Annotated in this window: 49 protein-coding genes and 1 other RNA gene (2 of these 50 running past the window's edge); 28 read left to right on the plus strand and 22 right to left on the minus strand. The window is 52.1% G+C overall.

Features of this window, described 5'->3' with window-relative positions; genetic code table 11:
• The 7 genes from gcvP to J9880_RS03155 form a co-directional block, all read right to left on the minus strand.
• On the minus strand, positions 1 to 310 hold the 5' end (the start) of the coding sequence (gene gcvP, locus J9880_RS03125) for an aminomethyl-transferring glycine dehydrogenase (RefSeq protein WP_095924842.1). Its footprint begins 2,564 nt before the window's first position; only the first 310 of its 2,874 coding nucleotides appear in the window; the start codon lies at positions 308 to 310; its stop codon lies beyond the left edge, outside the window.
• Positions 311 to 419: 109 nt separating this feature from the next.
• The gene (gene gcvH, locus J9880_RS03130) at positions 420 to 806 is read right to left on the minus strand and encodes a glycine cleavage system protein GcvH (RefSeq protein ID WP_232770062.1); all 387 of its coding nucleotides are present in this window, start codon (positions 804 to 806) and stop codon (positions 420 to 422) included.
• Positions 807 to 868: 62 nt separating this feature from the next.
• Positions 869 to 1,966: a glycine cleavage system aminomethyltransferase GcvT gene (gcvT, locus tag J9880_RS03135; RefSeq protein ID WP_232770063.1), complete on the minus strand. Its 1,098-nt coding sequence runs from the start codon at positions 1,964 to 1,966 to the stop codon at positions 869 to 871.
• Between the two features lie 309 nt (positions 1,967 to 2,275).
• Positions 2,276 to 3,502 carry an FAD-dependent 2-octaprenylphenol hydroxylase gene (gene ubiI, locus J9880_RS03140; RefSeq protein ID WP_232770064.1) on the minus strand — a complete coding sequence of 409 codons (1,227 nt, stop codon included), beginning with the start codon at positions 3,500 to 3,502 and terminating at the stop codon, positions 2,276 to 2,278.
• Between the two features lie 17 nt (positions 3,503 to 3,519).
• Positions 3,520 to 4,698, minus strand: a complete 1,179-nt coding sequence (ubiH, locus tag J9880_RS03145; RefSeq protein WP_131694097.1) for a 2-octaprenyl-6-methoxyphenyl hydroxylase — start codon at positions 4,696 to 4,698, stop codon at positions 3,520 to 3,522.
• A gap of 1 nt (position 4,699) precedes the next feature.
• Positions 4,700 to 6,016 (minus strand): Xaa-Pro aminopeptidase, encoded by a 1,317-nt coding sequence (gene pepP / locus J9880_RS03150; RefSeq protein WP_095924837.1) that lies wholly within the window; start codon positions 6,014 to 6,016, stop codon positions 4,700 to 4,702.
• Positions 6,017 to 6,040: 24 nt separating this feature from the next.
• Positions 6,041 to 6,613, minus strand: coding sequence for a YecA/YgfB family protein (locus J9880_RS03155; RefSeq protein WP_095924836.1), 573 nt, complete (start codon positions 6,611 to 6,613; stop codon positions 6,041 to 6,043).
• Positions 6,614 to 6,866: 253 nt separating this feature from the next.
• Between J9880_RS03155 and zapA the strand changes: the two genes are divergently transcribed.
• From zapA to J9880_RS03170, 3 genes are all read left to right on the plus strand, one after another.
• Complete coding sequence (gene zapA, locus J9880_RS03160; RefSeq protein WP_013576788.1) at positions 6,867 to 7,196, plus strand: cell division protein ZapA; 330 nt, start codon at positions 6,867 to 6,869, stop codon at positions 7,194 to 7,196.
• Between the two features lie 47 nt (positions 7,197 to 7,243).
• Positions 7,244 to 7,427, plus strand: a non-coding RNA gene (gene ssrS, locus J9880_RS03165) — 6S RNA.
• Positions 7,428 to 7,466: 39 nt separating this feature from the next.
• The gene (locus J9880_RS03170) at positions 7,467 to 8,063 is read left to right on the plus strand and encodes a 5-formyltetrahydrofolate cyclo-ligase (RefSeq protein ID WP_195816713.1); all 597 of its coding nucleotides are present in this window, start codon (positions 7,467 to 7,469) and stop codon (positions 8,061 to 8,063) included.
• A gap of 66 nt (positions 8,064 to 8,129) precedes the next feature.
• On the opposite strand, the gene serA is transcribed toward J9880_RS03170, so the two are convergent.
• Together serA and rpiA are read right to left on the minus strand one after the other, a co-directional pair.
• Positions 8,130 to 9,368, minus strand: coding sequence for a phosphoglycerate dehydrogenase (serA, locus tag J9880_RS03175; protein WP_095924834.1), 1,239 nt, complete (start codon positions 9,366 to 9,368; stop codon positions 8,130 to 8,132).
• A 337-nt stretch (positions 9,369 to 9,705) separates the two neighbouring features.
• The gene (gene rpiA / locus J9880_RS03180) at positions 9,706 to 10,368 is read right to left on the minus strand and encodes a ribose-5-phosphate isomerase RpiA (RefSeq protein WP_095924833.1); all 663 of its coding nucleotides are present in this window, start codon (positions 10,366 to 10,368) and stop codon (positions 9,706 to 9,708) included.
• Between the two features lie 227 nt (positions 10,369 to 10,595).
• Here rpiA and J9880_RS03185 point away from each other — a divergent pair, with 227 nt between their 5' ends.
• On the plus strand, positions 10,596 to 11,498 hold the full coding sequence (locus J9880_RS03185; RefSeq protein ID WP_013576793.1) for a LysR family transcriptional regulator ArgP: 903 nt from the start codon (positions 10,596 to 10,598) through the stop codon (positions 11,496 to 11,498).
• 28 nt (positions 11,499 to 11,526) lie between these two features.
• On the opposite strand, the gene J9880_RS03190 is transcribed toward J9880_RS03185, so the two are convergent.
• Positions 11,527 to 12,432, minus strand: coding sequence for a LysR family transcriptional regulator (locus J9880_RS03190; RefSeq protein WP_232770436.1), 906 nt, complete (start codon positions 12,430 to 12,432; stop codon positions 11,527 to 11,529).
• A 107-nt stretch (positions 12,433 to 12,539) separates the two neighbouring features.
• Between J9880_RS03190 and J9880_RS03195 the strand changes: the two genes are divergently transcribed.
• Positions 12,540 to 13,370: an SDR family oxidoreductase gene (locus tag J9880_RS03195; protein ID WP_095924831.1), complete on the plus strand. Its 831-nt coding sequence runs from the start codon at positions 12,540 to 12,542 to the stop codon at positions 13,368 to 13,370.
• 65 nt (positions 13,371 to 13,435) lie between these two features.
• Here the strand turns inward: J9880_RS03195 and J9880_RS03200 are convergent, their stop codons facing one another.
• The 11 genes from J9880_RS03200 to tkt form a co-directional block, all read right to left on the minus strand.
• On the minus strand, positions 13,436 to 16,219 hold the full coding sequence (locus J9880_RS03200; protein WP_232770065.1) for a M66 family metalloprotease: 2,784 nt from the start codon (positions 16,217 to 16,219) through the stop codon (positions 13,436 to 13,438).
• Between the two features lie 249 nt (positions 16,220 to 16,468).
• Positions 16,469 to 17,209: an oxidative stress defense protein gene (locus tag J9880_RS03205; protein ID WP_217151432.1), complete on the minus strand. Its 741-nt coding sequence runs from the start codon at positions 17,207 to 17,209 to the stop codon at positions 16,469 to 16,471.
• A gap of 103 nt (positions 17,210 to 17,312) precedes the next feature.
• Complete coding sequence (gene argO / locus J9880_RS03210; protein ID WP_095924828.1) at positions 17,313 to 17,930, minus strand: arginine exporter ArgO; 618 nt, start codon at positions 17,928 to 17,930, stop codon at positions 17,313 to 17,315.
• Positions 17,931 to 18,108: 178 nt separating this feature from the next.
• Positions 18,109 to 19,014 (minus strand): small-conductance mechanosensitive channel MscS, encoded by a 906-nt coding sequence (gene mscS / locus J9880_RS03215; protein ID WP_119826888.1) that lies wholly within the window; start codon positions 19,012 to 19,014, stop codon positions 18,109 to 18,111.
• A gap of 135 nt (positions 19,015 to 19,149) precedes the next feature.
• Positions 19,150 to 20,418, minus strand: coding sequence for an MFS transporter (locus J9880_RS03220; RefSeq protein WP_095924826.1), 1,269 nt, complete (start codon positions 20,416 to 20,418; stop codon positions 19,150 to 19,152).
• Positions 20,419 to 20,478: 60 nt separating this feature from the next.
• Positions 20,479 to 23,577, minus strand: coding sequence for a beta-galactosidase (locus tag J9880_RS03225; protein WP_232770066.1), 3,099 nt, complete (start codon positions 23,575 to 23,577; stop codon positions 20,479 to 20,481).
• Between the two features lie 134 nt (positions 23,578 to 23,711).
• Complete coding sequence (locus tag J9880_RS03230; protein ID WP_232770067.1) at positions 23,712 to 24,794, minus strand: LacI family DNA-binding transcriptional regulator; 1,083 nt, start codon at positions 24,792 to 24,794, stop codon at positions 23,712 to 23,714.
• A gap of 136 nt (positions 24,795 to 24,930) precedes the next feature.
• The gene (gene fbaA / locus J9880_RS03235) at positions 24,931 to 26,010 is read right to left on the minus strand and encodes a class II fructose-bisphosphate aldolase (protein ID WP_165059161.1); all 1,080 of its coding nucleotides are present in this window, start codon (positions 26,008 to 26,010) and stop codon (positions 24,931 to 24,933) included.
• Positions 26,011 to 26,139: 129 nt separating this feature from the next.
• Positions 26,140 to 27,303 carry a phosphoglycerate kinase gene (gene pgk, locus J9880_RS03240; protein ID WP_095924823.1) on the minus strand — a complete coding sequence of 388 codons (1,164 nt, stop codon included), beginning with the start codon at positions 27,301 to 27,303 and terminating at the stop codon, positions 26,140 to 26,142.
• Between the two features lie 72 nt (positions 27,304 to 27,375).
• Entirely contained in the window at positions 27,376 to 28,392 is a 1,017-nt protein-coding gene (gene epd / locus J9880_RS03245) for an erythrose-4-phosphate dehydrogenase (RefSeq protein ID WP_195816709.1), read from the minus strand.
• Between the two features lie 500 nt (positions 28,393 to 28,892).
• On the minus strand, positions 28,893 to 30,887 hold the full coding sequence (gene tkt / locus J9880_RS03250; protein ID WP_095924820.1) for a transketolase: 1,995 nt from the start codon (positions 30,885 to 30,887) through the stop codon (positions 28,893 to 28,895).
• A gap of 248 nt (positions 30,888 to 31,135) precedes the next feature.
• On the opposite strand from tkt, the gene loiP (J9880_RS03255) reads away from it, so the two are divergent.
• The 9 genes from loiP (J9880_RS03255) (at position 31,136) to J9880_RS03295 (ending at position 40,433) form a co-directional block, all read left to right on the plus strand.
• Positions 31,136 to 31,888 carry a metalloprotease LoiP gene (loiP, locus tag J9880_RS03255; protein WP_095924819.1) on the plus strand — a complete coding sequence of 251 codons (753 nt, stop codon included), beginning with the start codon at positions 31,136 to 31,138 and terminating at the stop codon, positions 31,886 to 31,888.
• 195 nt (positions 31,889 to 32,083) lie between these two features.
• Positions 32,084 to 32,842, plus strand: coding sequence for a metalloprotease LoiP (gene loiP, locus J9880_RS03260; RefSeq protein WP_095924818.1), 759 nt, complete (start codon positions 32,084 to 32,086; stop codon positions 32,840 to 32,842).
• A 533-nt stretch (positions 32,843 to 33,375) separates the two neighbouring features.
• Complete coding sequence (locus tag J9880_RS03265) at positions 33,376 to 33,963, plus strand: fimbrial protein (RefSeq protein ID WP_095924817.1); 588 nt, start codon at positions 33,376 to 33,378, stop codon at positions 33,961 to 33,963.
• 85 nt (positions 33,964 to 34,048) lie between these two features.
• Positions 34,049 to 34,783 carry a fimbrial chaperone gene (locus tag J9880_RS03270; protein ID WP_095924816.1) on the plus strand — a complete coding sequence of 245 codons (735 nt, stop codon included), beginning with the start codon at positions 34,049 to 34,051 and terminating at the stop codon, positions 34,781 to 34,783.
• 46 nt (positions 34,784 to 34,829) lie between these two features.
• The gene (locus J9880_RS03275) at positions 34,830 to 37,457 is read left to right on the plus strand and encodes an outer membrane usher protein (protein WP_232770437.1); all 2,628 of its coding nucleotides are present in this window, start codon (positions 34,830 to 34,832) and stop codon (positions 37,455 to 37,457) included.
• Between the two features lie 32 nt (positions 37,458 to 37,489).
• Positions 37,490 to 38,068, plus strand: coding sequence for a fimbrial protein (locus J9880_RS03280; RefSeq protein ID WP_131694107.1), 579 nt, complete (start codon positions 37,490 to 37,492; stop codon positions 38,066 to 38,068).
• Between the two features lie 31 nt (positions 38,069 to 38,099).
• Complete coding sequence (locus J9880_RS03285; protein WP_131694108.1) at positions 38,100 to 38,684, plus strand: fimbrial protein; 585 nt, start codon at positions 38,100 to 38,102, stop codon at positions 38,682 to 38,684.
• A 29-nt stretch (positions 38,685 to 38,713) separates the two neighbouring features.
• Positions 38,714 to 39,316: a fimbrial-like protein gene (locus J9880_RS03290; RefSeq protein WP_232770068.1), complete on the plus strand. Its 603-nt coding sequence runs from the start codon at positions 38,714 to 38,716 to the stop codon at positions 39,314 to 39,316.
• Positions 39,309 to 40,433 carry a fimbrial protein gene (locus tag J9880_RS03295; RefSeq protein WP_232770069.1) on the plus strand — a complete coding sequence of 375 codons (1,125 nt, stop codon included), beginning with the start codon at positions 39,309 to 39,311 and terminating at the stop codon, positions 40,431 to 40,433. Before J9880_RS03290 ends, J9880_RS03295 begins: the two co-directional genes overlap by 8 nt.
• 71 nt (positions 40,434 to 40,504) lie before the next feature.
• On the opposite strand, the gene speA is transcribed toward J9880_RS03295, so the two are convergent.
• Positions 40,505 to 42,487 carry a biosynthetic arginine decarboxylase gene (gene speA / locus J9880_RS03300; protein WP_232770070.1) on the minus strand — a complete coding sequence of 661 codons (1,983 nt, stop codon included), beginning with the start codon at positions 42,485 to 42,487 and terminating at the stop codon, positions 40,505 to 40,507.
• An 870-nt stretch (positions 42,488 to 43,357) separates the two neighbouring features.
• Here speA and metK point away from each other — a divergent pair.
• The 14 genes from metK to ruvX all read left to right on the plus strand — a co-directional run.
• A complete protein-coding gene (metK, locus tag J9880_RS03305; protein WP_095924811.1) occupies positions 43,358 to 44,509 on the plus strand; it encodes a methionine adenosyltransferase in 1,152 nt (383 codons plus the stop codon).
• Between the two features lie 770 nt (positions 44,510 to 45,279).
• The gene (locus tag J9880_RS03310; RefSeq protein ID WP_326838819.1) at positions 45,280 to 45,768 is read left to right on the plus strand and encodes a hypothetical protein; all 489 of its coding nucleotides are present in this window, start codon (positions 45,280 to 45,282) and stop codon (positions 45,766 to 45,768) included.
• A gap of 80 nt (positions 45,769 to 45,848) precedes the next feature.
• Complete coding sequence (locus J9880_RS03315) at positions 45,849 to 46,352, plus strand: CS1 type fimbrial major subunit (protein WP_095924809.1); 504 nt, start codon at positions 45,849 to 45,851, stop codon at positions 46,350 to 46,352.
• 88 nt (positions 46,353 to 46,440) lie between these two features.
• Positions 46,441 to 49,131 carry a TcfC E-set like domain-containing protein gene (locus J9880_RS03320; RefSeq protein ID WP_095924808.1) on the plus strand — a complete coding sequence of 897 codons (2,691 nt, stop codon included), beginning with the start codon at positions 46,441 to 46,443 and terminating at the stop codon, positions 49,129 to 49,131.
• Entirely contained in the window at positions 49,128 to 50,240 is a 1,113-nt protein-coding gene (locus tag J9880_RS03325) for a CfaE/CblD family pilus tip adhesin (RefSeq protein WP_095924807.1), read from the plus strand. Before J9880_RS03320 ends, J9880_RS03325 begins: the two co-directional genes overlap by 4 nt.
• Positions 50,241 to 50,253: 13 nt before the next feature.
• Positions 50,254 to 51,357: a CfaE/CblD family pilus tip adhesin gene (locus J9880_RS03330; protein ID WP_095924806.1), complete on the plus strand. Its 1,104-nt coding sequence runs from the start codon at positions 50,254 to 50,256 to the stop codon at positions 51,355 to 51,357.
• A gap of 51 nt (positions 51,358 to 51,408) precedes the next feature.
• Positions 51,409 to 52,122 (plus strand): fimbria/pilus periplasmic chaperone, encoded by a 714-nt coding sequence (locus J9880_RS03335; RefSeq protein WP_133823955.1) that lies wholly within the window; start codon positions 51,409 to 51,411, stop codon positions 52,120 to 52,122.
• Positions 52,123 to 52,429: 307 nt separating this feature from the next.
• Positions 52,430 to 53,824 carry a sugar porter family MFS transporter gene (locus J9880_RS03340; protein ID WP_095924804.1) on the plus strand — a complete coding sequence of 465 codons (1,395 nt, stop codon included), beginning with the start codon at positions 52,430 to 52,432 and terminating at the stop codon, positions 53,822 to 53,824.
• Positions 53,825 to 53,918: 94 nt separating this feature from the next.
• Complete coding sequence (locus J9880_RS03345) at positions 53,919 to 54,440, plus strand: SprT family zinc-dependent metalloprotease (RefSeq protein ID WP_095924803.1); 522 nt, start codon at positions 53,919 to 53,921, stop codon at positions 54,438 to 54,440.
• A gap of 93 nt (positions 54,441 to 54,533) precedes the next feature.
• Positions 54,534 to 55,247, plus strand: coding sequence for a deoxyribonuclease I (gene endA, locus J9880_RS03350; RefSeq protein ID WP_131694113.1), 714 nt, complete (start codon positions 54,534 to 54,536; stop codon positions 55,245 to 55,247).
• Between the two features lie 87 nt (positions 55,248 to 55,334).
• Entirely contained in the window at positions 55,335 to 56,066 is a 732-nt protein-coding gene (rsmE, locus tag J9880_RS03355; RefSeq protein WP_232770071.1) for a 16S rRNA (uracil(1498)-N(3))-methyltransferase, read from the plus strand.
• 11 nt (positions 56,067 to 56,077) lie between these two features.
• Positions 56,078 to 57,028 (plus strand): glutathione synthase, encoded by a 951-nt coding sequence (gene gshB, locus J9880_RS03360; RefSeq protein WP_232770072.1) that lies wholly within the window; start codon positions 56,078 to 56,080, stop codon positions 57,026 to 57,028.
• A gap of 69 nt (positions 57,029 to 57,097) precedes the next feature.
• Positions 57,098 to 57,661 carry a YqgE/AlgH family protein gene (locus J9880_RS03365; protein ID WP_095924799.1) on the plus strand — a complete coding sequence of 188 codons (564 nt, stop codon included), beginning with the start codon at positions 57,098 to 57,100 and terminating at the stop codon, positions 57,659 to 57,661.
• Positions 57,661 to 57,671 carry the 5' portion of a Holliday junction resolvase RuvX gene (gene ruvX, locus J9880_RS03370; RefSeq protein WP_095924798.1) on the plus strand. It continues 418 nt past the right edge of the window, so only the first 11 of its 429 coding nucleotides appear in the window; it begins with the start codon at positions 57,661 to 57,663; its stop codon lies beyond the right edge, outside the window. The genes J9880_RS03365 and ruvX overlap by 1 nt, the downstream gene beginning before the upstream one ends.

Raw genomic sequence — 57,671 nt, forward strand, 5'->3', positions numbered from 1 at the left:
CCAGCATGTTGCGCAGGATAACCGGCGGCGTCAGCACCGCGCTGTAACCCATACCGATGTAGGATTTATAGCGTTGGTTCTGGCTGGCAATGGCTTTCAGCTCAGCCAGCGCCTGATGTTCCGTCACGGCATCGCCGACGGCCGGTGGCCCCGGCAACTGGATATCGACCGGAACGATCTGCTGGATCAGCGCGTTTAAGGAATCCGCACCGACCGTTTCCAGCATCTGTTGCTGTTGCTGAGAAGACGGACCGATATGGCGGCCGATAAAGGCTTCGCTGTGTTCGAGTTGGCTGAGAGTCTGAGTCATTTGCTACGCATTCCTGAAATCTGCTGGAGGTGTCTTGGGATACTGACAAAAGCTACGGGTCGGGATCTGCCCCGCAAGCGGGTTGCGGGGCGGGTAAAACAATGTGTAATTATTCGTCGATGGAAGCTGAATAGGCTTCTGCATCAAGCAGCTTAGCCAGTTCGCTTTCGTCTGACGCTTTAATCTGGAACAGGAAACCGCTGCCATATGGCTCGCTGTTGACCAGCTCCGGGGAACCTTCCAGTTCGCCGTTCACTGCAACGATTTCGCCGCTAACTGGAGAGTAAATGTCGGAAGCCGCTTTCACGGATTCAGCCACGGCACAGTCTTCACCGGCAGTCACTTCGCGGCCGACTTCTGGCAGATCAACGAAAACCATGTCGCCCAGTAATTCCTGCGCGTGTTCGGTGATGCCTACGGTGTAAACGCCGTTGCCTTCAGAACGTACCCACTCGTGGGAAGAGGCGTATTTCAAATCTGCTGGAACATTGCTCATGTTACTTTCTCCAAAAAAGTGCTTAATTCAGCGTTAACTGGATAATTTTTATCTCGAATTCGTTACTGCGCCAGAGGTTTGCCGTTACGGACAAAACCTGGCTTGGTGACTTTTACCGGCATTTCTCGGTTACGGATTTGCACAATGGCATGTTCGCCAATGCCCGCCGGAACGCGTGCCAGAGCAATACTGTAGTTCAGCGTCGGGGAGAACGAACCGCTGGTGATCACGCCTTCCAGCGTGTTACCCGCGCTGTCGGTGAATCGCACCGGCAGTTCGTTACGCAATACGCCTTTCTCGGTCATCACCAGGCCGACCAGCTGTTCGGTGCCCTGCTCGCGCTGTCTTTCCAGCGCATCACGGCCAATAAAGTCACGGTCTTCCGGTGCCCAGGCGATGGTCCAGCCCATATTGGCCGCCAGCGGCGAAACACCTTCGTCCATTTCCTGCCCGTACAGATTCATGCCTGCTTCCAGACGCAGTGTGTCGCGCGCGCCCAGACCGGCAGGTTTTACCCCTGCGGCCAGCAATTTCTGCCAGAAATCCGCCACCTGTTCTTGCGGCAGTGCGATTTCATAACCCGCTTCGCCGGTATAACCGGTTGTCGCGATAAACAGGTCGCCCGCCTGAACGCCGAAGAACGGCTTCATGCCCGCGACGGCCTGTTTTTGTTCTGCGGTAAACAAGGTTTCCGCTTTTTCTTTCGCCTGCGGTCCCTGCACGGCAACCAGCGCCAGATCATCACGCACCGTCAGTTCGACAGCGTACGGTTCTGCATGCTGCGAAATCCATGCCAGATCTTTCTCGCGGGTTGCGGAGTTAACCACCAGACGGAAATAATTTTCGTTGAGGAAATAGACGATCAGATCGTCAATCACGCCACCGGAGGCATTGAGCATGCCGGTGTACAGAGCTTTGCCGGGAACGGTGAGTTTGGCGACATCGTTCGCCAGAAGATAACGCAGGAATTCACGGGTACGGGCGCCGTGGAGGTCGACGATGGTCATGTGCGAGACGTCAAACATACCGGCATCCTGACGCACGATGTGGTGTTCATCCAGCTGAGAGCCATAATGCAAAGGCATCATCCAGCCGTGGAAATCGACCATACGCGCGCCGCACGCAACATGTTGTTCATAAAGCTGAGTCTGCTTAACCATCTTATTCCTCATTTAATTAAGTGCATAAACAGCACACCGCGCAAACGATACCCTCGCTCGAACTTACCACTGAATAAGCTTACTAACCATAAGTTAAAATATGCAGAGCAGCGGGAATGTCAGTGATCTCACAAGGGCATTGTGCAGAGTTTTTGACTGGTAAACTGGGGTTTGCGGCGCAAAATCTACAAATAAACCGCAAAAGTATCGATGTTATATAACGACAAGGCCGGATTTCTCACCATTTGCAGAATGAAAAATTCGACCCCGGATTAGAAAATGTAATGGAAAAATTGAGCTGAAATTAGATTATTTCAATCGAAGTGAATCGTCCCGTAACCATTCGGGTAAATCGTTCAGCCCCATGGCCTGACGGACCAGTTTCGGTTTCACACCCGGCAGGGAATCCGCCAGCGTCAGGCCGATGTCGCGCAGCAGTTTTTTGGCTGGATTATCCCCGGCAAACAGTTCGCGGAAGCCCTGCATACCCGCCAGCATCAGCGCCGCGCTGTGTTTACGACGACGCTCGTAACGGCGCAGGTACATGTGCTGGCCGAAATCTTTGCCTTCTTTTTGCAGACGTTTGATTTCAGACGCCAGTTCAGCAGCATCCATAAAGCCTAAGTTCACGCCCTGTCCGGCGAGCGGATGCACGGTGTGTGCCGCATCGCCGACCAGCGCCAGACGTTGTCCGGCAAAGCTGCGGGCATAACGGCCGGTCAGCGGGAAGGTCAGGCGCTCACTTTCTACGCGACACACGCCAAGTCGCAGGTCAAAAGTGCTGGCGAGGATTTTGTTGAACTCTTCAGGCTCCAGCGCGCTCAGGCGCTGTGCTTCATCCGGTGACACTGACCAGACGATGGAAGACAAATGAGTATCCGCCAGCGGCAGAAATGCCAGAATGCCTTCGCCGTGGAAGACCTGACGTGCCACAGACTGGTGCGGCTCTTCCGTGCGGATGGTCGCTACCAGTGCATGATGACGGTAATCCCAGAAAGTCAGCGGGATGTCGGCATGCTGGCGCAGCCATGACTGTGCGCCGTCCGCGCCGACCACTAAACGCGCGCTGAGCTGGCGATCATCATTAAGGGTGATAAACGCTTCGTTTTCGCCCCAGGCTACGTTCTTCAATGTGGCGGGTGCGAGCAACGTGATGTCGGAAGATTTTTCCGCACGCAGCCACAGCGCACGGTGGATCACCTGATTCTCAATGATGTGACCCAGATGGCTGAAGCCATATTCTTCGCCACGGAAGGCGATTTTGCCAAAGCTGTCACGATCCCAGACTTCCATCCCCTGATAGGCATTGGCACGCTGAGCAATGATGTTGTCCCAGACGCCGATATATTTCAGCAGACGTTCGCTGGCGGCATTGATTGCCGAAACCCGTAAACCCGGCTGTTCCGGTAACGGCGAATCGAGATCCGGTTGCTGGTTTTCCAGCACCGCAATGCGCAAACCGCTGCCCTGTAATCCGCACGCCAGCGCCAGACCGACCATTCCGCCACCGGCGATAACCACATCAAAAGATTGCATAATTTTTCCTGTAAGGCTTAACGGTCAACCCAGCCTAAAGTTCTTCGGGTAAACGCATCGCGTAATGGCGTAATGCCTTCCATCGCCAGTAAGCCGAGATTACGTCCGACCATTAACGGCAGCCAGCGGTTGGCAAAGAGGTGGATCAGGCCGTCGGTCACGCCGACGGTTGCCTGCTGATCGGGCTGACGGCGCTGCTGATAGTCACTCAGCACGCGGTAACTGCCAACATCCGCGCCTTGTGCCGCGGCATTGGCCAGCGTTTCGGCCAGTGTCATGACATCACGCAGACCGAGGTTAAAACCCTGTCCGGCAATCGGATGCAGTGTTTGCGCCGCATTCCCCACCAGCGCCAGACGGTGGCTGATATGGCTGTTGGCTCGCTGCAATTGCAGCGGATAACTGAACCGTTTACCGGCCTGTTTCATGGTACCCAGCCGCCAGCCGAAGGCTTTTTGCAGCTCACTGAGGAACTGTGCTTCACTCCAGTTATCGATCTCTTCTTTGGCTTCGCGCGGATGACACCAGACCAGCGAACTGCGGCCATCGGACATCGGCAGTAACGCCAGCGGTCCGTGCTTCGTGAAGCGTTCAAACGCCCGGTTGTGGTGTGGCTCACTGGTGGCGATATTCGCGATCACGGCAATCTGACCGTAATCTTCACGCTGCCAGCCAATGTTGCAGGCTTTGGCCAGTGAGGAGTGTGAGCCGTCCGCCGCCACCAGAAGTTGTGCGGTCAGCGTTTCACCGTTGTCGAGTGTCACGCTGGCAGACTCTTGCGAACGTGCGACATCCGTGACCTTGGCCGGACAATGCAGCGTGACGCCGGGGGCATTTTTCAGCATCGCAAACAGGCGCTTACCGACTTCATGCAACTCAACCACCTGCCCCAGCGCCTCAACGCCATAATGCGCGGCATTGAGGTTAACAAAGGCCGCGTGACCGCGATCGCTGACGTGGATATCCCGGATGGGCGTGGCGATATTCGCCAGCGCAGGCCAGATACCCACCCGCGATAATTGCTGGCAGGTGCCTTGTGCCAGCGCAATCGAACGGGCATCAAAACCCGGATGTCCGTGATGTTCAGGCGCAGTGGCTTCCACCAGATGCACCGGCAAGCGCCCCTCGGTCAGCGAGGAAATCGCCAGCGCCAGCGTTGCGCCGGTCATCCCGCCGCCAACAATGACAATGCTCATATTATTTCTGTGCCGCCGCCATCAGGGCTTCAATATCATCGGCTTCTTTCACCACATCGCCGGTCAGAATTTCAATGCCGGTGGCGGTGATCAGAATGTCGTCTTCGATACGGATACCGATGCCACGGTACGCTTCGGGGACGTCGGCGTCCGGCGCGATATACAGGCCCGGTTCAACGGTCAGCACCATGCCCGGTTCCAGCGTACGGCTGCGATCTGCCGAGCCGTAATGGCCGACGTCATGCACGTCCAGCCCCAGCCAGTGCGATAAACCGTGCATGAAGAACTGTTTGTGCGCCTGTTCAGCGTAAAGGGTTTCGACGTCGCCCTTCATCACGCCGAGTTTGATCAGGCCTTCAATCATCACGCGCACTGCGGCTTCGGTCGCGGCCTGAATGCTGCTGCCCGGTCCGAAGACTTCCAGCGCTTTGTATTCTGACGCCAGCACGATGTCGTAGATTTCACGTTGCGCTTTGCTAAATTTGCCGTTCACCGGGAACGTACGGGTAATATCACCGGCATAACCCTGATATTCACAACCGGCGTCGATCAGCACTAAATCGCCGTCACGCAGTTCGCATTCGTTTTCGGTGTAATGCAGAATGCAGCCGTTTACGCCGCCGCCCACAATGGTGTTGTAGGAAGGATAACGGGCGCCGTGACGGTTAAATTCGTGATGAATTTCGCCTTCAAGGTGGTATTCAAACATGCCCGGACGGCATTTTTCCATCGCGCGGGTATGGGCCAGCGCGGTGATCTGTCCGGCGCGGCGCATGATGGCGATTTCTTCCGCTGATTTGAACAGGCGCATATCATGCACCCACGGACGCCAGTCGGTGACCGTGGCCGGAGCAGAGAAATTCTGACGGAAACCTTTACGCAGTTTTTCCATCGCACGGTTCACGATGTCATCGGCATAGGCGTAATCGCCTTGCGCGTGGTACACCACGTCGAGGCCGTTAAGCAGAAGGTGAAGCTGGTCGTTGATATCGTCAAACGGCAACGCTTTGGTCACGCCAAGTTTAGCGGGTGCCGCGTCCTGACCCAGACGACGACCAAACCAGATTTCAGCAGTGAGATCACGAACACGGTTGAACAGGACGCTGTGGTTATGATTTTCATCACTTTTCACCAGGATCAGCACCGCTTCCGGTTCATTGAATCCGGTGAAATACCAGAAATCACTGCTCTGACGATACGGGTATTCACTGTCGGCACTGCGCGGTGCTTCCGGCGCAGAAAAAATGATTGCCGCGCTTCCCGGTGCCATCTTCGCTAACAGCGCCTGACGACGATTCTCGTACTCTTGCTGAGTCATCACCTTCTCCTGAAATCGTTTTAATTAATGCAATGTACGGTGATTTTCTGCAGCCGTCGGGCGGCTGTGACCGAATTCACCAAAGCACAGGATGGCCGCCACACGGACGTACTCCACCACTTCCTCTAAAGACTGCGCTAATTGTTCCTGATCTTCATCTTCGTCGTAACCGAGTTGCGCGATGCTACGCAAATCGTCGATCGCCTCACCGACTTCGCCTTTCACTTTAGCGAGTTTTGGCTGCATCATGCCCAGCCCCAGCAGGAAATGGTTAACCCAGCCCGCCAGTGCATCAGCACGCTCAAAGACGTTTTTATCGTCATCCGGCATCATCATTTTAAATTCGAAGCTGTCATCTTCCAGCGTATCTGCGGTGACTTTGCGCAGTTGTTGCAGCAAATCCGCCAGCGTGTGCGGGAAGGCGATGCCTTCGTTGGTCAGATCATGAACCAGAGTCAGCCAGCTGCCGTCGCGATTACCGCCGCACAGCAAGCCACTGATCAAACCGTGCATTTCTGCTGCGGTCAGAGCAACCGATTGTTGTTTCAGGTTTTGATCCAACGAATCGTAAGTAGGGTAAGTATTCTCAATAGACATGCGCATTCGCCATCGTTGGCAGGTTAAGTTCGTGTTATGCTACCACCAAGGTCTGTCGTAGTACCAGATTAGCAGCCCGCGATTGGGTGGTCTAAGGCATGAATGGCACGCCCTGAACAATCGGGCAGCAGTCAGTCGGTCATGGGGTTGTAACCTGGTATTGAGATAGTTATAGTGGCGCCCGCTTCCAACATCCTGCGCCAGGTCGTAGTGGTCACGTTGGGGCGGACGAATAAATCAGCAGGAAGGTGGCATGTCTGCACAACCGGTAGATATTCAAATTTTTGGTCGCTCTTTACGGGTGAATTGTCCGCCAGAACAACAGGAAGCACTGAATCTGGCAGCTGAAGATCTTAATCAGCGGTTGCAAGATCTGAAAGTTCGCACTAGAGTCACCAATACAGAGCAACTGGTCTTCATCGCGGCATTGAACGTGTGTCACGAACTTGCTCAGGAAAGGTTGAAAACGCGCGATTATGCATCCAATATGGAACAACGTATCCGGATGTTGCAACAAACCATCGAGCAGGCATTGCTCGAACAAGGCCGGATCTCTGAACGTGAAGGGGCGCCTTTCGAATAACACACGTTGCTGACTGACTGGTCACAGGTCGTCAGAAACGGTAAAAAATTTCTCTGAGATGTTCGCCAGCGGGCCCGTCCCCTGAGCCGATAATTAGTACCAACAGAATGTGATGATCCGTAATCGGTGCGCATGCTCGGTCCGTCCGAGAAGCCTAAAGATTGCGACAGCACGTTCACCTTGAACCATGGGTTCAAGGGTTACAGCCTGCGACGGCATCTCGGAGATTCCCCTTTCTTTTCGGTACATCCCTTTCTGGTGTTTGTATCTATGCCTTACACACCTTTGTTCGCTTCAGCCCGACACCTCATCCGCAATGAAATACGCCAACGCAGAAACGCGCTGACCACTGAACAGCAAACCGCTTTTGCCCTGCAGGCCGCAGAACGTGTCGCCACGCATCCTGAGATTCAATCTGCCATCACCGTTTCCCTGTTTCTGTCCTTTGATGGTGAACTCGATACCGCACCCGTCATCGCCCGTCTGTGGCGTGAAGGCAAACAACTGTGTCTGCCGGTGCTGCACCCTTTCGTCCCCGGTAACCTGCTTTTCCTGCGTTATACCCCTGACACGCCGCTGGTGCGTAATCGTCTCAATATTCTCGAACCGCAACTGGATGTCACGCAGGTCATTCCGCTGTCCCGGCTGGATATCATTCTGACGCCGCTGGTGGCGTTCGACAGCGTCGGGCAACGTTTAGGCATGGGCGGTGGTTTTTATGACCGCACGCTGGAACGCTGGAAGAATGGCGGACCTTATCCGATTGGTCTGGCGCACGATTGTCAGCATGTCGATGCCCTGCCGGTGGAACACTGGGATGTGCCTTTGCCGCAGGTGATTACCCCCGGCAAAGTATGGACGTGGTAGAAAGAGGCGCTAAACCGCAGACAGCAAAAAGGCGCCCTCAGGCGCCTTTGTCATTTCAGGCTGAGATCAGTAAAGCAGACGGGCGCGGATGGTGCCCGGAATGGCCTTCATCAGCTGCAACGCGGTATTCAGTGTTGCGGTATCTGTTTCTGCATCGATAACCACATAACCGATTTCAGGGCTGGTTTGCAGATACTGTGCAGCAATGTTGATACCTTGCTCCGCGAAAATCTGGTTGATGCTGGTCAGCACGCCCGGACGGTTTTCGTGAATATGCAGCAGACGGCTGGCTTTCTCGGTGTGAGCGGGCAGCGATGCTTCCGGGAAGTTAACCGCTGACAGCGTAGAACCGTTGTCAGAGTATTTCGCCAGTTTGCCTGCCACTTCGAGGCCGATACCTTCCTGCGCTTCCATGGTGGAACCGCCGATGTGTGGCGTCAGCAGCACGTTATCGAATTCACACAGCGGTGAATTAAACGGATCGCTGTTGGTTGCCGGTTCTTCCGGGAAGACGTCGATGGCCGCGCCGGACAAATGTTTGCTGCGCAGTGCATTGCACAGCGCAGGAATGTCGATCACGGTGCCACGTGAGGCGTTGATCAGCAGTGCGCCCGGCTTCATCTGTGCCAGCTGCACTTCAGAAATCATGTCTTTGGTGCTCAGGGTTTCCGGCACATGTAACGTCACGACGTCGCTGGTGTTGAGCAATTCTTCCAGCGAGGCAATCGGCTGCGCATTACCCAATGGCAATTTGCTTTCGATGTCGTAATAGAAGACGCGCATCCCCAGGCTTTCCGCGAGGATCCCCAACTGCGTACCGATGTGGCCGTAACCAATGATGCCCAGACGTTTGCCGCGCGCTTCGAAGGATCCGACTGCCAGCTTGTTCCAGACACCACGGTGTGCTTTGGCGTTGGCTTCCGGAATGCCGCGCATCATCAGCAGCATTTCGCCCAGTACCATTTCCGCCACAGAACGGGTATTGGAGAACGGCGCGTTAAAGACCGGAACACCGCGACGGGTGGCGGCTTTCAGATCCACCTGATTGGTACCGATACAGAAACAGCCAACAGCCACCAGTTTTTCTGCTGCCTGGAACACTTCTTCAGTCAGCTGAGTACGCGATCGGAGTCCAACAAAGTGCGCATCACGGATCGATTCTTTCAGCGATTGCGTGTCTAAAGCACCTTTGTGAAATTCAATATTGGTGTAACCCGCGGCACGGAGTGTATCAACCGCACTTTGGTGGACGCCTTCCACTAACAAAAATTTAATCTTGTCTTTCTCAAGTGATACTTTTGCCATTTCCCGACCCTATATTTTCTGACTGAAATCTGACTGCAAGGTGACTGCTCCCCGTCAACATAACAAAAAATCCGCCATCATCAATACAAACGATTGCCTGCCCGGTAGCAGAAGGCTCACCGCGCGTGATGGTTTTTAGCATTTCATGCTGGTTAGATTTTGCGGAGCCAGACGTTCTGGAGGAGAAACACAGGAATGTGACATAAGTCACCAAATTACGGCTTCTGAAGAAAAGATGATTCAGTCAGAAAATTATCATCTTCATAACATTGCGTTATGACAGGAGTGTGTCTGGCTGCTTTTGTCTGAGCAGCCAGATCTTCTGCTTATCGCTGTCTTATTTCAGCTTAACAGTTTTAACGCCTTCAGATGTCCCGACCAGCGCCACGTCCGCGCCACGGTTAGCAAACAGCCCCACCGTCACCACACCGGCAATACTGTTGATCTTATTTTCCATCGCGACGGCATCGACGATATTCAGATTATGCACATCGAGGATCACGTTACCGTTATCGGTCAGCACATTCTGGCGGTACTCCGGCAGGCCGCCGAGTTTCACCAGTTCACGCGCCACATAAGAACGTGCCATCGGGATCACTTCCACCGGCAGCGGGAATTTGCCCAGTACATCGACCTGTTTGGAAGCATCCACAATGCAGATGAATTTTTTGGCGATCGCGGCAATGATTTTTTCGCGGGTCAGCGCCGCGCCGCCGCCTTTGATCATCTGCATTGAGCCGTTAATTTCATCGGCACCGTCAACGTACACATCCAGAGAATCCACTTCGTTGCTGTCGAAAACATGAATGCCTAAGCTTTTCAGTTTTGCGGTGGAGGCATCGGAGCTGGACACTGCGCCTTCGATCTGGCCTTTGACAGAACCCAGTGCATCAATGAAATGCGCGGCGGTAGATCCGGTGCCGACACCTACAATGGTGCCCGGAGTCACGTAATCCAGCGCGGCCCAGCCGACTGCTTTTTTCAATTCTTCCTGCGTCATAATGGCTTCTCTGTCTGATAACACGAAAGTGCTGTGAATAGTGGGATGAAACGAATTCTGCCGGTGATTATAAAGCATGTCCCGGCAAATTGGGCGACCAGGTGCGTGACCAGATCACACTTATTAAGTGCAATTGTGCTGCCATTCCTCCGATTTTCCTCACCACAAAACCTGACAATCTGTGGCATAGTGTCCGGATAAAATTAAATCCAAGGGACAGAATTCCGATGAAACGCCCGGACTATAGAACGCTACAGGCACTGGACGCGGTGATCCGTGAGCGCGGTTTTGAGCGCGCTGCGCAGAAACTTTGCATCACACAATCGGCGGTCTCTCAGCGTATTAAACAACTGGAAAATTTATTCGGCCAGCCGCTGCTGGTGCGTACCGTTCCGCCTCGCCCGACCGAGCAGGGTCAGAAACTGCTGGCGTTGTTACATCAGGTGGAATTGCTGGAAGAAGAGTGGCTGGGCAGTGACAGCAACAATGAAAGCAATGATACGCCGCTGTTGCTTTCGCTGGCGGTCAACGCCGACAGCCTGGCAACCTGGCTGTTACCGGCACTGAAATCGGTGCTGGTTGATTCCCCTATCCGCCTGAATTTACAGGTGGAAGATGAAACGCGCACTCAGGAACGTCTGCGTCGCGGCGAAGTGGTCGGGGCGGTGAGTATTCAGCCACAACCGTTGCCAAGCTGTCTGGTGGATCAATTGGGTGCGCTGGACTATCTGTTTGTCGGCTCCAAGCCTTTTGCTGACCGCTATTTCCCGAATGGCGTCACCCGTTCGGCCTTACTGAAAGCGCCTGCGGTGGCGTTCGACCATCTGGACGATATGCATCAGGCTTTCCTGCAACAGAATTTCGACTTGTCGCCGGGCAGCGTGCCGTGCCACATCGTTAACTCGTCAGAAGCGTTCGTCCAGCTCGCCCGTCAGGGCACCACCTGCTGCATGATCCCGCATCTGCAAATCGAGAAAGAACTGGAAAGCGGCGAACTGATCGACCTGACACCGGGTCTGTTCCAGCGCCGGATGTTGTACTGGCACCGTTTCGCGCCGGAAAGCCGCATGATGCGTAAAGTGACCGACGCGCTGATCGCCCACGGCCATCAGGTATTGCGTCAGGACTGACGGAATGATCCGGCGTGAAAAGTGGCGTTTAACCGCTTTTCTCCCGGACCAGATCTATCAATGCCCGCAGGCTCGCGGGCACATGCCGGTTGCCCGAGAAGTAAAGAAATAAACCTGGGATCGGCGGGCACCAGTCATCCAGCACCGTCTTTAAACGCCCTTCTTTCAGCGCAACCTGCGCATAATCCTCAGGAACATATGCGATCCCCAGCCCGTTCTGCGCAGCCTCCACCATCAGTTGCGTATTATCCAGTGTCAGACTTCCCGGCACGTCCATCGGCACGTCCATCGCCACTTCCTCTGCGCGTTTTTGAAATTCCCAGCGATAGCGTTTGCCACTGGGCAGGCGCTGGCGCAGACACTGATGACGGGCGAGATCATCCGGCGTTTCAGGGGCGGGATGCGCCGCAAGATAATCCGGCGAGGCCACGGCCAGAAAACGCATATCGGGACTGAGTCGTACCGCGATCATGTCCCGGGGAACCGCTTCCCCCAGCCGGATCCCTGCATCAAACCCTTCCCCGACAATATCCACCAGCTTTCCTTCCGCCACCAGATCCAGCGTAATGCCGGGATAACGCGCCATGAATTGCGGCACAATCTCTCGTAACAACAGGCGGATAGCGCCTTCGCTGCCGTTTATCCGCAATTCGCCGGTCAGCCGTCCCTGCTCGCCCGCCACATCTTCCAGCGCAGCATCAAGGCCGCTCATCAGCGGGTCAATCCGTTTAAGCAGGCGTTCCCCCGTGTCGGTCAGCGACACACTGCGCGTCGTGCGGTGTAAAAGTCGTGCACCCAGACGGTCTTCAAGCCCGCGCATAATGTGGCTGAGCGAGGATCGCGTGATGCCGAGAAGATCGGCGGCGCGGCGGAAACTGCGGTGTTCGGCTACGGCCATAAAGGCCCTGAGTTCTGCCAGTGTCGGTTTGCTCATTGGTGTGATTTTATTCACCTGTTCATGCAGTTTATGGGGTATTAACGCAACAATAGTATTGCCCTACCCTGAATGTCTGGCAACTCCTGCAACAGAGGCATTTGAGAATGGCAAAGACATGGTTTATTACAGGCACATCGACCGGCCTGGGACGGCTGCTCACTGAACAGCTACTTGAGCGCGGTGACCGCGTGATCGCCACCTTACGCAAGCCGGGTGCGCTCGACACCTTACAGGCACTCTATGGTGATCAGTTGCATATCATCACGCTTGACGTGACAGAGACGCAGTCAATCAGAACGGCCGTCGCCGGGGCATTCACTAAGATGGGGCGAATTGATGTCGTGGTCAGCAATGCGGGATATGGTTTGTTCGGTGCGGGGGAAGAAATCAGTGACGCACAAATCGACAGACAAATCGCAACCAATCTGGTCGGCTCCATTCAACTGATCCGCGCCGTTTTGCCGCACCTGCGCGCGCAAGGCGGCGGCCGGATTGTGCAGGTTTCATCAGAAGGCGGACAGATCGCCTATCCGAATTTCAGCCTTTATCATGCAACCAAATGGGGAATTGAAGGTTTTATTGAATCCGTTGCGCAGGAGGTGGCACCGTTTGGCATTGATTTCCTGATCATCGAACCCGGCCCGACCCGCACTGAATTCGGCACCGGGCTGGATCATGCAACACCCTTGCCTTGCTATGAAAAAACACCTGCCGGAGAGGTCCGCCGGGCGATAGCTTCCGGTGATTTTGCCATTAAAGGTGACGCGCTGAACACCGTCAGGGCGATGATCGCCGCTGCCGGTGAAGTGAATCCACCGCTGCGTCTGGCGCTGGGCAGTACCGCTTATGCCTCAATCAGCCACGCACTGACGGAAAGATTGCGGGCGCTGGAAGCACAGAAAGGCGTGACGTTTTCGGCGGATAAAGAGTCCTGACCGCGATGTAAATGTTCACAAATAAAAAACCCGCCGGAGCGGGTTTTTCCATTATGTGGGAAAGGTTAATAACTGCCTAAATATTCCCAGTCGTTGTTTGATGTGAGGTTAGTCGGGAAGTACCAATAGGTTGGCGTTTTCAGCATGAAGTAATCCTGGGTTCCCTTATTGTCATTTTTATATAAGTCACCGATCGTATTGTTGGTCGCATTGCTCTGCCACGGCTTGAATTCGGTTTTGCCATACCATGACAATAACTGCTGTTCCATATCAGCCTGAGAGAGTTGCTTCATCGCTTCCAGCGTTTTTTCGTCGCCAATATAATACCAGTCTGCATTCGATTTTTTATTGGTTGGGAAATAATGCCCGGACGTCCTGTTGCGCTGAAGGAAATACTCCTTATCTTTATTGTGAGGGTTCTGATAGACGAATATCTCTCTGTCTTGCGTGGTGGCCTTTCGCTGAGACCAGCTAAAAATATCCTCCCTGGAGAAATATTTTTTCAGCAAGCTTTCTGTTGAAAGAGATTTGTTGATATGTGCAAACAGCGGCGAAACGTCATTATGAACATATTGTGTCGCTGAACCTATATATCCCCAAACCTGAGTAGACTGCTGGCTGGTCGGGAAATACCAGTAGTTCTTTTGCTTAAGAATAAAGTAGTCGCGGGTTTTGGTGTACGGGTTTTCATAGACGTACAGGTCTCCCGGCATACCGCTGTCTTTACCTTTTGAGCTCCAGGTTTTAATGTCGCTTTTCCCATAAGAGGTGCGAACATCCTTTTCGAAAGCCTCAACAGTGGCATAGCTGTGAGGTTTTAGCTGAGCATTTTGTTCAAACCGGATCGTCTGTTCCAGCACCTGAGTGAAACCCTCAGATTTCCCGATGACGACAGCGGGCGCAGGTTCAACGGTGGCGGGTTCAATAGTACGCTGGTCGAGTAATTCAACGCCCATACTGTCATAGCTTTGCCCGGCGAGTTCTGCCGCGAAAAGATCGTTCAACGCCTTCTCATTGGTCAGATATTCCCAATCGTTATTACTTTGTGTACCCGCAGGGTAATACCAATAACCCGGATGTTTAAGCTTGAAATAGCGGCCATCGGTGTCGAGGTAAACATCTCCCGCAACACCGTTTTTGTCGGCACTCCAGTTCTTAATTCTTTCCACGCCGAAGTAGTCATTTCTCCAGGTATCGTAAGCCGCACTCATGTCTTCTTGCGGACAATTCACGGAGACGGATTGCGGGTTCCTCGCGGTTTCAACATTGAAATGGAATTTATTCATACGCGCGGTGTTATGACGGGCACCTGCCAGCGGATAACGTTGTTTGTGATTGTCGGCAAAGGTCACTTCCGCCCAGCATTGCCCCCCTTTCACCGGCTGTGGCGCATAGACGTAGCCATAACTGCTGGTCATCGGCGGGTAAATGTAGCCTTTCACGTCCTTAGCAGGGTCGTAAAAACCGACCAGAGTCGTCACAGGAACGCCAAATTTCACCGGCTTAAGTCGGGTTGGATCATTACGTTCAACCATTTCATGCTTATCTTCATCCCAGATCAGATAACCCGAAGAAGCGGCCTCAGAAATGACACCGGTACTTTCCATTCCGGCCTGAATACGTTTTTGGGAATAGCCGGTATACAAGGTATAGGCAGAATAAGGCGAACTGGCTACCCCGCCCCCCATCGCATCGTTGTTGAAGCGATAGATACCCGCGAATGGCGGTGTGGTGTAACCTTCAGAAACTGTATTCCCGCTTTGATTCCAGAAAAAGTTCGCAATAAAACGGTTATTAAAGCTGTCCCAGCCCCAGCCGGAATTCGGATTATGTGTCGACCACATGCCGCCGCCAGGATAATGACCCAATCCGTATGCATGCCCAAGTTCATGGCTGAATTCATTGCCGGTGGTCTGAGTCAGCGTTGCCATCCCGTTTCCACCGCTCAGGCCATGCTCAACGACACCGTTTTGATAAAAGCCACATGCCTCATGCACAGCATAAATATTAAACCACGCCGGTTGCCATTGCGTTGAACCTGCGGAATCATTAATGCCGAAGTTGGCATTATCAATGCCCATCGAAATCAGGTTCTTGGCGATATCCTCGCGCATATCACCGCTGTACACATCCCCGGTGGTATCGCTTTGATAGTCATAAACCTTGCCATCTGACAGCACAACTTTAGTCAGGTGCAGCGGGGAGTAATTTCCGACAATCAGCCGTGAGACCGGTATTTTCTGGAAATAATCCGCCGCTAAGGTGGAATTACCCTCAAGTTCATTGGTTTTCGCCGGTTCAGTCAGCATTCCGAGCCGGATATTCTGGATCATGACCTCATTTTCAGCGCCCACATCAATATCCGCCAGCAGGCCCGTGTGGCCATTTTCATCGGAAATTGAAATCACCATTCCGGGTTCGATCAGATCCCAGGAAATTTTCGCGCTGTAGGCATTATCGGAATACACCACGTCGGGATGTGCGCTGTCAGCCGGATCTGCCTTGTCACTGGCTGGCAATGCGGAAGGCGGAGCAAGCGTAAACGGACCATGGCTGACGCCCTTTTTATCCGTCAGCTGTATTGTGTACTTTGTTCCCGTGCTGTCCGAATGCGGGATAAACATAAATAACGTGTCACGCAGGCTGACCAGACGCGGCATTTCCTGCGCGCTGTTATTAGCAGGATCAATGGTATGGGTTTGAGCAAACTTCACTTGCCCTTTAAGGGAACCCGTCAGGCTGTTAATGGCGTCATCTTGTTGATGGAAAACTAACGGAGCGATGCTGGCACAGGCAGAAAAACTGCCTGCGCTTATTGCGATTGCCAGAAGTGTTTTATGAATATTCATATTCAGTCCATAGAATCAGAAAAATAATTGAGATGTTATGTCTTCATGTATCCCCATTATTCTCGCTGTTAATATCGCCTTCCCATACTGAATGTTATTTTTAAAACAGTTAATATATTAACGACAATTATCTTTCCTCAAACCATACGAAAAACTAATTAATTGAAAAATAATAGAACTGACAACTTATTTAAAAGGAATAATAAAAAACCCGCCGGAGCGGGTTTTTTCATTTTTACAGCATCATGCTTACTGAGCCGGAGCAGGTGCCTGTGGCTGCAATTCAAATACCACATCGACCTGATCGTCGAAGTGAATACTCTGCTGTTCGTAGGTCTGCGCAACATCGCTCTGCCCTGCGGCTTCGGCGGTTTTATACATGCGCGCCACCGGCATTGGCTGGTAATTAGCCACGTGATAACGAATGCTGTAAACCGGTCCCAGTTTGGTATGGAAACCTTCAGCCAGTGATTTCGCCTGCTGCGTGGCGTTTTCGATGGCTTTCTGACGTGCTTCATCACGGAATTTATCCGGATTAGCCACGCCCAGTTCAACCGCACGCACTTCATTCAGACCTGATTTCAGTGCGCCATCCAGCAATTCGTTCAGTTTATCCAGCTGACGCAAGGTCACCTGCACCTGACGTACCGCACGATAGCCTTTCAGCTGTGAGGTGCCGTCTTTCAGGTAATTGTATTCCGGCTGTGTACGCAGGTTGGCCGCATTGATGTCTTTTTTCTCAATGCCGTTTTTTTGCAGGAACGCATAATATGCCGCCACGCGCTCATCAGCCTGCTTTTTGGCGCTGGCTGAATCGTTCGCTGACACGCTGACTTCGATTGCCAGCGTCGCGATATCCGGCGTGGCATCCACGCTTGCGGTGCCTGACGTCACGACGTGCGGCCCGGCAGGTAATTCTGCCGCCTGTAACGCCAGCGGTAATGTCCCTAATCCCAACATCGCTGCTACAGCCAATGCTTTCAGTTTCACAGTGCCTCCATTAATCATCAAAGATCTGGCAATAGATAGGTCAAACAATCTGCGAAACCGTAGCATAATCCGTTACAACAGAAACTAAGATTAGTGACAAAACTTAAAATACCCCGGTCTGACGTGCCAGTTGTATTGCAATTCCCCACATGATCATACCAACGATAAAGTTAATGACCCGCTGCACTTTACCGGTATTCAGCCAGGGCGCGAGCATGGCGGCGAGGATCGCCAGCCCGAAGAACCACATCACCGATGCACTGACCGCACCGAGTGCAAACCATGAACGCTCATCATGGCTGAGACTGCCGCCCAGACTACCGAGTACCACGAAAGTATCGAGATATACGTGCGGATTCAGCCAGGTGACCGCCAGCATGCTGACCACGATTTTCCAGCGGCTTTGCTTCGCCACTTCGGCCTGCGCCAGTTCGGGATTTTTGCTGAAGGCCGTACGAAACGCGCCCCAGCCATACCAGAGTAAAAACGCCACGCCGCCCCAGCTCACCAGCATCAGTAAGGTCGGGGATTTGCTCAGCAGCGCGCTGCCGCCAAAAATGCCGCCGCAAATCAGCGCAATGTCGCTCAGGGCGCACAACCCGGCAATCATCAGATGATACTGACGGCGGATGCCCTGATTCATCACAAACGCATTTTGCGGTCCAATCGGTAAAATCATTGCGGCGCTCATCGCCAGTCCTTGCAGGAAAATAGCCAGCACGGAGAACTCCTTCAGAAAATAAATAACAGAGATTGCGCGCAGTGTAAGGGCTTTGCTGGCATAAGAGGAAATGGATATTTCTAATTGGTCATTAGGCTGGCTTATCATCGGCGGGCGGGGGTTTCGGGCATGAAAAAGGCGCCCGCAGGCGCCTGTCATCGTAGGGATTCGGGAAGAATTACTCCGCCGTCCCTTTCTGCTCTATCGCGCGTTGTTCTTCCTGCTGACTGGCCGCTGCATTAGCGACCTGATAGAGATGAACATCCATTTGCGGATAAGCAATATTGATGTTGTTTTTATCCAGCGCGCGTTTGAACGATTCCAGCAGATCCCATTTCACGTTCTGCGCATCACCGTTGTTGGTCCAGGCGTAAACGATGAAATTCAGGGTTGAGGCCGCCATTTCGTTCAGGCGAACCACCACGTCTTTATCTTTCAATACGCGCTGATCGGCAGTGATGATGTCGGTCAGGATCTTCTTCACCAGATCGATATCCGAGTCATAACCCACGCCGATGGTCAGGTCGATACGGCTGGTCGGTTCGCGGGAGTTGTTGATGATGTTACCGGCGATGATTTTGCCGTTCGGCACCACAATGATTTTGTTGTCCGGCGTACGCAGGGTGGTGGAGAAAATCTGCACCTGAGTGACAGTCCCCGCCACACCGCCGAGATCGACATACTCACCGGCACGGAACGGACGGAAGATCACCAGCAAAACGCCTGCTGCAAAGTTAGACAGCGAGCCTTGCAATGCCAGACCGACGGCCAGACCGGCGGCACCGATCACCGCGATCACCGAGGTGGTTTGCACGCCTATCCGTCCCAGCACCGCAATCAGCGTGAACGCGATAATCGCATAACGCACCATGGCGGAAAGGAAGTCGGAAACCGTGACATCGATACCGCGAACTTTTAACACCCGGCTGACCGCGCCGGAAACGATGCGGGCGATGATCATCCCCACAATCAGAATGAAAATAGCGGCCACAATATTCACAGCGTAATGAAGCAGTAACGCCTGGTTTCTTACCAACCAGTTGCCAGCATTGTTAATGCTGCCCACAACGTTCAAATCATCCATTTAAAGTACCTCAAAATTACACCCTGACGGGCTGCAAGAAACCAAAGCTGCCCGACGATGCGGGCAGCAAGTGTGCTTTAAGGTTAACTAACAATGCGATGAAGTGCCAATCTGACGGTCAGGACTTCAGATAAATTAAGAATTTACAGCACTCTTATTCAGCGGCTCAGGCGTTTTGAATGCCTGAAGCGGTCCGCGTCCGGTCAGCGTAAAGGCAGAAATCACCGTGAAGGTCAGCGCGACTAAGCCGAGGATCAGATAGGTGCCGTGGAAGCCGATACGGTCATACATGTTGCCCGCAAACACCGACATAAAGATGATCGCCACCTGTTTGAAGAAGCAGAACGTCACCAGATAAATCGTTGCCGAGAAACGCACCTCAAAGACGGAGGTGATGTATTTGAAACAACCGACAATCAGGAACGGCACTTCAAACATATGCAGGGTTTTCAGTACCACCACTTCCAGCGGCGATGACGCGAAAGAGGAGCCGATGATGCGCACTGACATGATCGTCCCGGCCAGCAACAGCGCATTCTTGCCGCCAATGCGGTTAACGATCAGCGGCGCGAAGAACATGATGCAGGCGTTCAGCAGTTCGCCCATGGTGGTCACATAGCCAAAGACGCGCGTGCCTTCTGAAGAAGATGTGAAGAACGAGGTAAAGAAGTTAGCAAACTGCTGGTCGAACACGTCGTAGGTACAGGAAACGCCGATGACGTACAGCGCCAGGAACCACAGTTTTTTATCTTTCAGCAGTTCAACGGCCAGTTTCAGATTGAAGGGTTTGGTGTTCGCCCCCAGTTCATTAGCCACGCGGGCACTGGAGGTGACTTCCGGTTTGGCGATCAGCAACAGGATGGCGAGGATAACCGCACAGCCGGAGCCGAGCCAGAACACGAATTCATTATCGATGGTAAACATGATGCCAACCACCGACGCACACAGCGCCCAGCCGACACACCCGAACATCCGCGCGCGGCCAAATTCAAAGCTGCTGCGACGGCTGACTTTTTCGATATAGGCTTCAATCGCAGGCGCACCGGCGTTGTAAATCAGGCCAAGATAAATCCCGCCGACCACCGATCCCAGATAGATATTGATTTTTAGCAGCGGGCCAAACACGTAGATAAAGAACGGCGCGAACAGGATCAGCATGCCGGTAATGATCCACAACAGATGTTTTTTCAGCCCCAGTTTATCGGCCAGTAAACCAAACACCGGCTGGAACAACAGCGAGAACAGCGAAATGCTGGCAAAGATAATGCCGGTGTCACTTTTGCTGATCTGATTGATGTCATGCAGCCAGATCGGGAAGAACGGGAAGTAGGCTCCCATGATGAAAAAGTAGAAGAAGAAGAACAGCCCGAACATCCAAAAGTTAGTATTTTTCAGGTAATACATAAGCAGTTTCCTTACGTCTGAATACTGCGCTGCGGCGCGTTAACGCCACAGCGCGGGATGTCAGGCACGTTTCCAGGTGAGTGAATAACGATACTGGCCGGCGGTCAGCAGGAAATCAGGGCTGACGCTCGGACTCCACGAATCATCCCCCCCGACGCCCATATGGAAGCCGTCGATGTTCAGCCAGGTGCCCTCTTCTTCGCGCAACAGGTGGCGATGGCTGGTTTCCATCAGCTGTTGCAGGCTGTAGCGGCTCAGGCCAAAGTGGAAATTGCCGCGCAGCTTCCATCCGGCGTAATCCAGCTCGCGGGTTTCTCCACGCAGGCCGTTTTCGGTCGGGAAAACATAGGGCGTGTAGAGTTCGCCAAGTGGCAACGTCCAGCGCCCGTGTTGTGCGGCCAGACGACGATCCGGATAGTTTTCATGCGGTCCCAGCCCCAGCCAGCTGACATTCTCTGCCGTTTCCGCCAGCTGACAGGTGAGGCCGATACGTCCCGGCGACGGCACGTTTGACGCCACGCGGACATCGGCGCTGATATGCAGCTCGCCCTGATTATCGATGCGGAAAATCTTGCGGCTCAGCAGGCGCGTTTCTTCCCCCGCCATGTACGCGTGGGTGGTGATGATCACCACGCCGTCCTGCAACTGATCGGCGGAAATGTTTAATAAACGCGATTCCAGCTGATACATCCCGGCGGCTTTCCAGCGTTCAACCCAGGCATTCGGATCGATACGGGTGACTTCGCTGACGCCGATATCGTTATCCACCGGCGCACGGACAAACTGGTCACGCAGCGCAGAAAGCAGACGCGGTTTTTTGCCATCAAACCACTGCTCCAGCAATCCGCTCTGATGGCTGAACTGCCAGCGTTGCGCGCCATGCAATACCGTGATCTGATCGCCCTGCTGATCCAGCACCGGCGCGGCGGCGGAGATTTTTTCGGGAACCGGCAACGTCAGCGGCTGCGGCAGCTGCCATTGATCCCAGGCACTGCGGTGACCGGCGTCTGACCAGGCCGTCGCCTGCGGCTGATGCACGGCGACGTTCAGCCACAGATCGCCTTCTGCCGGCGGGATATCGCCCAGATTCAGGGTTTGCTTGCCGTTTGGCGCAATATTCAGCGCGGCCTCGCCCTGCGAAATCACCTCACCGTCACGTTCGATGCGCCAGACCAGTTGTTCGTTGTCGCTGTGACGGAACAGATATTCGCTGTGGATTTCCAGCGTCAGCGGCGCGGTGCTGATCAGCGAGAACTGGAAGAATTGCTGGGCGCGCTGCGCTTCAAACAACGAAGGGTGCGGCGTGCGGTCAGCAAACACCAGACCGTTCATGCAGAACTGGCGGTCGTTTGGCGTATCGCCAAAATCACCGCCGTAGGCCATATAACGCCCGCCGTCTTCGCCGGTGCGCAGCAGACTCTGATCGACCCAATCCCAGACAAAACCGCCCTGCAGACGCGGGAACTGGCGGAACGCTTTCCAGTATTTATCGAAGCCGCCGAAGCTGTTGCCCATCGCATGGGCGTATTCGCAGAGGATCAGCGGACGCGTTTCGTCCGGCATGCTGATCCACTTTTTGATTGACCATTTCGGCACTGCCGGGAAGGGCTGATCCTGCTCAACACGGGAATACATCGGGCAGATAATGTCAGTTGCCGCGCTGTTGGCGCCGCCGCCTTCGTACTGCACCGGACGGGTCGGATCGACAGATTTGATCCAGCGGTAAAGCGCATCGTGAGTCGCGCCGTGGCCGGATTCGTTGCCCAGTGACCAGATGATGATGCACGGATGGTTGCGGTCGCGCTGAACCATACGGGTAACGCGTTCGCTGAAAGCATTGAACCACACCGGATCATCCGACAGACGGTTCATCGGCTGCATGCCGTGGGTTTCGATATTGGCTTCATCGACCACATACAGGCCGTATTGGTCGCACAGTCTGTACCACAGCGGGTGGTTCGGGTAATGCGAGCAGCGCACGGCGTTAAAGTTGTGCTGTTTCATCAGCACGATGTCGCGGCGCATCGTCGCTTCGTCCATCACCTGACCGTTTTCAGGATGGTGCTCGTGACGGTTGGTGCCGCGGATCAGTACCGGCTGGCCGTTCACTTTCAGCAGCCCGTTGCTGATTTCCACCTGACGGAAACCGACGTCGCAGGCTTCGGCTTCAATAAGCTGACCCTGCGGCGAAATCAGGGAAACCACCGCGCGGTATAATGCGGGCTGTTCCGCACTCCACAAGGCAGGCTGACTGACCGGCAGACGCAGCGTGGTGCGGTCAAAGGCCGCCCCGCGTTCATCAATGATGTCGCTGCCGAGTGGTTGCTGATGTTCCGCCACCGGTTTATCGCCCTGCCACAACTGGACGCGCACCTGATAATCCGCGGCGTTTTCCTGTGGCACGGCGGCGCTGACCTGCACTTCCAGCTCAGCCTGCGTGAAGCCGTGGAACAGATGCGTGCGCACCTGCATGTCAGTAATTTGTTCCGCCGGTTTATGCAGCAAGGCGACATCGCGGAAAATCCCGCTCATGCGCCACATATCCTGATCTTCCAGATAGCTGCCGTCGCTCCAGCGCAGCACCATCACCGCCAGCCGGTTTTCACCCGCATGCAGTACACCGCTGAGATCGAATTCGGCCGGTAAACGGCTGTCCTGCGAATAGCCGACCCACTGACCGTTACACCATAAGTAGAAAGCAGAATTCACGCCGTTGAACACAATGCGCGTCTGCCCGCAGGTCAGCCAGTCATTATCCACAGAAACTGTGAGCGAGTAACAACCGGTAGGGTTTTCTTCCGGCACAAACGGCGGATTGACCGGGATCGGATACTGAACGTTGGTATAAATCGGCGCGTCGTATCCCGCCAGTTGCCAGTTAGAGGGCACCTGCACAGGATCGGCACCGTCCAGATCCTGTTGCAGCCACTGCTCCGGCACGGCTTCGGGACGGGTGAAATAGCTGAATACCCACTCGCCATTCAGGCTGCGAACTTGCTCTGAAGCCTTACCCTCTCTGGCTTCCTCAGCATTTCGCCAGCTGCTGAATGGCGGATGCGCAGGTAATCTGTTGCACTGCGTCGAGGCCGGTTTTTCCCAGTCACGGCGGGCCAGAACAGTGGCCAGTGATGATAATGTATCTTCCGATGATGACGTCATAATGTTTCCCCGCTAAATTGTTATGCGCTCACAATCATATAAACATGCGTAACCGTGAGGCGTAAGTAAAGCGGAGGGATGCGGGAAAGGGACGCGGATCACAAATTCCGCGTCAGTCTGTTCTGAAAAGGGGGTTACAGCGCGCTGAGCTGGCGGGCGATGCGGATCAGTTCCTGCGACAAGGCTTCCTGTGACACATTGTCTTCGCCGGGTCTGGCGGTTGTGTGGCGTTCCACCAGGGACGTGGGCAGTAACAGCGAGGATTGCTGATGATCGCCATGCGTATGCAGATGCTCAACCAGCCGGTTAATGCTCTCGTGCCCGAGCAGGCGGAAATCCTGTTTGATGGTGGTCAGCGGCGGGAAGAAAAAGGCGCTGTCTTCGGTATCGTCATAGCCAATTACCGAGATTTGTTCCGGCACCCGCAGGCCAAACTCGTGCACAGAGCGCAAGACGCCGAGCGCCATCTGATCATTGGCGACCAGAATCGCCGTCGGGCGCACCGGCTGATTGAGCAGTAATAACGCCTGCTGATAACCCGACGCTGCGCTCCAGTCGCCGTGCTGAACCACACAGGGCGTGATATCGTGCGTTGCCAGCGTCTTCAGCCAGCCTTCATAGCGCAGACGCGCAGAAATGGATTCCAGCGGGCCGGTCAGCACCGCGATGTGCTGATGGCCAAGCGCCAGCAAATGTTCCACGCCCTGCTCTGCCCCGCAATGCGGATCGAACAGAATCTTGAACACATCCGCCTGCGGATCCACATCCAGGAAAAGCGCCGGTAAATTGCCACAAAGCCGGGCGATCGCGTCTGCGTCGTCATTCGACAGCGGCACGTTGATCAGCACGCCATCGACCCGCTGCGACATCAGTTCATTCACCGCCGTCCGGCACGCAGCAAGGCTCAGGTTATCAATCATCGAAATCACGACGTTGAAGCCTAACTGGTTCGCGCGGGTTTTCATCGCCGAGGCAATTTGTGACGGCGCGTGCAGCGCCAGTTCGGTGGTCGCCAGACCCAGCGTGTAACTTTGTTTGCCCGCCAGTTGCTGGGCGACACGGTTCGGAACGTAATTCAGCGCCGCCATCGCCTGTTCGACTTTATTGCGCGTTCTGACCGAGACGTGCGCAGCCTGATTCAGGACGCGCGAAACAGTCTGATAAGACACACCGGCGTGGCGCGCGACATCATCGAGGGTGACAGATTTTGGCTTCATGGCTCTCTCTTCGGGGATTCTGGCGAAACACAGATAACGGGCTATTGTGGCCGGAAAGCAGGCAATAAAAAAGGGGCCGAAGCCCCTTTGACGATTATCCTCACATTCCGGTGGTCAAGCACCGGAAGCGTAAGAATTACAGTACGTCGATCGCGTTCAGTTCTTTGAATGCCAGTTCCAGGCGAGTCACCATGGAAGACTGTGCAGCACGCAGCCATACGCGCGGGTCATAGAATTTCTTGTTAGGTTTGTCCGCGCCTTCCGGGTTACCCAACTGACCTTGCAGGTAAGCTTCGTTTTTCTTGTAGAACTGCAGGATACCGTCCCAGTTAGCCCACTGGGTGTCGGTATCGATGTTCATTTTGATAACACCGTAGCCTACAGACTCTTTGATTTCTGCTGCAGTAGAACCGGAACCGCCGTGGAACACGAAGTTCAGGCTGTTGTGTGGCAGGTTGTGTTTCTTGCACACGTATTCCTGAGAATCACGCAGGATCGTTGGAGTCAGTTTAACGTTACCTGGTTTGTAAACACCGTGTACGTTACCGAATGACGCAGCGATAGTGAAACGCGGGCTGATAGCGTTCAGTTTTTCGTATGCATAATCAACGTCTTGTGGCTGAGTGTACAGTGCAGATGCGTCCATATGGCTGTTGTCCACGCCATCTTCTTCACCGCCGGTACAACCCAGTTCGATTTCCAGAGTCATGTCGATTTTTGCCATGCGCGCTAAGTACTTGCTGCAAATTTCGATGTTTTCTTCCAGAGATTCTTCAGACAGGTCGATCATGTGTGAAGAGAACAGTGGTTTACCGGTTTTCGCGTAGTGAGCTTCACCCGCGTCCAGCAGACCGTCGATCCATGGCAGCAGTTTTTTCGCGCAGTGGTCGGTGTGCAGGATAACCGGCACGCCGTAATGTTCTGCCATCTGATGCACGTGGTGCGCGCCAGAGATTGCGCCCAGGATTGCCGCGCCTTGTGGCACGTCAGTTTTCAGGCCTTTACCTGCGATGAACGCAGCGCCACCGTTGGAGAACTGAACGATAACCGGTGAACGGACTTTCGCAGCAGCTTCGAGAACGGCGTTGATGGAGTCAGTACCTACGCAGTTAACTGCTGGCAGAGCAAATTTGTTTTCTTTAGCAATAGCGAAAACTTTCTGTACATCATCACCAGTGATAACGCCTGGTTTTACGAAATCAAAAATTTTAGACATAGTTCTTTGTCCTGTATTCGTCGGCCGTAGATGGATTGAATCGGTTTGCTATGTCGCGCGGGTTCCACTGTGCAGCCCCCCGCGCGGCAAAGAAGAACGGACAGCGTTATGCTCCCCGTTCAGGGTTCATTACTTCTTAGCACGCTCTTCCAGCATCACAACCGCTGGCAGTGCTTTCCCTTCAACGAATTCCAGGAATGCGCCACCGCCAGTGGAGATATAGGAAATTTTGTCAGCGATACCGAACAGGTCGATAGCTGCCAGAGTGTCGCCGCCGCCTGCGATAGAGAATGCTTCGCTGTCAGCAATGGCCTGCGCCACAATTTCGGTCCCTTTACGGAAGTTAGGGAACTCGAACACGCCTACAGGACCATTCCACAGAATGGTTTTAGCGTTTTTAATGATCTCAGCCAGACGGTTTGCAGACTCATCGCCCATGTCGAGAATTTGTTCGTCATCTTTGATGTCTTTCACAGACTTCACGGTCGCGGTGGCCGTTTCAGAGAACTCGGTCGCCACGCGAACATCGGTAGGAACAGGAATGTCGCAGGTTTCCAGCAATTTGCTTGCGGTACCGACCAGGTCTGCTTCGTACAGAGATTTACCTACGTTGTTGCCCTGAGCCGCCACGAAGGTGTTCGCGATACCACCGCCAACGATCAGCTGGTCAGCGATTTTGGACAGGGAATCCAGAACGGTCAGTTTGGTAGAAACTTTAGAACCACCCACGATAGCGACCATCGGACGCGCCGGGTTACCCAGTGCTTTACCCAATGCTTCCAGTTCTGCTGACAGCAGCGGACCCGCACAGGCGATTGGCGCAAATTTGCCCACGCCATGAGTAGAAGCTTGCGCGCGGTGCGCAGTACCGAATGCGTCCATCACATAGATGTCACACAGGGCAGCATATTTTTTGGACAGGGCTTCGTCGTCTTTCTTTTCGCCTTTGTTGAAGCGAACGTTTTCCAGAACAACCAGCTCGCCTTCGGCAACTTCAACGCCATCCAGATAGTCTTTAGCCAGACGTACAGGAGAAGACAGTTTGTCTTTCAGGTAGTTAACAACCGGCAGCAGAGAAAACTCTTCGTTATATTCGCCTTCAGTCGGACGACCCAGATGCGAGGTAACCATCACGCGTGCGCCTTGTTTCAGGGCAATTTCGATGGTTGGTAAAGAAGCGCGGATACGTGCATCTGACGTTACTTTGCCATCTTTAACTGGCACGTTCAGATCGGCACGGATCAGTACGCGTTTACCCGCTAAATCCAGATCGCTCATCTTAATAACAGACATGGTGAATCCTCTCGTTGATTCTCTTTAAAGTTGCTTGAAGGCAATTTCGGCCAGAAGGCCGGAACAGCCGTACTAGAAACCGCTGGAGGACATTGCCAATGTTGTATCCAACATTCGGTTGGCAAAACCCCACTCGTTATCGCACCAGACAAGTGTCTTAATCAGGTGCTGTCCACTTACCCGCGTCTGCGTTCCATCTACGATGGCGCTGTGGGGATCATGGTTAAAATCTGTCGAGACTAATGGTAGTTCGGTATAGTCAACTATACCACGAAAAGCGCCTGTTGCGGCCTTTTGCAGCAGCTGGTTAACCTCGCCTACCGTCACAGAACCCCCGACAAATACGCTCAGATCAATGGCTGTGACATTGATGGTCGGCACGCGCACCGAGATCGCTTCAAAGCGATCGCAGAATTTAGGCATGATGCGCGTGATCCCTGCGGCCAGTTTGGTATCGACCGGGATAATGGACTGGCTGGCGGCGCGCGTACGGCGTAAATCCGCATGGTACGCATCAATCACCGGCTGGTCATTCATCGAGGAATGGATGGTCGTTACCGTGCCGGACTCAATACCAAAGGCATCGTCGAGCAGCTTGATCACAGGGATAATACAGTTGGTGGTGCAGGACGCATTGGACACAATGCGGTGCTGACGTTCGAGCAAATCGTGGTTCACACCGTAAACCACCGTAGCGTCAAGATCATGACCGCCGGGATGCGCGAACAGAATTTTTTTGGCTCCGGCCGCAAGCTGGGCTTCTCCGTCTTCACGGCTGCCATAAACGCCGGTGCAATCGAGCACCACGTCAATGCTCAGTTCGCCCCATGGCAACTGGCTGGCATCAGGCTGATGAAGTAAACGGATGGAGTCATCGCCGACGTAAAGATTTTCACCTTCCTGGCGGACATCCCAGGCGAAGCGCCCGTGGCTGGAGTCGTATTTGAGCAGATGCGCCATGCCTTCAGGGCTGGCGATTTCATTGATGGCAATGACGGAGATTTCCGCCCGACGCCCGGATTCGTATAACGCGCGCAATACGCTACGGCCAATGCGACCAAAGCCATTAATTGCAATACGTATTGGCATACATCTCCCTGTTACACGGTTGTTACTCAATTTCAGTAACACCTATAGTAATGCAGCGTGCGTTTACGGTGAATCACCATCGTCATCTGTCAGCACGATGCGTGCAGCAGAAAAATTTCAGTTTCCGGCACGATAACAACCTGGTGACGATGTTAAGCTCAAATAGCCCGACTGAAACGGTTCAGCTGAGAATAAACCAAACGATGATTAAAAGGAATAATTCCCAGAAAACAGACGCGTTAATCGCACCGATCGCTGAAAAAAACACCAGGCAATTCTGTGTATTCACAGTGATTTTACTTTTTCATCACCTTTTAGACAGTGATTTTTCGCAAAAACTGACTGAATGAAACACTTTCAGAATGCGGTCAGTGTAGCCGAGTCCGCCTTCGCGGGGTTTGACCTGCGTCATTTCGCAGGAAACTGAGAACCCGCGCAGGAAAATCCGGGCAAAAAAAAAGCACCCGAAGGTGCTTTTAAGCAGTTTTAAGAAAGCGGAATTACTTCAGTAACGCCTGTGCCTGAGCCACAACGTTATCAACAGTGAAACCGAATTCTTTGAACAGCAGCTCTGCCGGAGCAGATTCGCCGAAGCTGTGCATACCGACGATAGCGCCATTCAGGCCCACGTATTTGAACCAGTAATCCGCGATACCGGCTTCCACTGCCACACGGGCAGAAACCGCTTTCGGCAGGACAGATTCACGGTAAGCCGCGTCCTGTTTGTCGAAGGCATCGGTGGATGGCATGGAAACCACACGGACTTTGGTGCCCGCAGCAGCCAGTTTGTCCGCCGCTTCTACCGTGATACCGACTTCAGAACCGGTCGCGATCAGGATCACTTCTGGTGTGCCGTCGCAATCTTTCAGCACATAACCACCGCGCGCCACGTTGGCTAATTGCTCAGCGGTACGTGGTTGCTGGGTCAGGTTCTGACGGGAGAAGATCAGGGTCACCGGGCCGTCGTTACGCTCAATCGCGTATTTCCATGCCACAGCAGATTCAACCTGATCCGCAGGACGCCAGGTGCTCATGTTTGGCGTAACGCGCAGGCTGGCGATTTGCTCAACCGGCTGGTGCGTCGGGCCATCTTCGCCCAGACCGATGGAGTCATGGGTGTAGACGAACACGTTGCGGATTTTCATCAGCGCAGCCATACGAACGGCATTACGTGCGTATTCCACGAACATCAGGAAGGTTGCAGAGTACGGCAGGAAACCGCCATGCAATGCGATACCGTTGGTGATGGCGGTCATACCGAATTCGCGCACACCATAATGGATGTAGTTACCCGCCTGATCGTCGCCGATAGACTTAGAACCGGACCACATGGTCAGGTTGCTTGGCGCCAGGTCAGCCGAGCCGCCGAGGAATTCTGGCAACACTTTACCGAACGCTTCCAGCGCATTCTGAGACGCTTTACGGCTGGCGATGTTTGCAGGGTTAGCCTGCAGCTGTTCGATGAATTTCTGTGCTTCGGTTTCCCAGTTTGCTGGCAGCTCGCCGTTCACACGACGTTTGAACTCTTTTGCCAGTTCCGGGTGGGCTTTAGCGTAAGCATCAAACTTGTCGTTCCATGCCGCTTCTTTGGCCTGACCGGCTTCTTTTGCATCCCACTGCGCATAGATGTCTTGCGGGATTTCAAACGCAGCGTATTTCCAGCCCAGTGCTTCACGGGTTGCCGCCACTTCAGCAGCACCCAGCGCCGCGCCGTGTACATCGTGAGTACCGGCTTTGTTCGGTGAACCGAAACCGATCACGGTTTTGCACATCAGCAGGGATGGCTTATCGGTCACTTTATGTGCTTCTTCGATAGCCGCTTTGATGGCGTCAGGATTGTGACCATCAACGTGACGCACAACGTGCCAGCCGTACGCTTCGAAACGTGCCGCGGTGTCATCGGTGAACCAGCCTTCTACGTGGCCGTCGATGGAGATCCCGTTGTCATCATAAAACGCGGTCAGTTTGCCGAGTTTCATGGTACCGGCCAGAGAACACACTTCGTGAGAAATGCCTTCCATCATGCAGCCATCGCCCAGGAATGCATAAGTCTGGTGATCGACGATGTCATGACCTGGTTTGTTGAACTGTGCAGCCAGCGTACGTTCTGCGATAGCAAAACCGACGGCGTTGGCGATGCCCTGCCCCAGCGGACCGGTGGTGGTTTCAACGCCAGGGGTGTAACCGTATTCAGGGTGACCCGGGGTTTTGGAGTGCAGCTGACGGAAGTTCGCCAGTTCGCTCATCGGCAGATCATAGCCAGTGAGGTGCAGCAGGCTGTAAATCAGCATAGAACCATGACCATTGGACAGCACGAAGCGGTCGCGGTCAGCCCAGTGCGGGTTTGTCGGGTTATGGTTCAGGTAATCGCGCCACAGCACTTCGGCAATGTCTGCCATGCCCATAGGGGCACCAGGGTGGCCGGAATTCGCTTTCTGCACGGCATCCATACTAAGTGCGCGAATAGCGTTCGCAAGCTCTTTACGAGAGGACATGTTCTACTCCAGGTCGGATTAAAAAAGCAGTCAAGAAAGTCATTTTCTCAGACTCGGCATTAAAACGGCAATCTCTAATCACTCTCGTGATTAAGTTCACGAAATCCGCTTTTAAATCAGTGCGTTTTTTCGGACTTACACTATAGATCGCGCGCTGCGAAAAACCTACCTTAACGCTATCCTTACAGTAAGGGCCTTTTTCGGTCCAAATTTTCCGTTTTGTATACTCTCTTTGGGAACCTGAATTGATGAAATTTCATCCAGTTATGTTAAGTCTGTTTGCAGCCACGCTGGTCAGCGGCTGTGCCACGGTCAATACCGATACCTTAATGCAATCCGGCGCGCAGGCTTATCAGGCGTATACGCTGAGCGATGCCGACGTCAAAACGCTGAGCGTGCAGTCTTGTGAAGAAATGGATAAAAAGGCACAAATTGCGCCCGACAGCAGTGAATATGCACAACGCCTGAAAAAAATCTCGGCAGCGCTGGGCGATAATATCAACGGCACGCCGGCCAACTATAAGGTGTATCTGACTAAAGACGTCAACGCCTGGGCAATGGCGAACGGCTGTATCCGCGTTTACAGCGGTCTGATGGACATGATGAACGACAATGAAGTGGAAGGCGTGCTCGGCCACGAAATGGGCCACGTCGCACTCGGTCATACCCGCAAAGCCATGCAGGTGGCGTACAGCGCGACGGCGGCGCGATCTGCGATTTCGTCCCTCGGCGGTGTCAGTGCCACATTGTCGCAATCACAGCTGGCTGATCTGGGCGAAAAATATGTTAATGCGCAGTTCTCACAGAAACAGGAATCAGAAGCGGACGATTACTCTTTCGACCTGCTGAAAAAACGCGGTATCGATCCGACCGGTCTGGCAACCAGTTTTGATAAGCTGGCTAAACTGGATCAGGGAAGCAGCATCGGCTGGTTTGACGACCACCCTTCCTCAGAAGCGCGGGCGAAACACATCCGCGAGCGAATTGCTGCCGGGAAATAATGATAAAGGAAGAGATGCATCATCAGGTGTATCTCTTTTTTATTCAGAAAGTTATTTCTGCATGTTCCGTAAAACAGAAAGCGCCACTGCACAGAATCTGAAAATATTACGTCCCGCTGTATTTCCCTCGCTTACTTGTCCTGTTTGGTTATTCTTCCTGCGCTGTATCATTTAACTGTCAAAGGAAGATGGATTATGAATTTTCGTATTACCTCAATCGCGTTAAGCGTTGCCGTATTATTAACGGGCTGTCAGAACGGCTCACTCAATACGGATGCATTAATGAAATCCGGTTCAGATGCCTATAAAGCGGCAACGCTGACCGATCAGGACGTCATCAATATGACCGAAGGATCGTGTAAAGCACTGGACGCGGAATCTAAAATCGCCTCATCAAAAAGCAAATACACCAAACGTCTGAATAAAATTGCCAAAAATCTCGGTAATGACATCAACGGCAGACCGGCTAACTATAAAGTCTATCTCACCAGTGACGTCAACGCCTGGGCGATGGCCAACGGCTGTATCCGCGTTTACAGCGGTCTGATGGATCTGATGACGGATGACGAAGTCGAAGGCGTACTGGGGCATGAAATGGGGCACGTCGCGCTCGGTCACAGCAAAAAAGCCATGCAGGTCGCGTACAGTGCTTCTGCCGCGCACAATGCAGCGGGCGCAGCCGGTGGCATTGCCGGGCAACTTTCCAGTACCCAACTGGCAGATCTGGGTGAAGAACTCATCAACGCACAATTCTCACAGAAACAGGAATCTGATGCGGATGATTATTCCTATGACTTGCTGAAAAAACGCGGCCTGCCAACACAAGGCCTGGTGACCGGTTTTGAGAAGCTGGCAAAAATGAGCGGCAGCAGCGAGAAGAGTTTATTCAGCTCGCATCCGCCCTCTCAGGAACGCGCTGACCATATCAAGGCACGCATTGCACAAGGTAAATAACGCCAGAGTTTGTCACGCATACGCCGTCACCGGCGCGTGATATCACTGCGTTAATCATTCAGGCACCTGCGGGTGCCTTTCTTTTCCCCGATGTTCCCACCTCCCGGCCGTTTACTGCGCCTTGTTTATTATTCACACAACTCATCACCCGTTGTCTTAATTCACAGCCAATAGCACAATTTGTTTATCATTCTCATAGATCGTAAAGCGTTACACATCATATATTTTGATAGGTGTTTCTGGCGGGATTTCCACTTCAATTAAATAAACTGATCCTCAAGATCTCTTAATCTGATAATTAATAACGACCGAAAGAACAAAACTCAATAGTAAAAACTTAATCATTAAATTGGGTTTACTTATTCTGAACAACCAATAAGAATTATTTAGTTACATTTATATCACATTAATTTCAATTTGATCTCAATATCAACGGGAATTACACTCCAACACCAATAAGCCGTTAAAAGCTTATTTAATTACTATCCCTTTATTTAATACCTTTGTTATTTTAATAATGAAAAGGACATTTCATGAAAAAGATTAATACGCTTCTCCCTTTATCCGTATTTTGTCTGGCGTTCGGCAGCCTATCTGCACAAGCAGCCGATATCGGGTTAATTACCTTTGATGGCGCGGTATCTGATACCACGTGCGAAATCACCACCAATAACGGTATTGCCGCCAATAACGTGACCATTTCTATGCCTGTTGTCACCAAAGCCGCGGTGGATGCCACCACGCTGGCAGCGGGCGGTGTCGGGGCGAAAGAGTTCGAACTGATGCTGAACGACTGTGGAGAATCCGTGACCAAAGCGACCGTCAGCTTCTCTTCTCAGCAGTTTGCCGAATTGTCTAATGGCACGCTGAAACCTGACTCCACGGTCTCTGGCTCGGCGCAAAACGTCAGTGTTGCGTTGTACAACAACACGACAACCAACGTGAACCAGGTACTGGTCGGTGATCCGACTGATGTGCCACAAAGCGTCACCCTGGCCGACGGACGTGGTGTGTTTGCCTATAAAGCGGCTTACGTTCCAAGCGCTGACTGGTCTGAAAGCAACTCGGTTCATGCAGGTAAAGTGAATACTAACGTCACCTTCACCATGGCTTACGAATAAACATTATCGCTGTTTAGCGAATGATTAAGCGAGCCACCGGCAGAGAGGTGGCGCGCTTTTATTATAAAATTATCCAGAGGGAACTATGAATTTTATATCTGCTAAAAAAATTATTGCATGCAGTCTGGCAATGCTGGGATTTATTGCATCTGATGCCAGTGCAGATATTGTTATCTCCGGCACCCGGGTTATCTATCCTGCTCAGGCAAAAGAGGTCACGGTAAAACTGGATAACCGTGGCGAGAAAGCGTTGCTGGTGCAGGCGTGGATGGATGACGGTCGTGAAGATATTAATCCGCAGGAGATGAAAATTCCTTTTCTGGTGACGCCACCTATTTCTCGCATGAATGCCAAACAGGGCCAGACTATTAAAATTGCCAGTCTTGGCGGAAACCTGCCACAAGATAAAGAAAGTATCTTTTGGTTTAATGTGCTTGAAATCCCCCCTAAAGCGAAAAGCACTACCGATGAGAATTTACTTCAGCTGGCTTTCCGTACGCGCATCAAAGTCTTTTATCGTCCGGAAGGACTGAAAGGATCGCCTTCAGAAGCGGCGACGGCCCTGACATGGAAAATCGTCAAAAAGGATCAGCAGGTATTTACCGAGGTTAACAATGCCTCTCCTTATTTTGTCACGGTGAATGAAGCGACCCTCAATGCCAATGGCAGTAAGTATGACATTGAAAAAAATATGGTTGCGCCAGGTTCGTCGAAGCTGATGAAAGTCAACGGATTAAGCCAGCCGGTCAGCGCAGGGAAAATAACCTATTCCGCCATCAGTGATTACGGCGGAAATATCAATCACGACTTTTCGCTTTAAACAAAACACATCCGAAGCGTCATTCCATTAGAAAGCCAGTAATATGATGAAATTAAATAAAATTATAAGTGGATTATTACTGCTTCCATTGACTCAGGGCGTGATGGCCTTGTGGTCGCCGTTATCCGTGGCGGAAACCGTGGCGGCAAAGGATGTCACTGCGGATGAAGATGAAACGGTAGAATTTGACAGCCAGTTTCTCTACAACACACTGGACAGTGACAAAATAGATACCCGGCGTTTCAGCAAAGGGAATCCCATTATTCCGGGTATTTATAGCGTCGGCATTTTTGTGAATGGCACGCTGAAACTCAATACAAAAGTCACTTTTATCGATAATGGCAGCGCCACGGCCAGCGCCTGCCTGACGCCAAAACTCCTTGAACAGCTCGATATTCTTCTGGAAAACGCCGACGCGCCGGACACCAGTCCGCAAGACGCCGGGCAAAACGCCGCTTCCTGTGAGGATCTCAGTAACAAACTGAGCGGTTCACGGGTCCGGTTTGATACCGCCGAACAGCGACTGGATATCACGGTTCCGCAAATCTATCTCGCCAAACATCCCGCCGGTTATGTGAATCCGGCCCTGTGGGAAGAAGGCATCACCGCGTTCATGCTGTCGTACGATTTTAACGCCTACCGTTCTGCCGCTGACGGGGATTCCCGCGACAGTGCATACGGCGGTTTAAATTACGGTGCGAACTTTGCCGGCTGGCGTTTTCGTGCAAGAGGGTCAACCAACTGGGACCAGGAAAACGGTGTCACCTATTCCAGTCAGGATGCTTATGTTCAGCACGATATTACCGCGTTAAAAGCCCAGTTCGTGCTGGGCGATACCTACACCCAGGGCGACACCTTTGATTCGATCAGTCTGAGAGGATTTCGGATATTCAGTGACAGCCGCATGCAGCCGGGTTCAGCGAGCAACTATGCGCCGGTGATCCGTGGTACAGCAAACAGTAATGCGAAAGTGACGGTCCGCCAGAGTGGTTCGGTGATTTATGAAGTGACGGTTCCACCGGGTCCTTTTGTCATTGATGACATCAATCCGACCGGCTATGGCAACAGTATCGACGTGACTGTAGAAGAGTCTGATGGCAGCAAACGGACGTTTTCATTGCCCTACTCTTCGGTGACGCAGATGCTGCGCCCCGGTAATACCCGCTGGGATATCGGCGTCGGCAAACTCAATGACAGTTCATCCGGTAATTCCCCTGACGTGGCGGTGCTGACGGGCTATTACGGTATCAGTAATACCTTCACGGGCTATGCCGGTATTGAGGCGATGTCATCCGATTACGTGTCCGCATTAGCGGGACTGGCCATGAACACCCCTGCCGGGGCATTTGCTTTTGATATTACGCACTCACGCGCGGATATCGATAGCGATAAATCAATGGAAGGTCAGAGCTACCGTATTTCCTATAATAAGCTGTTAACCGAAACCAATACCTCGCTGAATGTGGCCGCTTACCGGTTCTCAACACAGGATTATCTGAGCCTGCAAGATGCGGCATCGCTGCAAGATGAGATGAATGATGATTCTTTGAATAAAGAAGAAACGTTTAAAAACTACGACAGAATGAAAAACCAGATTCAGATTAATATTAATCAGCCTCTGGAATATGCGGAACAAGATTATGGTTCGCTTTATCTGACAGGCAGTTGGGAGTCGTACTGGAATCAGAGTAAAAAAACCTCGCAGTTTTCTCTCGGATATAATAATGCCTGGCGCTGGATTAACTACAGCATTTCATTACAGCGTGACTATAACGAGAATGGCGATCAGGATAACCGCCTTTATATTAGCCTGAGCATTCCTTTAGAAAATCTGTTTGCGCTGGGTAAACGTCCTGGTGGATTTACCAATCTGAATACCGGCTTGAGCACTGACTTTAAGGGCACGTCGCAACTGGATATGAGCGCAGGCGGTTACAGCGAGGATAACCGTTATAACTACAGTGTTAACACCTCCTCTTCACTGGCTGATTCCCAAAGCTTAAATCAGATTGGTGGATACGGAAGTTATAACAGCGCGTATGGCCCCATGAGTCTTTCCGCCTCTTTAACCGATGACGGCGGACGGCAGGCTTCATTTGGTTCCAGCGGAGGCATGGTGGTTCATGCAGGTGGTATTACTTTTGCTCCCGGAAATATCAACGACACCGATACGCTCGCGCTGGTTAAAGCCAAAGGGGCAAAAGGCACAAAAATGAGTGTGGGTGAAGGCCGGATTGACAGTAACGGGTATGCGGTCACCCCTTATCTTTCGCCTTATCGGGAAAACAACGTCGGTCTGGACATCAGCACACTGGAGACGGACGTTAATATTGTTAACACCAGCACCATTACCTATCCACGCAGTGGTTCAGTGGTATTAGTTAATTTCGAGACTGATGAAGGTCGCTCGGTTATTATGGAACTGCAGCGTTCCGATAACGGTTTTATTCCTTTAGGCGCTGATGTCTTTAATGATAAAAATATCCTCGTCGGAAATATGGGACAAGGCGGAAGAGCTTTCATTCGTGGTATTGACGATAAAGGGACACTTCATGTTGTTTGGGGAAGTGAGTCTGACCAATCCTGTAAAATTAATTACTCTATTTCAGAAAACCCCGAAAAAGTGAACCTGACGGTCATGTTAAAAAATATCGCTTGTAAAATGACAGATTGATTTCTGAGAAAACAGAATAAACAGGAAAAAAGATGATAAAGGAATACAGAACATTATTATCGCCATGCGCTGCCTTATTTTTCGGCATGAATATGGCACCGGTTTACGCACAAAATGTCAATGTTACTTTTAGCGCCAACATAATTGAAACAACGTGTGAAATGAAGCTGGAAGGCGGCTCAGGCAATGGCATCAACAATACTATTCCTATTGGTTCCGGCGGAAAGGTAAGTTTAGATAAAATCATTGCCGGAGATAATGCCGCCACCGCGACCTTCAAGATAAAAATGGTGGAATGCCCCGCGGGAATAACCTCGATTAAAACCACCATCAGGGGTACGCCATCCAGTTATGTCAATACGTTACTCATCAATGGGACTTCAGGTGAAGGTTCCTCCTCCTTTTTGGGCGTTTCTATTGCGCGCGCCTCAGCGTCAAACCAGCCTTTTGTCATTAACTCCACAAATGACAGTCAGCGGCTTAACTGGAGCAGCGCAGAAATCAATGCAAAAGAAGTCGCCCTGATTTCAAGACTGCAAGAAACACAAGCTAATAAAGGGACAACTGGTAATTTCAGTGCTGTTGCCACTTTTAACTTTAACTATGAATAACGTAGAAAAACACAGGTTATAGAAGATCTGCATGGAGAAAAGTAACGTGAAACCTAAAAATTTTTTACTGCTGCCGGCTGCATTCCTCATGACATTTTCAGCGCACGCGGTTGAGCTCACACCAACGGAAAATCTGACGGCCACCTTTACGTCCACTATTGAAGCAGGCACCTGCGTCGCGCAGATTCAAAATGCCGCCGGCGCCCCGACATCATCCATCAACTTTAATGATGTCTATAAATCGGAACTGAAACAGAAAAGTAAAATACAGCCTTTCAAACTGGTTTTTAGTGCCTGTTCGGGCGTTAAATCGGCCGATATTACGGCCAACCCAACGTCAGGGGGATGTTCGGGGGCGGACTCAAATGGTGATTCTTTTTCCAATAACGGCGGCTCAGCCTCCGCCGCCGCGGTCGAACTCTGGCGCAATGCACCCGACAGCGGGAATCAATTTAGTTGTGCGAACAGAGCCACACCACAAACCATCGCGCTTACCCCGGCAGGCACAACGTTGAATATGAATGCCCGAATGGTGATTGCGGCAGGCCGCACGATATCAGATGTCACTACCGGGAGTTTTATTGCCCCAATCACATTTGTGATCATCTATCAATAAATGACCTGAATAAAATCAACGGAATTCTTATGACAAACCACCCGGCCAATAAAAATAAAATATTATTTCGGATATCCGCGTTATTGCTTGCGGGGTGTTCTTTTGGCGTTGGTGCGCAAGATGATCTCAGTCTGAATATTCAGGCCAATATTCTTGAGACAACCTGTCAGTTAACGGTACAGAATGGCGGTGCCATTCATTTGCCCACGGTCAGTGTCAATTATTTTTCCGACCGGGGTTCCCCGCCTTCGCCAATATTGCCGACCGATCAGTTGGGGGGTTATCCTTTTACCCTGAGCCTGAGCGAATGCAATGATCTGATCGAGAATGTTCATTTCAGTTTCGCCCCGCAGTCAGGTAATTTCGCACCGGGCTCTAAACAGGTATTTATCAGCGAAACAGACGGTTCCGCCGATGGCGCAAATAACGTGGGTCTGGTGATTTTTTCCCGGGAATACAATACCAATGTACTGGAGGCCGACGGTTCTTCCGATGTGAGTTTCCCGGTGAACGCCGCAACGCCAGTGGCTGAAAAAACGGACTATCACTTTTATACCCGTTATCAGAATACAGGTGCTGTCTCAGCCGGTCAGGTAACCTCGAAAGTATTAGTGAGCGTAAGCTATGAATAATCATTTATCTTTTAATTCGGTATCTATACGTTCGTCTCGTTTCATCCGCGCATTCACTTTTATTGCTTTATTAGTACTAACGGGGTGTTTAATCGTTAAACCGGCTGATGCGGCAAAAGAATGTTATTTCAAGGATGCCCCCTACACCGCAACATTAAGCTTTTCCGGCTCTGTGGTTTCTCTGCTACCGCACGTGACCAGTACGCAAATGATTACGGACTTAAATCAAAAAGCAACCACAACGAAGAGTGCCCGTACTGATTGTCGCGCCGGAGATTCCGGTGAGATTTTATATGGCATAGCAGGCGCCGTTTCTCAGACTGGCTATTATTCAGATGTTTCCCCCACTGCGGGGTTATATGCTACCAATATCCCGGGGATCCTTTATTCAGTTCAAATCAGAGGCACTGGTGGCGCCGGCAACATTAAGGCTTTCATGCCTTATTTTTACGGTTCAAGTGAGAGGATGGCAATGAACACTGAAGACATGGAAAGTAGTATGGATTGGGGGCAATGGTATGATTACTATATTGTGCTTTTTCAGACACCCCAGTTTACCGGTATTCCCAGTGGCGTGACCTCCATTCAGCCGGCTACCCCAGGGTATATCGGCGCTTTCAGAGTAGGTAATGAGGATACTGACAATCATCGCATCAGCCTGGATATGAGTAGTTTCTCCTTCCCGGTGAAAACGCCAACCTGTACTTCTCTGGTGAGTAGTGTGGGCGGCGGTACCATCCCGCTGGGGGATTACAGTGCAGCAAAAGTCAATTCAGGTGCTACCAGCGTGATGAAATTCAGTCTTAATGCTTCAGGCTGTACAAATGTGAATATGTTTAAGACCCGGGTAACGACGAACATTGTCGCACCGGGGAACAATATGTTATTGGGTAATTCAGTGACGTCAAATGCGGCAACCGGTGTGGGGGTGAAAATCACCACAGGTTCTGGCAGCCAGTTAAAACCTAACGACACTAATTCCATTTACTCAGTGACAGATTTAAATATGCCTTCATCTAAACAATTACAGTTTAACGCGCAACTAGTCGGCGATTCCAAAAGTATTTCGGTGGGAAGTTTCTCGGCTACCGGCACTTTTGTTGTTAATTATGAATAATTAAAAAAACGGCGAAGGGATCACCCTTCGCCATATGTTGTGACGGAAACACGGCGTATTATTTCGCCGCCTTATTCGTCTTCTTCCAGATACGTATAACCGTATAAACCGGATTCAAATTCTTCAACGAACTGCGCCTGCAGTTCTGCATCCAGATCGGTTTCTTTCACCTGATCGCGGAAACGGGCCAGCAACACATTCGGATCCAGTTGCACGTATTCCAGCATGTCGGCAACCGTGTCGCCTTCATCAGACTGCTGCACTTCAATGCTGCCGTCAGGGAACACAAACACATCCACCGCCGCGGTATCGCCGAACAGGTTATGCATGTTGCCGAGGATTTCCTGATACGCGCCGACCATAAAGAAGCCCAGTACCGGCGGATCCTCCGGATCGTACGGCGGCATTGGCATGGTGGTTGCCACGCCGTCACCGTCGATGTAATGATCGATAGTGCCGTCGGAATCGCAGGTAATGTCCAGCAGCACCGCACGGCCAACCGGCGGTTTGTCCAGACCTTCCAGCGGCAGTACCGGGAACAGCTGATCGATACCCCACGCATCCGGCATAGACTGGAACAGCGAGAAGTTGACGTACAGTTTATCCGCCATACGTTCCTGCAATTCGTCGATGATCGGACGGTGTGCGCGGTTGCTCGGATCCAGCTGAGCCTGAATTTTATTGCAGATATTCAGGTAGATGTCTTCCGCCCAGGCGCGCTGGGTCAGATCCAAAATCCCGTGCGCATATTGCGAATGGACGTCGTGCAAATCCATCTGGCTGTCGTGCAGCCATTCACGCAAGGAGCGGCGGTTTTCCGGATCGTGCATCTCGTTCCAGGTATCCCACATGCTGCCTAAGGCGCGCGGCGCATCGTTTTCAGGCGCTACCGGTTCTTTGAACTCATTGCGCTCAACGCCAATCACGTTGGAGACCAGCACGGTATGGTGCGCGGTCACGGCGCGGCCAGACTCGGTGATCACCGTCGGGTGCGGCAAACCATGTTCATTACAGGCGTCGCCGATACCCCAGATGACGTTGTTGGCATATTCGTTCAGGCCATAGTTCACGGAGCAGTCAGACTGTGAACGGGTGCCTTCGTAATCCACACCCAAACCGCCGCCGACGTCGAAGCACTGAATGTTGACGCCCAGCTTGTGCAGTTCGACGTAGAAACGCGCGGACTCACGCACACCGGTGGAGATATCGCGGATATTCGCCAGCTGCGAACCCAGATGGAAATGCAGCAGTTGCAGGCTTTCCAGACGCCCTGCTTCGCGCAGCATTTCGACCAGTTGCAGCACCTGAGACGCCGCCAGACCAAATTTGGATTTCTCGCCGCCGCTGGACTGCCATTTGCCGGAACCCTGCGAAGACAGACGTGCACGCACGCCCAGACGCGGGATCACGTTCAGACGTTCGGCTTCTTCCAGCACCAGTTTAATCTCAGTCATCTTCTCGATAACCAGATACACCTTGTGACCGAGTTTTTCGCCGATCAGCGCCAGACGGATATATTCGCGGTCTTTATAGCCGTTACAGACGATAACGGAACGGGTCATCCCGGCGTGTGCCAGAACGGCCATCAGCTCGGCTTTCGAGCCGGCTTCCAGACCCAACGGTTCACCGGATTCCACCAGCGATTCGATCACGCGGCGGTGCTGGTTCACCTTAATCGGGTACACCAGGAAGTAGTCACCCTCGTAACCGAACGATTCACGCGCACGTTTGAACGCGGCGTTAATCGAACGCAGACGGTGCTGCAAAATTTGTGGGAAACAGAACAGTGCCGGCAGACGCTGACCGTCCTGCTCACGCATATCCTTAACCAGTTGTGCCAGATCAACACGGGCAGAAGGCTCGTCAGGATCCGGGCAGACACTGATGTGGCCCAGTTCGTTGACGTCATAATAATTGTTACCCCAATAGGCAACGTTGTAAGTGCGCAGCATCTTGCTGGCATCACGATCGTTCACGGCAACCTCCTGCATGGAGCGCAAAGAAACAGTATCGCCCGCGAGTGACGGACGGTGGGACTGGATGTCATCAGACATAGGTAAATCCTCTTTCTATACTGACAACATGGCCAGCCACTATCGCAGTAACAACAGGTGAGAACAACCCGCAAGGCTGGCTTTCGGACAGGATAAAAACCTGCAAGCCACAGCCACGGGACTGTTTTCCACTCATATCATTGTAAAACACGTTTTTAGACTCCGTGTGACGAGTCGGAAGAAATCAGGGGTGAATGCCCCGGGAGGTTGCAGGCTACATCAGTTATATGTCGGGATGGCGATGTTCACGCAAACCGGACGTTACTGAGTAGCGTACCGATGTCGGGGACTGACCTGTCTATAGTCAGGCTGTCTGAAACATCGCAAAGAAGACAGACGCTTTTCGAAATGAGGGTCTGAAAGAAGTGCTGCAGAACGCAATAAAGGCTGCAGGGGATGCTGTTGAAATGTTACAAACGGTAAAAAGTGGGTCATTAAACTAACCACCTCCACACGTGCCACGCATCACCCGCGGGCATTCGAGCTGAGAAAACAGTAATTACTGGAATACGCTGCTTCTATAGGGCCTACAGAAATGTGCATAGCGCGCGCCGTTTATACCGGCAACCCGCTGTAATTGCAAAATGAAAATGCAGTACAAATAGTTTCAGACCGTGAATATCACTGGAATCCCGCACAATAACACTAACTCTGTCACAAAAATGACTGGCATTCAGAACGCCTGCTATCCTAAAATAGCCGTCCAGATGTTAATCCGTCTATCGGGTTAACTATGAAGCTGCTTCAGGCTTTGCCTAATGGGGACATGCAGGACGCATTGCGACAATGGCGAGCTTCGCTCCTCATCTGCCAGTCTCCCCAGTGCTATGCAGTGATATCTAACCCGTCGTATGTAAGGTAAAGAACATAATGGCTAAACACCTCTTCACGTCCGAATCCGTTTCGGAAGGACATCCAGATAAAATCGCGGACCAGATTTCTGATGCCGTACTTGACGCGATTTTAGAGCAAGACCCAAAAGCACGTGTTGCATGTGAAACTTATGTCAAAACCGGCATGGTCCTGGTTGGCGGTGAAATCACCACCAGCGCATGGGTCGACGTTGAAGAAATCACGCGTCAGACTGTTCGTGAAATTGGCTATATCCATTCTGACATGGGTTTCGATGCCAATTCCTGCGCAGTCCTGAGCGCTATCGGTAAGCAATCGCCGGACATCAATCAGGGCGTTGACCGTACTGATCCGCTGGAACAAGGCGCGGGCGACCAGGGTCTGATGTTTGGTTATGCCACCAACGAAACCGACGTGCTGATGCCTGCTCCTGTGACCTACGCACACCGTCTGGTGCAGCGTCAGGCAGAAGTGCGCAAATCAGGCACCCTGCCATGGTTGCGCCCTGATGCGAAAAGCCAGGTCACTTTCCAGTATGACGAAGGCAAAATCGTCGGTATCGATGCCGTAGTGTTGTCTACTCAGCACTCTGAAGACATCGCGCTGAAAGATCTGCAGGAAGCGGTGATGGAAGAAATCATCAAACCTGTGTTGCCGGCAGAATGGCTGAACGCCGGTACCAAATACCACATCAACCCGACTGGCCGTTTTGTTATCGGTGGCCCGATGGGTGACTGCGGTCTGACCGGTCGTAAAATCATCGTGGATACCTACGGCGGCATGGCCCGTCACGGTGGCGGTGCGTTCTCCGGTAAAGATCCGTCTAAAGTTGACCGTTCAGCCGCTTACGCCGCCCGTTATGTGGCGAAAAACATCGTGGCGGCCGGTCTGGCTGACCGTTGTGAAATCCAGGTGTCTTACGCCATCGGCGTGGCTGAACCGACTTCCATCATGGTGGAAACCTTCGGTACCGGTAAAGTCTCTAACGAACAGCTGACCCTGCTGGTGCGCGAGTTCTTCGATCTGCGTCCATACGGCCTGATCCAGATGATGGATCTGTTACACCCGATCTATAAAGAAACCGCTGCCTACGGTCACTTTGGTCGTGAGCACTTCCCATGGGAAAAAACCGACAAAGCAGCCCAGCTGCGCGAAGCCGCCGGTTTATAAGAAACCCGCGCCTCGTAAAAAACCTCAAACCCCGCCGCAAACGGGGTTTTTTATTGCCCTCACCTTTCCATTTCGTTTCTGATCGCTTCCCTTTCGCCATTTCAATACCTGAACCCCTAATAACGACAAGCCAACACGGGTTTTTATCTCAATGATTTTAATGATGAATTTTTAAATACTCTTTATATGCACTTTACTTAATGCAGCATGAAGATATACGTAATATTAGATTTAACCGCCCTCTTTTATTTAACAATTCCGATAATAAAAACAAAATTGCGCATAAAATCCTTTCATTATCAGCAGGGTGAAAATCGCCCCAATTGTTATATTTGTGTTGAATATCATTTATACCGAAACAAATAACACAAATAGCTAATTTCTATGTCATTGACCTGAACATTCATTGAATCTATTATTCACCCCATCGAAAGCATCCAGACAAATATTTACTCAAAGGGAATTAACGACATCTTCTTCAGGATAGAGACTTATTAAACATTGAGAAAATGACAATGCAATTAATGAAATTAAAATCATGGACAATGATTTTAGCGGCCACCCCATTACTTTTATCAGCAGCATCATTTGCAGGAATAAGCGTCTATCCTATTTCGGTCCCGATGCAGAAAAGCGGCGGCGCACAAATAAGCGTAACCACAAACTCCGCCGATACGGAATATGTCAAAACAACAGTAAAGAAAATTAATAACCCGGCAACGCCGCAGGAAAATGAAACCACAATCAGTCAGTCATCAGGAAACGGTATTGTGGTCACACCGGAGAAATTCGGACTGGCTCCCGGCACGACCCGAATTATACGTCTGATTAATATTCAGCCTCCGCAAACCGAAGAAGCGTATCGCGTTTATTTCGAAGGGGTGCCGGGACTGAACAGCAATAATAATAAAAGTGAAGCAAAAAGCCCGGTCAAACTCGGCGTCAGCATGATCTGGGGCGTACTGGTTACCGTACCGCCTGCCGCGCCGAGGCTGGACTTCACGCTGAACCCGTCAAGCCGCGTGGTCAGCAACACCGGCAATATTCATCTGAAAATTAACAGTATCGGTTTATGTCCTCAGCAACACACTGATGATGGATGCAAATGGAGCAAACCGGTTAAAAACAGCATTTACCCAAATCAGCACGCCACATTAGATCCTGCCTTATTTAAAGGCGCTAATTATAGCGTGGTGAAGGTGAAATATTCCAACTGGACCGATAAAACCGTTGGCGTAAAAGAATTCAGTGCAAAATAAAATTCATTATTTCGCATAAAGAATAACTCTCGTTATAAACCCAGCATAGCAATATGCATCTTCTTAATTAGGAATTTAAAATGAAATCAATTATCAAACCATTGCTGGTCACTGCAATCATGGGCTTCGCCATTAATGCTTCTGCTGTACAGAAAGATATTACTGTGACTGCAAACGTTGATGCCACTTTGGATATGACCACTGACACCGGCGAAGTATTACCTTCAACGATGGAAATGGGTTATATGCCAGGCGTGGGTCTGCAACCTGTTACCCAGATGACTAAAATCTTCTCTAACGATGCAGAGAAAGACGTAAACATCAACCTGGCAGGTACTCCGCAATTAATGGATACCGTAGGGACCAACGCAAATATCCCACTGACCGTGAAATATGGCGACCTGACCCTGACTCAGGCTCAGCAGACCATGGCCGCAACTACCCTGTTCCCGAATGGCGATACCGCAAATGGTTCCATCATTCAGCCTCTGAAAGTCAGCCAGACCACTCAGGCACCGGTTGCTTCCGGTAACTACAGCGGTGTGGTCAGCGTTGTCCTGACTCAGGCAACTGAAACGCCATAAGCGTTCATTCCTCCTAAGTCATTCCTCATCGGCCTGTTAATCAGGCCGATTCTTTTCTCCTCTCCAGATTTTTGAATAAAGGAAAATAATGAAACCCAATCTGAAAGTCTCACTTTGCTTTCTGGCAATTCATTTTGCTTTGTTCAGCAATCTTGCTTTGGCGGGCTCTGACGTTCCGCCCGGCTTTGAAGAACTGGTCTCCGGTCAGAACGTCTGGCTGAATGTTAATTTACTCGGCCAGTCTGCCGGATTATATGAAGCCAGCGTCACGCTGGAAACGGTGCAATTCAAAGATCCGCAAGGCGTACTGAAAGCCTTAAATCTTCCGCTGAAAGCCGGTACGCCTGAGTATCAACAGATGCTGACAGCATTGTCCGCGCCGCTGGCACGTCACGGCAATCTGGCCTGCGGCAGTAACGCCAATGCCAAAGGCTGTGGTTATCTGGAAACCGATTCCCTTGCCCTGATCTATGATGAAAACAACAGCGCGGCCGACGTCTTTGTCAGCAAAAAGCTGGTGCCAGATGCCGGGAAAAAAGCCCTTTATTACACCCCTACCGCACAAACTGAAAATGCCCTGATTCATCAGCAAACGCTTAACATCGCGGCGCAAGATGAGTACCAGAGCCTGTCATTACAGGGCTCCGGCGCATTAGGTGTGCTGACCAACGGTTATGTCGGTTTTGACTGGTCGCTGGATTCTTACAAAAGTGATGACAGCGACAGCCAGACGGTGTCTGTCGATGATCTCTATTTCCGCCAGAGTCTGGGCAAGCGCCATTACGTGCAGGCCGGACGCATGGATTCACGCGACCTTTCCAGCAATCTCGGCGGGAATATCAGCTTCTCGCTGCTGCCACTGAACGCCATCGACGGTGTTCGCGCGGGCAGTTCCCTGAGCTATCTGAATCTTGAAGAAGCCAGCAAAGGCTCGCCATTAGTGGTCTTGCTTTCCAGCAAATCCCGCGTCGATGCTTACCGTGGCAACCAGTTACTCGGCACTTTCTATCTGAATAGTGGCTCGAATACTCTCGATACCGGCAACTTCCCGAGCGGCAGTTATGCGGTCACCTTGCGAATTTATGAAAATAACCAGCTCGTGCGCACCGACACTCAGCCTTTTACCAAAACGGGCGGGATCGGTGACGGGCATCTGCAGTGGTTTATACAGGCAGGTGAAACGGCAGATAACAAAGTCGTCAGTTCCACCAGTGACGATGACCAAAGCAGCACATCTCGCCAGCCGGTGATGCAGGCCGGGGCGCGTCTGCCGGTTTTTGCCGAACTGACAGCGACAGCAGGTATCGCCAATACCGATAATGAAAATTACGGTGAAGCGGGCGTGCAATGGACACACGGTTTTAACGGCAAACTGATCGACGGCGTGCTGGATATGCAGGCCAATGTGTTCAGCGGCACCGACGGTTCGAAAGGTAACGTGGAGCAAATCAGTTATAACGACGGTTTCTCCATGAGCGTATATCGCAACGCGGCTTACGGCAAAAGTTGCACCAGCGCCAATGTCGATGAGAATGATTACGCCGATATTGGCTGTTACGAATCGGTGAACGCCACACTTTCCGTGCCGGTCAAAGGCTGGTCCGCCTCACTGGGCTACACTTACAATAAAAACACCAGCCTTTCGCCGGACACGTCGTCATATGATCCTTCAAAGCCCTTTGAAGACAATATGATCAACAACACCGAATCGCAGAGCACGTCCAACACGGTGCAACTGAGCCTGAACAAAAGCTTCAACTGGAAGCAGATGACCATCACCACGCGCTTTGGCGGATACCGCCGTGAAAGCAGCAGTGCCAGTGATAACGACAAGGGCGTTTACGTGGGTTTCTCCCTGTCACGCAACACGCCAAAAGATGCGCAATTACGCAGCAGCAATACCTCTTTCAGTACGGATTATCAGGGCAGCCAGAATGGCGATGCGCAGATGACCTACAACGCCAGTCAGAACTGGGACTGGGGCAGCAATAACGAGCGCGAGCTGGGGATTGATGTCGGCGGCACGGATACCGATAACGCCAACGCCGCGGTTCACGGGCGTCTTAATGGTCAGTATGGCGACGGCGAAATGACGGTTTCTGACAGCTATGACAACCAGCAACAGACCCATCAGGGTGCTGTCACCGGCAGCTACAGTTCTTCCGTCGCAGTGTCTAAATCTGGCTTCTTCTGGGGGCCGGGCGGTACGGGTTCTCCGGGCGCAGCAGTCGCAGTGAAAGTGAAAGGCAGCGAAGAAGAACCCGATGCGGCAGACGATGCACTGATCGACGTTTCGGTTCAGGGCGGCGGTGCCACCAAAATGAAACAGAACAGCAAAGCCCTGTTCCCGGTGACCGGTTTTGAAGAAGGTAAAGTCTCTGTGAACGAAAGTCGTGATGTCAGCACCGGCAGCCAGGCCAGCATTACCCAGGGTGCAGGTAGCCAGAACTTATTCCTGCTGCCGGGGAAAATGAAAGTACGCGAAGTCACGATGGAATCTCATTACACCTATGTCGGACAACTGGTTACCAGCACGGGCGAACCGCTCAGTGGCGGCAACATGCTCAATGCGAATGCCTACAGCAGCTCAGAAGATGGCGGCTTTACCGCAGAAATGACGTCTTTAGCGAAGAACCTGTATGTTCGTAATGGCAATCAGAACTATCAGTGTGCGGTTACCGTGCAATCAAACCGTGATGTGGTGCGCTATGTCGGGAAAACGCTCTGCAAAACAGTTCAGTCTTCTGATCTGCCTGAAACTCGCCGGGAAATAAAATGAAACTCTCTGCATCTATAATTTCGACACTGCTCTTAGTAAGTGCTCAGCTTTTAATAACATCTTATGCGTACGCGGCTGTGGTTGAACCCACTGGCCGCGATACAAGTGTTAGCGTTAATTATGATCTTTCATCATCACCATCAAATTTTAATATTTGGAATCATGAATCTGGGGGATTTAACCCGGATAACCCGTCATTATGGGGGAGGAATAACTGGCGTTGCTTATCTAATACATCGCCTTCTACCGGACAATGTAAAAGTGGTGAAGCAAAAAATTCTCAGGGTGACTGGGGTGCGGGAGGGACGACATCCATCCCGACCCTGTTCATAGAAAAAAGGACAGGTTTACAGGCAGTCATTAATCTCGAAGGTTATCATGCTGGTGAGAACGGCAAATTTCAGGTCACTTCTGCTGATTCAGCGGGGAGCGGGAGCGAACAGTTTTTAAGTGTTTACATTACCTCTGCTGAGTTAAAAAAACTGCCCGTCGGCGGGATCTGGGAAGGCACGCTGGCTCTGGACTTGTGGCAATGGTCGCCCGGGAAAAACCTGGCAAGATGGACAGCGCATATCACACTTAACGCGACGGATAATAATAACCAGCAAATCTACTTACCTGAATTTGGTGAAGCCGCACCACGGGTTGACCTTAATATGCGCCCGCTGCCAGGCACCGGTGGTAATCAGACGCAAATGAATGGCGCTGCTACTCTGGATATGTGTTTATACGACGGTTATGGCTCGAACAGTACCAGCTTTACGCTAAAATTTGACGATCAACAGCAGGGAACGATTCAGCGTAACAGCGGCTATTTCTCTATTTATTCCGACCACGGCGACGTCAATCTGGATTCCGGCCGTATCGACTATTACGTGAAAATGCAGGCACCCGACGGCAAATACGTCAGCGTGAAACGTGGTGAAGATCTGGTAATCCCGGATATTCAGACCGCCCATGTCCGGCCGGTGCATCTTCCGGGGATCCCGCAGGCGGTATTGTGCGTCCCGGCGCCGTTGCAATTAAGCACCAAAACATTGGATATCAATAGCAAACAAGCCGGGCATTATACCGGGCACCTGATCGTGACGTTTACTCCACAGCTTTAGGCAGGCGAATACCATGAACCTGACAAAAACGTATTTTATCGTGGCCCTGTTAATAATGGTAAGTGGGTTAACCGCGCAATCAACAAGAGCTGAACGGGTAGAGCCCACGGGACGTGATACGCCGGTTACGGCAACATTTGATAAATCCAGCTTACCTTCGCAAATTGACATCTGGAAGAATGAAAGTGGCGGCTACGACACAAGCAATCAGGCTTTATGGGGGCGTAACTCCTGGGTATGTGTATCCAACAGTTCTCCAACAAATGGCCAGTGCGCAACATCTCCGCAGTGGTATGGATACGGGCATACACAGGTGGCAACAGAATTTAAAGAACAAAAAAGCGGCTTAACCCAGGTTATCAATATCACTGCATATCATAAATCAGGGGATTATGACGATCTTTTATCTACAGCGGCTGCATTTTGGAGCGGCATCTCCGAGACAAAAGAAAGTGCTTTCATTTCCTCTTCAGAATTACAAAAACTTCCTGTTGGCGGCATCTGGAAAGCTGAGTTAAAAATGTCTCTTACACAATGGGATCCGCGCCTCAAACTGGCAGACTGGAACGCCCATATTACCCTCAATGTCACCGACAATAATAACCAGCAAATTTATTTACCGGAATTTGGCAATGCCGCGCCGCTGGTAAGCCTCAATATGCGTCCGCTTCCCGGAACAGGGAATAACAAAGTGTCTGTGACCGGCACCGCAAATATTGATGTATGTTTATATGATGGTTACAACGCTAACAGCAGCACGTTTATGTTAACCCTGGACGACGACTTCACCGGGCAGAGTAACCGTTCGGGGATCAATTTTTCCATTGTCCGTCAGGGTGGTGATGCGAACAACGAAAGAGATCGCATGGATTACACGATCAATATGCTTAATCCTGATACGAATACCCTGCAAACCGTGAGCCGTGCCCGCCAGATGAATCTGACAAAAATACAGCAGGCCCGTATCCGTCAGGTACATTTACCCGGAATCCCGGAACCCGTTATCTGTGTCCCTGCGCCCCTCGAGCTCAGTACCGGATATTTAGCAGTGAGCAGTAAAAATGCCGGGTATTACCGGGGCACACTTAAGCTTAATTTCACCACCTCCCTTTACTAACTTCACCCGAAGGCGACACATATGACACAAAGGAATTTACCCGTCTCAGCTATGAAAATACTCCCGTTGCTGATGCTGGCAATGCCTGCCCTGTGTTTTGCCAATATCACCGTTTCTCCGATGAAAGTGATGCTTAATGAGCAGCATGCTGCGGCACTGGTCATCAGTTCAAAAAGTGAAACGACGCAATATATTCAGGGAAAAATCACCGAAGTTCACAATCCGGGCACCGCAGAAGAAAACGAGACACCCGCACCGCAAGGCGCGCAAAACAGCCTGGTGGTATCACCGCTGAAATTTGGCTTGCCTGCCGGTAACAGCCAGCCGGTCAGGATCGTCGGCCTTGGTGAAAGCAACGAAGAAAAAATCTACCGCGTGCATTTTCAGTCAATGACTCCGGAAGAATTCAAAAGCACTGCCAGCGACCAAAATTTCAGCAGCGATTTGAGCCTGACCATTGTCTGGGGCGTAGTAGTCATGGTGCCGCCTGCAAAACCCATCGCCAGACTGGGCTGGGATGCATCACGTCAACAAATCACCAATACCGGCAATATTCATCTGGTGGTGCAGCGTATCGGCCAGTGTGACAGCGATAAAAAAGAGGCCCGCTGTCAGTGGCAGGAGCTGAAGAAAAACGTCTATCCAGGCAAACCTTTCACACTTTCATCCGCCCTACCGGCTTCAGTTTCCTCTGAAAATGTCCGAATCGAGTATTTCAACGATTACACTCAAAAGCAGGAAGTGGAAAATTTCCCTGTCAGATAACGGCCTGAATGAAAACGGTTACAGAACATAACTTGTTATAAATTAATTAGTTATTTGTATATGTAAAAGTTTGATACACAGTATTGATTGATATAAATCAATTTTCAGGCTATTACTCTCCGGCACATCCCCTTCCTGTTACGCTATCCGTTTGAAACCCTTCAAAAACAAGACGCCCAATCACACCTATTAGTGTAAACGATTACAACACTGTGACCGGGTTCACGTTAAGCTGTGTACAGGGTTAATAACATAACAGCCTAAGCATTATTACAACTCAAAACGATTGCACTATTTTGGAGACCGGATGAACAACTCAACTTCCACCAAAGGAAAACGCTCGAACAAAAGCGTCACTTTCTTTGTCTGTTTTCTCGCTGCACTTGCCGGACTGCTGTTCGGCTTAGATATCGGCGTCATCGCTGGTGCCCTGCCCTTTATCAGCCATGACTTCCAGATCACAAACCATCAACAGGAATGGGTTGTCAGTTCCATGATGTTTGGTGCCGCCGTCGGTGCTGTCGGCAGCGGCTGGCTGAACTTCCGCCTGGGACGTAAATACAGCCTGATGATTGGCGCGGTTCTGTTCGTTATCGGTTCACTGTGTTCCGCCTTTGCACCCAATGCAGAAATCCTGATTGTTGCCCGCGTTCTGCTGGGTCTGGCAGTCGGTATCGCGTCTTACACCGCACCGATTTACCTGTCAGAAATCGCACCGGAGAAAATCCGTGGCAGCATGATTTCCATGTACCAGTTGATGATCACCATCGGTATTCTGGCGGCGTATCTTTCTGATACCGCATTCAGCTATACCGGCGCATGGCGCTGGATGCTGGGTATCATCACCATTCCTGCGTTGCTGTTGCTGATTGGTGTCTTCTTCCTGCCGGACAGCCCGCGCTGGCTGGCCGCACGTGGCGATGACGGCAAAGCGCGCCGCGTCCTGGAAAAACTGCGTGATTCCAGCGAGCAGGCAAAACGTGAACTGGATGAAATCCGTGAAAGCCTGAAGGTAAAACAAAGCGGCTGGGGTCTGTTTGTTAACAACAAAAACTTCCGTCGTGCGGTTTACCTCGGGATTCTGTTGCAGGTGATGCAGCAGTTCACCGGTATGAACGTGATCATGTATTACGCGCCAAAAATCTTCGGCATCGCCGGTTTCGCCAGTACCTCTCAGCAGATGTGGGGCACGGTTATCGTCGGTCTGGTCAACGTTCTGGCGACCTTCATTGCCATCGGTCTGGTTGACCGCTGGGGCCGTAAACCGACGCTGAAACTGGGCTTCCTGGTGATGGCCGTTGGCATGGGTGTGCTGGGTACCATGCTGCATATCGGCGTGGAATCTGATGCGGCGAAATACTTCTCTATCGCCATGCTGCTGATGTTCATCGTCGGTTTTGCCATGAGTGCCGGTCCGCTGATCTGGGTACTGTGTTCTGAAATCCAGCCGCTGAAAGGCCGTGATTTTGGTATCACCGTGTCTACCGCAACCAACTGGATCGCCAACATGATTGTCGGCGCGACCTTCCTGACCATGCTCGACAGCCTCGGCAACGCCAACACCTTCTGGGTGTACGCGGCGCTGAACGTGGTCTTCATCTTCATCACCATTGCGCTGATCCCTGAGACCAAAAACGTCTCTCTGGAACACATCGAGCGCAACCTGATGAAAGGCGAAGCCCTGCGCGACATCGGTAAGTAAGTGAGTTAGCAATAAATAAGCCTGCCGTTCCTCCCCTGCAAAGGGGAGGAATTCCGTATTGCATCTCTCTCCCGCCAGATTTATCCTTCGCCAGATGAAAACCTCACGCCTCCCCATTGCCCTGCAACAAGCCGTTATGCGCTGCCTGCGGGAAAAACTCCAGATGGCAAACCAGTTTTTTGGCACCGATTATCCGGAGCCGGAAATCACCTACCAGCAACGCGGCACCAGCGCGGGCAGTGCGTACCTGCAACACTGGCAAATCCGCCTGAATCCTGTTTTGCTGCTGGAAAATCAACAGCCTTTTATCGATGAAGTCGTGCCGCATGAACTGGCGCATTTACTGGTCTATCGCCGCTTTGGTCGCGCACCTGCACCGCACGGCAAAGAGTGGCGCTGGATGATGGAACATGTGCTGGGGGTTTCCGCCAGCAGAACGCACAAGTTCGAAGTCGCCTCCGTGCAAAGCAAAACCTATCCCTATTTATGTGCCTGCCGGGATCATCAGCTGACCGTGCGACGCCACAATAAAGTGATGCGCAAAGAGTCGGAATACCGCTGCCGTCATTGCGGCGAACTGTTACGTTTTAACGCTAACGGCACCTCTAACGGCTGAAAAATCAATCACTCAATCGCAGCAATGTCTGATTGTCACACCGCGCGCCATCCGTTACCCTTCCGCCCTTTTACACAGGGATTATTCGGAAACATGTTTCGTAAAACATTCTTATCTTTTCTGTTTATCGGTGCGCTGGCGCCGCTGAGCGCCTTCAGTCAGACCGGTCACGCCATCAATAACTTCAGTCAGGCCAAAGCTGCTGCCGTGAAAATCAATCAGGGCGCGCCGACATTTTACTGCGGCTGCCAGATCAGCTGGCAGGGGAAAAAAGGCACGCCGGATCTGCAATCTTGCGGCTATGCGGTGCGCAAAAGCGAACAGCGCGCCAGCCGGATTGAGTGGGAACACGTGGTCCCTGCGTGGCAGTTTGGCCATCAGATGCAATGCTGGCAGGATGGCGGACGCAAAAACTGCGCAAAAAGCGCCGACTACCGTCAGATAGAAACTGACCTGCATAACCTTGAACCGGCCATCGGTGAAGTGAACGGCGACCGCAACAACTTCATGTACAGCCAGTGGAATGGCGGCGAAGGCCAGTATGGCCGTTGCGAGATGAAAATCGACTTCAAGGCCAAAGCCGCTGAGCCACCGGCCCGCGCCCGCGGCGCTATCGCCCGCACCTACTTCTACATGCGCGACCAGTACAAACTGAACCTGTCACGCCAGCAGACACAGCTGTTCGCCGCATGGGATCGTCAGTATCCGGTGACGGCCTGGGAGTGTGAACGCGATAACCGCATCGCGAATGTGCAGGGGAATCATAACCCGTATGTTCAGCAGGCTTGCGCGCAGAGAAAAAGCTAACCTACTATAGGGCACAATAGTCAGCGACAGGGCTGGCAACAGTTGCCAAAATAGCCCACTTCAACCGTTTAAGGACAGCAGCCTCACATGCGCATTCCCCGCATTTATCATCCCGAACCCCTGACCGCGCACAGCGACATCGCGCTGAGCGAAGATGCCGCGAACCATGTCGGACGCGTTTTGCGTATGCAACCCGGTCAGACGATCCAGCTGTTTGACGGCAGCAATCAGGTTTTCGACGCCAGCATCACCCAGGTTGATAAGAAAAGCGTGCGCGTCAGCCTGAGCGAGGGCGTGCTGTCAGACAACGAATCTCCGCTGAATCTGCATCTCGGCCAGGTGATTTCACGCGGCGAGAAGATGGAATTCACTATTCAGAAATCCATCGAGCTGGGCGTGAACACCATTACACCGCTGTTCTCTGAGCGTTGTGGTGTGAAGCTGGACGGCGAACGTCTGGAGAAGAAATTGCAGCAGTGGCAGAAAATCGCCATTGCCGCCTGTGAACAATGTGGCCGTAACCGTATCCCGGACATTCGCTCGGCGATGCCCCTCGAAGCCTGGTGCGCCGAACAGGATGACAGCCTGAAGCTGAATCTGCATCCGCGCGCCAGCCACAGTATTAATACCCTGCCGTTGCCGGTGAGCCATGTTCGCCTGCTGATCGGCCCGGAAGGCGGCTTATCCGCTGATGAAATTGCAATGACCTCCGGCTACGGATTTACTGATATCCTGCTGGGACCCCGTGTTCTGCGTACAGAAACCACAGCACTCACCGCGATAACGGCCTTACAGGTCCGTTTCGGCGATCTGGGTTAAGAGGAAACCAAATGATCAAGCTTGGCATCGTGATGGACCCGATCTCTTCCATCAACATCAAAAAAGACACCAGTTTCGCTATGTTGCTGGAAGCGCAGAGTCGCGGTTATGAACTGCATTACATGGAAATGAATTCCCTGTATCTGCGTGGCGGCGAAGGCCGTGCGACCACCAAAAAACTCAGCGTGAAGCAGGATTACGACGGCTGGTATGAGTTCGGCACTGAGCAGGATATCGCCCTGCAGGAACTGGACGTGATCCTGATGCGTAAGGATCCGCCGTTCGATACCGAATTCATTTATGCCACCTATATCCTCGAACGCGCCGAAGAAAAAGGCACGCTGATCGTCAACAAACCGCAGAGCCTGCGCGACTGTAACGAAAAGCTGTTTACCGCGTGGTTCCCGGAACTGACGCCGGATACGCTGGTGACCCGCAATGCCGCGCAGCTGAAAGCGTTCCATCAAGAACACACTGACGTGATCCTCAAGCCACTTGATGGCATGGGTGGCGCGTCTATTTTCCGTCTGAAACCGGAAGATGCCAACGTCTCCGTGGTAATTGAAACCCTGACCGAACACGGCAGCCGTTTCTGCATGGCGCAAAACTACCTGCCGGCCATCAAGGACGGCGACAAGCGCGTTCTGGTGGTCGATGGCGAGCCGGTGCCTTACTGTCTGGCACGTATTCCGGCACAGGGCGAAACCCGTGGTAATCTGGCCGCCGGTGGCCGGGGCGAAGCGCGTCCGCTGAGCGAAAGCGACTGGGCGATTGCCCGCACCGTCGCACCTGTCCTCAAACAGAAAGGCCTGATTTTTGTCGGTCTGGACATCATCGGCGATCGCCTGACGGAAATTAACGTCACCAGCCCGACCTGTGCCCGTGAAATCGAAGCCGCCTTCCCGATTTCCATTACCGGCATGCTGATGGATGCCATTGAAAAGCGTCTTTCTGCCCGCTAACTGTGTTGAAATGGCGTAATATTTTTATTACGCCATGTTTATTTCCTGAGGTTAAACATCCTACATACCATGAATCTACAACATCACTTTCTTATTGCGATGCCCGGACTGGATGAACCCCAGTTCAAACGTTCAGTCGTGTACATCTGCGAACATAATGAAGACGGCGCAATGGGTCTGGTGATTAACAAGCTGGTCGACGATTTCACGGTTGAAAGCGTGCTCGACAAACTGGATATCACACCCGAACCCCGTGACCTGAACATTCGTCTCGATCGCCCGGTATTTTCCGGCGGCCCGCTGGCTGACGATCGCGGTTTTATCCTGCATACACCGCGCGAAGGTTTTGGTTCCAGCATTCGTATTTCCGACTGCACCATGATCACCACTTCCAAAGACGTGCTGGAAACACTGGGTACGCCAGACCAGCCGAAAGATGTGCTGGTGGCGCTGGGTTACGCCGCATGGGAACAGGGCCAGCTGGAAAAAGAGTTGCTGGAAAACGCCTGGCTGACCATTGAAGCCAGCAGCGACATTTTGTTCCGCACCCCGGTTGCTGACCGCTGGCGCGAAGCGGCGAAAATGATCGGCATTGACGTCGGACAGCTCGCCACCCACGCAGGGCACGCATAATGGCTAACCG

The sequence above is a fragment of the Rahnella victoriana genome (genome assembly GCF_021276285.1).
GTDB lineage: Bacteria > Pseudomonadota > Gammaproteobacteria > Enterobacterales > Enterobacteriaceae > Rahnella > Rahnella victoriana.

What these genes read in the sequence shown, in the direction of transcription:
- J9880_RS03220 (WP_095924826.1), bottom strand. Translation starts at nt 20,418, where the DNA reads ATGTATTACCTGAAAAATACTAACTTTTGGATGTTCGGGCTGTTCTTC.
- J9880_RS03270 (WP_095924816.1), top strand. Translation starts at nt 34,049, where the DNA reads ATGAATTTTATATCTGCTAAAAAAATTATTGCATGCAGTCTGGCAATG.
- J9880_RS03330 (WP_095924806.1), top strand. Translation starts at nt 50,254, where the DNA reads ATGAACCTGACAAAAACGTATTTTATCGTGGCCCTGTTAATAATGGTA.
- serA (WP_095924834.1), bottom strand. Translation starts at nt 9,368, where the DNA reads ATGGCAAAAGTATCACTTGAGAAAGACAAGATTAAATTTTTGTTAGTG.
- speA (WP_232770070.1), bottom strand. Translation starts at nt 42,487, where the DNA reads ATGTCTGATGACATCCAGTCCCACCGTCCGTCACTCGCGGGCGATACT.
- J9880_RS03295 (WP_232770069.1), top strand. Translation starts at nt 39,309, where the DNA reads ATGAATAATCATTTATCTTTTAATTCGGTATCTATACGTTCGTCTCGT.
- endA (WP_131694113.1), top strand. Translation starts at nt 54,534, where the DNA reads ATGTTTCGTAAAACATTCTTATCTTTTCTGTTTATCGGTGCGCTGGCG.
- ubiH (WP_131694097.1), bottom strand. Translation starts at nt 4,698, where the DNA reads ATGAGCATTGTCATTGTTGGCGGCGGGATGACCGGCGCAACGCTGGCG.
- pgk (WP_095924823.1), bottom strand. Translation starts at nt 27,303, where the DNA reads ATGTCTGTTATTAAGATGAGCGATCTGGATTTAGCGGGTAAACGCGTA.
- rsmE (WP_232770071.1), top strand. Translation starts at nt 55,335, where the DNA reads ATGCGCATTCCCCGCATTTATCATCCCGAACCCCTGACCGCGCACAGC.
- J9880_RS03290 (WP_232770068.1), top strand. Translation starts at nt 38,714, where the DNA reads ATGACAAACCACCCGGCCAATAAAAATAAAATATTATTTCGGATATCC.
- gcvH (WP_232770062.1), bottom strand. Translation starts at nt 806, where the DNA reads ATGAGCAATGTTCCAGCAGATTTGAAATACGCCTCTTCCCACGAGTGG.
- metK (WP_095924811.1), top strand. Translation starts at nt 43,358, where the DNA reads ATGGCTAAACACCTCTTCACGTCCGAATCCGTTTCGGAAGGACATCCA.
- J9880_RS03365 (WP_095924799.1), top strand. Translation starts at nt 57,098, where the DNA reads ATGAATCTACAACATCACTTTCTTATTGCGATGCCCGGACTGGATGAA.
- J9880_RS03265 (WP_095924817.1), top strand. Translation starts at nt 33,376, where the DNA reads ATGAAAAAGATTAATACGCTTCTCCCTTTATCCGTATTTTGTCTGGCG.
- J9880_RS03340 (WP_095924804.1), top strand. Translation starts at nt 52,430, where the DNA reads ATGAACAACTCAACTTCCACCAAAGGAAAACGCTCGAACAAAAGCGTC.
- mscS (WP_119826888.1), bottom strand. Translation starts at nt 19,014, where the DNA reads ATGGATGATTTGAACGTTGTGGGCAGCATTAACAATGCTGGCAACTGG.
- fbaA (WP_165059161.1), bottom strand. Translation starts at nt 26,010, where the DNA reads ATGTCTAAAATTTTTGATTTCGTAAAACCAGGCGTTATCACTGGTGAT.
- J9880_RS03190 (WP_232770436.1), bottom strand. Translation starts at nt 12,432, where the DNA reads ATGAGCAAACCGACACTGGCAGAACTCAGGGCCTTTATGGCCGTAGCC.
- J9880_RS03280 (WP_131694107.1), top strand. Translation starts at nt 37,490, where the DNA reads ATGATAAAGGAATACAGAACATTATTATCGCCATGCGCTGCCTTATTT.
- rpiA (WP_095924833.1), bottom strand. Translation starts at nt 10,368, where the DNA reads ATGACGCAGGAAGAATTGAAAAAAGCAGTCGGCTGGGCCGCGCTGGAT.
- loiP (WP_095924819.1), top strand. Translation starts at nt 31,136, where the DNA reads ATGAAATTTCATCCAGTTATGTTAAGTCTGTTTGCAGCCACGCTGGTC.
- J9880_RS03155 (WP_095924836.1), bottom strand. Translation starts at nt 6,613, where the DNA reads ATGTCTATTGAGAATACTTACCCTACTTACGATTCGTTGGATCAAAAC.
- epd (WP_195816709.1), bottom strand. Translation starts at nt 28,392, where the DNA reads ATGCCAATACGTATTGCAATTAATGGCTTTGGTCGCATTGGCCGTAGC.
- gcvT (WP_232770063.1), bottom strand. Translation starts at nt 1,966, where the DNA reads ATGGTTAAGCAGACTCAGCTTTATGAACAACATGTTGCGTGCGGCGCG.
- tkt (WP_095924820.1), bottom strand. Translation starts at nt 30,887, where the DNA reads ATGTCCTCTCGTAAAGAGCTTGCGAACGCTATTCGCGCACTTAGTATG.
- J9880_RS03275 (WP_232770437.1), top strand. Translation starts at nt 34,830, where the DNA reads ATGAAATTAAATAAAATTATAAGTGGATTATTACTGCTTCCATTGACT.
- pepP (WP_095924837.1), bottom strand. Translation starts at nt 6,016, where the DNA reads ATGACTCAGCAAGAGTACGAGAATCGTCGTCAGGCGCTGTTAGCGAAG.
- J9880_RS03320 (WP_095924808.1), top strand. Translation starts at nt 46,441, where the DNA reads ATGAAACCCAATCTGAAAGTCTCACTTTGCTTTCTGGCAATTCATTTT.
- J9880_RS03315 (WP_095924809.1), top strand. Translation starts at nt 45,849, where the DNA reads ATGAAATCAATTATCAAACCATTGCTGGTCACTGCAATCATGGGCTTC.
- J9880_RS03325 (WP_095924807.1), top strand. Translation starts at nt 49,128, where the DNA reads ATGAAACTCTCTGCATCTATAATTTCGACACTGCTCTTAGTAAGTGCT.
- gshB (WP_232770072.1), top strand. Translation starts at nt 56,078, where the DNA reads ATGATCAAGCTTGGCATCGTGATGGACCCGATCTCTTCCATCAACATC.
- J9880_RS03185 (WP_013576793.1), top strand. Translation starts at nt 10,596, where the DNA reads ATGAAACGCCCGGACTATAGAACGCTACAGGCACTGGACGCGGTGATC.
- J9880_RS03345 (WP_095924803.1), top strand. Translation starts at nt 53,919, where the DNA reads ATGAAAACCTCACGCCTCCCCATTGCCCTGCAACAAGCCGTTATGCGC.
- J9880_RS03170 (WP_195816713.1), top strand. Translation starts at nt 7,467, where the DNA reads ATGCCTTACACACCTTTGTTCGCTTCAGCCCGACACCTCATCCGCAAT.
- J9880_RS03200 (WP_232770065.1), bottom strand. Translation starts at nt 16,219, where the DNA reads ATGAATATTCATAAAACACTTCTGGCAATCGCAATAAGCGCAGGCAGT.
- J9880_RS03195 (WP_095924831.1), top strand. Translation starts at nt 12,540, where the DNA reads ATGGCAAAGACATGGTTTATTACAGGCACATCGACCGGCCTGGGACGG.
- J9880_RS03285 (WP_131694108.1), top strand. Translation starts at nt 38,100, where the DNA reads ATGGAGAAAAGTAACGTGAAACCTAAAAATTTTTTACTGCTGCCGGCT.
- ubiI (WP_232770064.1), bottom strand. Translation starts at nt 3,502, where the DNA reads ATGCAATCTTTTGATGTGGTTATCGCCGGTGGCGGAATGGTCGGTCTG.
- J9880_RS03335 (WP_133823955.1), top strand. Translation starts at nt 51,409, where the DNA reads ATGAAAATACTCCCGTTGCTGATGCTGGCAATGCCTGCCCTGTGTTTT.
- J9880_RS03225 (WP_232770066.1), bottom strand. Translation starts at nt 23,577, where the DNA reads ATGACGTCATCATCGGAAGATACATTATCATCACTGGCCACTGTTCTG.
- J9880_RS03230 (WP_232770067.1), bottom strand. Translation starts at nt 24,794, where the DNA reads ATGAAGCCAAAATCTGTCACCCTCGATGATGTCGCGCGCCACGCCGGT.
- zapA (WP_013576788.1), top strand. Translation starts at nt 6,867, where the DNA reads ATGTCTGCACAACCGGTAGATATTCAAATTTTTGGTCGCTCTTTACGG.
- loiP (WP_095924818.1), top strand. Translation starts at nt 32,084, where the DNA reads ATGAATTTTCGTATTACCTCAATCGCGTTAAGCGTTGCCGTATTATTA.